This window comes from Nostoc sp. (assembly GCF_036917395.1).
Classification (GTDB): domain Bacteria; phylum Cyanobacteriota; class Cyanobacteriia; order Cyanobacteriales; family Nostocaceae; genus Nostoc.
Window position 1 is genome coordinate 1 of the sequence record NZ_JBALDI010000070.1, and the last position, 57,671, is coordinate 57,671.

Here is a 57,671-nt window from a genome sequence, read left to right on the forward strand (position 1 = left end):
TTTCGGCGAACTCATTTGTTATTTCGGCGAACTCATTTGTTATTTCGGCGAACTCATTTGTTATTTCGGCGAACGCATTTGTTATTTCGGCGAACGCATTTGTTATTTCGGCGAACTCATTTGTTATTTCGGCGAACTCATTTGTTATTTCGGCGAACGCATTTGTTATTTTGGCGTTTCCATAACGCACCCTACGAAACAACTAGAATTGAAACCTATGCTGGTCATACTTGTGTGTACACCGTAGCCCATGTTTTGGAGAGGGGCTGGGGGTGAGGGAAAATTAAGCAAAATTGGGATGCTTCCGCTTCCGTAGGGTAGTAGAACGTTCGCAAAGCCGTTACTTGGTACGATAAAGTTTAGAGTGTCACAACTGACTCTCAAGTAAACAGAAAAGGAGTGCGGACATGGTAAAAGGGAGGTTAGAAGCATTCAGCGATGGGGTGATTGCCATCATCATCACCATTATGGTGCTGGAAATCAAAGTGCCGCATGGGTTCAATTTAGCCGCGCTGCGTCCGCTGATTCCAGTATTTCTCAGCTATGTACTAAGTTTTATTAATATCGGCATTTACTGGAACAATCACCATCATCTATTACAGGCAGTCCGGCACGTTAATGGGCGTATCCTTTGGGCTAACCTGCATTTGCTGTTTTGGTTGTCGCTAATCCCCTTCGTTACTGGCTGGATGGGCGAGAATAACTTTGCCGCCATGCCAGTTGCCCTTTATGGTACGGTATTGTTGTTGGCTGCGATCGCTTACTTCATCCTTACCCGCACCCTCATTTTGCACCACGGTAGGGATTCTGCTCTAGCGATCGCAGTCGGTGGAGACTCCAAGGGAAAAATATCGCTGGTGTTCTATGCTGTAGCAATTCCACTTGCTTTTGTGAATTCATGGTTTGCTTGTGCATTGTACGTTTTAGTTGCGATCATATGGTTTATCCCCGACCAACGTATTGAGAAGACTCTCACTTCCTAGAGGAGGATATTATTTTATCTTTCCTCCAGTTAGCTGATTTGAGCAAATCTGCATCTGTTGTTGTGGATGTCTCTAATTCTGTTCGTTACTGCTTAGGAGAAACTTACAATCTGTCTATCTATATAGCCTTTTGTACAAAGTTTCAGGTTTAACACTACAGGTGGCGAGATGCTCTCAAAGCCCTTCCCACAACTAGCGATCGCTTAATTTTGCTGGGGCAATGATATCACAGTTGATATCATTTCTCACTCAAGGAGGGCGATCGCTTAATTTGGCTGATTACAGCCAATACCCAATTCTCTCAACTTAGTCCACTCGTCGGAAATCTCGCAAGCAACCCACTTGGACGAATTTTCATAAATGCTTGAACCTGATTGAAAATTCTGCGATCGGGAAAATGCTCACCAGATTTATTCCTATATTTTGCCCCAATTGGCACATTTACCCCTAAATATGTATGGGGTTAACTAATCACATACAAGTGCAATACCGAAATACAAAAAATATCAAAACTGCAAAACCAGTCGCCGCATAAAACACGCTACTAATTCCGCCAAAACCAAAGGCATAGCCCATCAACAATGGCCCTAATGTTTGCCCTAATCCAAAAAATGTCCCGTTTACCGATATAATCGTCGCCAAATATTCTCTTGGTGCTAAATCTGCTAACAGTGTTTGGATACTAGGAAAACCAATGCCAAGTCCAATGCCAAAAATTGTACTAGGGATTAATAATAGCCAGATATTTGATACAGAGGGAACTATTAACATAGCTAAAGCATAAAAAATATAAGATGCACTAATTAAATTTGTGGCGGGAAATCTTCTAGCTAATCTACCTAATTGGGAAGCTGTAATAGTAATTGCTATAGAAACACTAGAAAGTAGTAATCCAATAATGGTAGACGGCGCTTTGAAGGTATCATTAATTAGCTGTGGTAAATAAGTAACGTAAGCGCCATAAAGGAAAACGAAGTTAGCAGCACTGGCAATAAAAAGTCCAAATAGCCGACGATTTTTCAGAACTTTTACTGCATTGCTCAAATACTCTTTGAGGTTGCGCTCGCCTTTTGGTTCTGGATTTTTCAGTGCAAATAATACCAGAAACCCAAGAGGAATCGCTAAAATGGGTAGCATGAAGGGATAATACCAGCCCATTGTTGCTAATGCGCCACCTATTATTGGATAACTTGATGTGCCAACGCTGCTGATACTGGCATTGTAACCCATTGCGGTACTACGTCTGTCTCCTGTGTAGAAATCGCCGATTAAGGTGATACTGAGAGAAAGCAAAGAAGCAGCACCAATTCCTTGCAGCAAACGCAACCATAGCAATAAATTAAAATCACGAGCAAAGGCGCAAGCTGTACCAGCTATGCCAAATAAAAACAGTGAAGGAACGATAATTATCTTTCTGCCCCATCTATCGGCAAGGACACCAATAATCGGCCCTAAAATCAGAGATGGTAATGTAAATACTGTAATCAATAAACCCAAATTTTTTGGGTTGATATTTAAGTCTTTTGCTAACTTTGGAAAAGCCGGAGTTACGCTAGAAACTCCGATAACAGCAATTAGTACAACTGCACAAATAATCTGAAAGTTTCTCTCTAGATAAACTGGCCTCTGTCGTTCAAATTGGCTGTTATCTTCTGGTGAATTCATGATACTACCCTGTCCCTGTGTATAAATAATCGAGAACATGAAGCGTTTATAACGCACCATCACAATACTTTCGCTGTCCTCCTCTCTAAAGTAAAACACCCTACGAAATTTGCTCTTTATTAAATCTGTGTTCCTGTGCAGCGTTTATTCTTTGTAAACCAGTATAAATATTGAACCGTTCTCCACGCAGGAATCCAATCAAGGTAATCCCGAATTCCTTGGCGACAGACACCGCTAAACTACTAGGAGCGGAAACAGAACAGACAATGGGAACTCCAGCAGTTGTAGACTTTTGTAAAATCTCAAAACTAGAGCGGCCGCTGACCAGGACAATACAATTATTTAAAGGCAAATCGTCACTGAGCAAAGCTGTACCGATCAATTTATCCAAAGCATTGTGTCGCCCAACGTCCTCCCGCAGGTTTAACAGTTGTCCTTGAAAATCGAAGGTAGCCGCAGCGTGTAAACCCCCTGTAGCAGTGAAGATACCTTGAGCAGCCCGGAGCTTGTCTGGTAGGCTGTAGATGATCTCAGGTGTTACCGTTGGGCCAGGAGGAATCACTGGACATCCGCGCAGACGTAAAGCCTCAAGGCTAGCTTTACCACACACCCCACAGGCGCTACTAGTGTAGAAATGACGCTCCAAAGGCTGTAAGTCTGGAATCAATCCATCCCGCAATTCTACATTTACGATGTTATGCCGCTGCTCACCATCTACCAATTCATCTACGCAGTAGCTAATTCTTCGGATATCTTCCCTGCGGCTAACGACTCCTTCACTGTAGAGAAAACCAGCAGCTAGTTCAAAATCTGCCCCTGGTGTCCGCATGGTTACAGCTACTGTCTTCTGGAAAGGGGCAAGACGAATTTCTAAAGGTTCCTCAGTAGTGAGATGATCTAAACGAGGCCGTACTTGACCTTTTTCCATTACCCAAACAGTGGCTTTAGTTTTGCTTTTAGTTGCCGTCATATTTATCAGAGTTGGTGAATTGAAATTTTGATACTAATCTGGAAACAGAGTAATGCTATTTGTATATCAGATGTCAGGTTGATGCTCATCAACTACTTTGTGCGGTTGAGCTAGATCAGCTAGGTTTCTGTTTAGGAAGTAAAATGAACCTAAAATTTTTGGCTTTCAGCAAAATTTTATTTGCAACAGTCTTTGTAATTTCCCTTAGTTTTACAGGATACCTAGTAGGGAATAACATTAATCAGAGAGTAATTGGAAAATCTCTTGCTAAACATGTCATATCTACCTCCACCGAAGGAAAAAGTTCTCGACTACAGACACTTTTAAATGAGATAGTTGTAGAACAGAAAATCCCTGGTGCAGTAATGTATATTACTACACCTAAAGGTTCTTGGTTGGGAGCATCTGGTGTCAATAACTTGTCAACTAAAACCCGGATGAAACCCACAGATGGTTTTGCCATTGCCAGTATGAGTAAAACTTTTCTGGCGGTGGTTGTGCTGAAATTAGTAGAGCAAGGGAAGATACAATTAAATCGGGCGATCGCAACCTACCTACCAAGAGACATCAGTCCTCATATTATCAACAGCGATAAAATTACAGTTCGTCAACTGCTCAACCACACCAGTGGTGTTGCTGAATACCTAGACACAAAAGAATTTATTCAAGCTACTGCGAAAAGAAGTCGCTCACAGCCTTGGACAGCTAGAGAAGCTATTCGGTATATGTACCAAGAACAACCGAAGGCAAATCCCGGAGAAAAATTTATTTATACTGATTGCAACTACATTCTTTTGGAACTGATTGTTGAAAATATAACTAAGGGAACTCTTGCACAAGCAATCCGCAGTCAGATTTTAAAACCATTAGGATTAAAACATACCTTCACGGAATTGCGCGAACCGACAATTGGAGAAGTAGCTACAGGTTATGGCGATCGCAATAAGGATGGTAAGCTAGATAGCTACGCCAAAGTCAATGATGGCAATGGTTTAGGAGATGGTGGATTGATTTCAACAGCAGAGGATTTAGCCAAGTTCGCTAAAGCGTTATTTGTCAAAAAAACCTTACTTTCCTCGAAGATGATCAAAGAAATGCTGAAATTTAAAGATAATGGCGAAGGCTATAGCTATGGGTTGGGTGTAGAACGGTTCTCATCTCCTTTGGCAAAAGCAATTGGGCATAGTGGTACAGCTTATGGCTTCGTAACATTGCTTGCATATCTCCCGAATCAAAATACCACCATAATAGTGCTGCTAAACAATCAGAATGTTGATATTAAATCAGTAGCTAGGACAGGTCTAGAGGTTGTCGAGAAGAAATGATTTTAATTTGTAATTATGTTTATATATAGCGGTTCTCGTTTACGTGAGGTACACCCGTAGGGGCACGGCAGTGCCGTGCCCCTACACCTGGCGATATAATGTTGTACCGCATCTGAATGGGAACCGCTATAGCAGTCCTAAATTATTTGTAAAAATAAATTAACCGCAGAGGCACAGAGGAGGGCAGTTGCATGGGCGGGTTTCCCGACTTTAGCAAACTGCCCGTAGCGCAGAGAGAGGAATTGGAGATTTTCACGACTCATTTAGGATTGCTATATAACTAGCATTATAAATTTTCTGGGTCAATGTTCAGTTCTCGCAGTTTGGCTGCTAGGCGTTCAGCACGTTGTCGTTCTTGTTCAGCCCGTTGTTTTTCTTGTTCAGCCCGTTGTCGTTCTTGTTGGGCGACTTCTTCAGGTGTGGGAATTAGATTTCCTTCCGCAGTGAAATAGCGCAATTTATGTTCATAAACACCCAAGTACAAATTTAACTGCTGACTCCACAGCCATCCTTGAGGATTAGGTTCTATCGGTTCATAACTACCGCCAATCAAGATAAAGCCAGCAAATTCTAAATTATTGGGATCGAACCAAAAATATTCTGGTGTGCGAAAGATATCTTGAAAAATTTGTTTTTTCAAACCCTTGTCAGTTGCCGCTGTAGAATCCGAGAGAAACTCTACAATTATATTGGGATATTTCCCGTCTTCTTCCCAAACAACCCAACTTTTACGAACTTTGCGTTCACATCCCAGCACTACAAAAAAATCTGGCCCCCGGAATTCTTCTGACCTCCGCTGGCGTTGACTGTAGTAAATTGTGAGATTACCCGCAGCGTAAAAGTCATTGCGGTTTTGCCACCACAATTCCAAAGATTGTAATAGCAGAATTATTTGGCGTAGATGTAATTCACTTTCCAAAGGTGGTTCGTCACTATATAAATCCCCTAGAGGAAATATTACATCATTTGGGAATTCAAAATCTTTGGCGGCGGACATGGCTGCAAGTTTTAGGGTGATATGGATGATATAAACTTACCGTAGCAGTAGTTTAAGTTTTAATATCTAGGTTTGTTTTTCCAGACGCACGATCGCATTATAATCAGCAACTCCTTCAAGTGATCGGCTAAAAGAGATGAAAAGTTTTCCCTGCACAGACACACTATTGACAGTTTTTCCAAAGGCGCGATCGCATTATAATCAGGGATACTTGCAAGCGATCGCTCACTTTTAACTTCTAAGTATTATCACTGTTATTTGCTCATTTGAAGAGTAGCTTCTCAAATTGGGGTGATGTCTGGATATAACCAAAATCCTCACAGTCACAAACGTTACCTTACTTACAGCTATTTTTAGGTAAATAGACTATGCCCTACGCGCACAGCAATGCTGTGCCCTTAGACAGATGTGGTTTAAATACATGAAAACTGTTGTAAAGTATTAGCCTTTATCTTTGCTTTTGTATACATTGAAGCAGGCATTTTTGTAACTAGCAATTTGAATTATCTCTATCTATCTTATGTAGTGAGTTCTATTCCTACCCTAAGTAGGATTATCCATATTCATTTGTTTGTTAAGTTATATCAAGGTACTGAAAGCAAGTTTTTTCAGTAAATAACTCAGGAAATTCAGAATAGTTTAATTTAGTTGGAGTTTATTATGACTTACACAGCTGATGAAAAAACAAAACCAGCTTTAGAAGTTTTTAAACGCTTTGATGTAGATACTCAGCTAGGCTTACTTTGGTTTGGTTACCTCGATCTTAAAGAGCAGCTACAGCCAGCACCTCCAGAAAGGATAGAAGTTCCTGCTAAAGCGGTGTTTGACCTATTCCTGGACTTGTCTCATGAAGAGCAACTGCAAGGACAACGCGACATTATTAAAGGTGCAGCCAACAATATTAGCCAAGCCTATAATGCTCTAAGTGCCAATTCCAGATTAGACGTTTGGCTGATGCTGGCACAAGGAATGGAGAATGGAACCATCATTCCAGTACCATCCGAGTATCAACTTCCTGGTGAAACGGATGAATTTGTCGCATTGGTCAAAAATCTAGAGTTTGAGGATCGGATTAATTTCCTGCTAACTCTGGTGCAAGAATTGGGTTAGTCAAGTGCAAAAACTCTCAATAGCTTTTGAAAATTGGGGATAACTGAAAGTAGCAAATTAAGCTAGACTTAGCTGTTTTTGCTCAACTTTTATAGTAGTTACAGCAGAATTCAAGTATTTGAACCACATCTGTCGTAGGGGCACAGCAATGCTGTGCCCCTACCGTGTGGTCTATTTACCTGAAAATAGCTGTAACTTAAAACTACCGCAGAGATGCTCATCTTTGCGGCAGTCTTCATGCAAATTAATGGATATACTGTTGGAAATTTCAAGCTGAAAAAATGAGAGTTAATTCAAATTTTTTCCAACCGCACGATCGCATTATAATCAGGAACTCCTTCAAGCGATCGCTTACTTTTATCTAGTAGCACATTCCCTTCTGGCCAATGGACTTGCAAGTTACCTGACTGAATTGGCGCAATATAGACTTGACAGAACAACTCGCCTAAATCATTCTTAAGAATGACGCGATCGCTATCTTTTAAACCCAACTGGGCTGCATCAGCAGCATTCATTAGCACCGCCTCTCGCATTGCCCCAGTAATTGCATCTTTGCGTTCCTGCACCATACTATTAAATTGTTTGCCTCGGCGCGTTGCTAATAAAAAATAACCTTCTGGTAATTCTCTTTGGCGTGGCAATAATACCCCAAAGTGTGCCTTCCCATCTGTTGTAGGGAAGTTCCAACCAAAGCACAAATGTGACCCGCCATACTGAAACTGATCGCCACCCTGCTGTAAATGTTGAATACCTGCATATAGGGGGACAACTTGAGCAATTTCTTGACGGATAGCAGCTGTGTCAGCAAAAGCCAGCTTCTCTGCTAAATCTGGCTTTACCCGCCTTGCCAATTCTAAAAACACTTCCCACTCTGGACGCGTTTCCCCAATGCGCGGCCCCGAAATTTCTGGACTGAAAATTACCCGGCGTTCGGTGTTAGTTTCTGTTACTCCCCCTGGTATTTCGTAGCGAGTCGTCGCAGGTAAAAGCACCACAGTATCAGCAGGTTCCACTAACATTTGGCTGGAGAGAATAATATCCATATGTACCCGCAACGGTATTTGTTTCAGCGCCGCTTCCACATAATCCGGTTCTGGCAGCACTTCTAGGAAATTCCCGCCCACGGAAAACAACACATCTAATTGCCCTTGATGTGCGGCGTTAATCATTTCTGGAGCAATTAAACCTTTACTTGCTGGCACTTCAAAGCCCCAATGCTGACTCAATTGGGCAGCATTTTCTAAGGTGATAGGTTTACCACCAGGAAAGACTGTCGCATAACATCCCATCTCTGCACCACCCTGCACCCCAGAGTGACCGCGAATTGGCATTAAACCGCAGCCTTCCCGACCGACAAAACCTTTGGTGAGGGCTAAGTTGATGATACTTCGCACATTATCTTCACCGCATTCATGCTGGGTAATGCCCATACTCCAGACAAATACGGCTTTATTCGCTTCTTTGACCATCTTGGCAAAGGCGGACATTTCCTCGCGGGATGTACCAGAAAGCCGCTCTAATTCTTCCCAAGATTGGCTCTCTAACGATGCTTTGAGTTCGGCAAAGCCATCTGTGTACAAATCTATAAATGACTCGTCTACCCAATTGTTGGCAATTATATGTTTAATTGTGCCATTTAAAAAGGCTATATCCCCGCCCATGTTGATTAAGAAGAAGTCTTCGGCAAACTTTGTACCGAAAACGGCACTTTCCACAATTGAGGGCACCCAGTAGCGCTCCATTCCTGGCTCACGGTAAGTGTTAATGACTACAATTTTTGTGCCAGCTTTCTTGGCGTTATGGAGATATTTGACGGTAACAGGCTGATTATTAGCAACGTTGGAGCCAATGAAGACTAATAAATCAGTACCAATCCAGTCTTTATAAGAACAGGTGGTAGCCCCTGCACCCAGAGCAGCTTTCAGTCCCGCCGTGCTGGGAGAATGACAAATCCGGGCAGCGTTATCAACATTATTGCTTCCCATTGCCCGCACAGCTTTTTGGGTGGCATAATAAGTTTCGTTGACAGTACCGCGACTGGTAATATAGAAACTGAGACGGTCTGGTGTAGTAGCGCGGATGCGATCGCTAATTACCCCTAAAGCTTCATCCCAGCTAACACGGCGAAAGCCTTTTTCCCCTCGTTGACGAATCATTGGGTAAGGAAGTCGTCCCAAGTCTCGTAATTGGGCACTTTTTTGCTTTTTTAACTCCGAGACATCCGCCACTAGCATCGGGTCAAAAGCTGGCATAGTATTCATTCGCAACAGCCGCAACCGGACATTGCACAGGTGGATGCCATCTAAAGTCCAATCTTTCATCCCAGTTGTTCCGAGAGCGCAACCATCGCAGACACCTTTATCGAGAATATTCCACGCATAGGGTAGTTTGTCACGAGACAGCCAGATTGCCCGAAAAACCTCCCAATAGTTGTTGGGGTATTGTTCGCCAATCCCGAAAGGCTTCCAACTTGCCCAGTGCTGAGGTGTCCAATATTTCTTGGGTTTCGGCAACATGACGCGAGTGTGTGAGTGAGGAAGTGATTCTACTAGGCTACCGTTTTAAGTAGCATTTAAGTCAATACAGTTCAGTTAAGCATTTTTTTCTTCTCTCTGTTTCCTCTGTGTCTTTGTGGTTCGTTAAAAAAATTGACTTTAAAAATCTGGGTACTCGCCGCCAAGGGAGAAGACTACACTGCTGATCGTGCTGGCTCCTCCTGACTCCTTTCCATCTAAAATCTGAGTTGGATTAAAATCTCTTGACAAAGAACGATTATTTTCTATAATATACATTGCACACGTGTGCAATGTATATTATCAGCTCAGATAAAAAATGAATCAACGAAGAATTTCAATTGAAGATATTGCTCGCAGAGCAGGCGTTTCTCATTCTACAGTTTCACGGGCTTTGCGAGATAACGTTCTAATTAGCCCTAAGGTGCGAGAGGAAATTAAGCAACTGGCGCAGGAAATGAACTATGTGCCCAATGCTATTGCTCAAAGCTTGCAAAACAAACGCACTAGTACTATTGGTGTAGTAGTAACTTCAATCGCAGATCCCTTTTTCGCGGAGGTAGTAGAGGGAATCGAGAAGATAGCTAGACCTGCCGGCTTGAGTGTTTTGTTAAGTGCTTCACACCGAGATTTTGAGCAGGAAATAGCAGCTATTGATAGTTTTCATCGCCGCCGAGTGGATGGGATATTAGTAGCCGACTCACGAATTAGTAAACAGCATACCAAACAATTAACACAAATTGCTGTGCCAACAGTTCTGATTAATAGCCAGACGGAAGATCAATCTGAAATATTTCACTCAGTGGCAATAGACGATCGCTTAGGTGCTAGATTAGCCACAGAGCATCTCATAAGTCTTGGACATACCGCTATTGGTTATCTGGGTGTAAGCGATCGCAGCAGGTCGAATCAGCAGCGCCTGGAAGGATATCAAATGGCTCTTGCTGAAGCTGGTCTACCACAAAATAGTGATTGGGTTGCAATTAGTGATGAATATGATCAAAGAACATGCGATGTTACTACTGGACAACAGATGCTATCTAAACTATTGACTGCTGAAGTGACAGGCATCTTTTGTTACAACGATATGGTGGCGGTTGGCGCTTTGTTAACTTGCCAAGAACTAGGTATTTTAGTACCGCGAAATTTAAGCCTGGTCGGATTTGATGGTATTGCTTTGGGCCGTTACGTTACGCCGGCACTCACCACAGTTAGTCAGCCAATGTTAGAAATTGGTGGCATAGCCATGCAAATGTTACTCGATTTATTAGAAGAAAAAACTGTGGAAAACCGCGTTTTATCTCCTTTTCTAGTACAGCGTGGTAGTAGTGCAGGATTAAGAAAGTAATTTTAAACCGTATTTATCTTGAAAACTGTAGTTTTTTTGTAATTCAGAGGAAAGCTGATCTTCAAGCCACAACCGAAAATATCCTCTCCTTAAAAACTCTAGGTTTCAAAATGGACGGGGTTTAATTTGAAAAAACTGGCAACTCTTACTCTCTGCGTCTGGGCGTGAAGCAAATTTATATTTTCACTCAGCAATACTAAAAATTTTAACCAAACAAAAATTATGTTACAGCTATTTTCAGGTAAATAGACCACGCAGTAGGGGCGAAGGCTTTGCGCCCCTACGACAGATGTGGTTCAAATACTTGAATTCTGCTGTAACCAAAAACTAAGCTTATCTCCCGATCGCTGCTTTTCTCCAGAACCAGTTCAAAGACGACTAGCCGATCAATTTTTTAACAGCCAGGACTTACGCAAGAACTCTTTGAAACTCTTATTCCTTTGTGTCCTTCTCTTGGAGACGCTGCGCGAATGCGTCCAACTCTTGGAGACGCTGCGCGAATGCGGTTCGTTTTCTCATGATTTTGCGTAAGTCCTGACAGCATATTCGTTACCAACATATCGGGGAGGGTTGGGGAGGGGTGATTCAAGGATTTTTGCAAGAGGTACTTGAAAGTCGTTTTGAGGTACTTGAAAGTCGTTTTGAAGTACCTCAAAGTCGTTTTGAAGTACCTCAAAGTCGTTTTGAGGTACTTGAAAGTCGTTTTGAAGTACCTCAAAGTCGTTTTGAAGTACCTCAAAGTCGTTTTGAAGTACCTCAAAGTCGTTTTGAAGTACCTCAAAGTCGTTTTGAAGTACTTGAAAGTCGTTTTGAAGTACTTGAAAGTCGTTTTGAAGTACCTCAAAGTCGTTTTGAAGTACCTCAAAGTCGTTTTGAAGTACCTCAAACTTTGTCGCACCGCTATCAAGTACACAGGTTGACTTTTAAAACAGTCGCTACAATTATCCTTAACCCAAGCGTATTGGCCTTTAAGCTGTTCCTAAAATGAATTATCTAAAGGTTCGATATCATCCTCGAAAGCCAAGTTGCAGGTGCAAATTTCACGAGAGGGTCTGCACTCATCTAAAAAAAACAAGTAAACCGCATCCACCTTGAAAACTGTAGTTCTTTCCGGATGAAAACAAAAAACTCTCATCCCCCAGCCCCTTGTTCCAAATTTGGGAGAGGGATTTAGGGTAAGGGCAAAAACTACGGTTCTCAACATAGATGAGGTTTATCTATTGTTGAAAGTTATTTTATCTACTACTGAACGATAGAAAAATTCTACTTTGTTAGACATAATATTGTTAGCAGTAGTTTACGACCATCGGAATAATTTAAATATTTTTATATAATTTTTATTGGTAAATATATACAAATTATACAACTTATACGCTATTAAAACATTTGTTAAAACATGGACTTTAACAATCGGATGTTATAGTAAAACTGTTTAATAAAAGTTATGTTTGGCGGGTCAAATAAATAGTTGATATTGGCGATGCTGCCATTAAAGCTGCTGTCGTTAGTATACTAGGTGCTGCAATCAAAGCTGCTAAGAGAGTAGATACTTTCAAAGGTAATAGCCCGCTCACTGTTTTTGTATTTACTGATGAGACATTTATTGAACTTCAAGCAAACACAATAGATGTACTAGCTCAAGCAAATCTCAATTTGGAAACTGTGATGTATTTAAATAATAAATTTCCTACTAATGTTTCATTTATTCAAGGGCTACGAGTACTCCTTGTAGATAATGATGTCAATTTCTGCAATTCATTGACGCCGATGTTGCAATCCTATGGTATGAAAGTGCAAACGGCATCTTTAGGAGAGCAAGCTCTGGAAATATTTGAGCAATGGCAACCTGATATCCTCTTGAATGGTATTTCCTCGCCAAAGGAGGATGGCTATACTCTGATTGAGCAAGTAAGAACACTTACGGGAGAACGCGGCAGAGTAGTACCAGCGATCGCTCTGACAAGCGCTCTCACTGAAGATATGTATCAACATGCTCTTTTAGCTGGGTTTTGTCTATGCTTTGCTAAACCCGTAGTTATTGATGATTTCGTTGCTGTGCTTGGCATTTTAGCACTTGCTAATAATCCTCATTCGCCTTCATGCTAACTAGCTCTAATTAATATCTTAGATATAGTAGTCTAAGTTTTGATAAGTAATGATATGGGTCATTTATTGATGGGTATCATTATTTTTGAAACGCTACTAATGAACTTGATCAATGATTGGATTAATTTTATGAGTTATAAAATGTCTGTTTTAACTCAATTAGTTTTGCTTTTAAGTAGCGGAATTATTGGTATAGGATTTATTCTAGCTTCTTACTTTTTAGCAGAAATTTGGATTTAGAAAACTTAAATTTTTTATAGCTTATCTGTTGGAGAATATTAGATGAAAGCATAAAATTGTTAAACACCCAAAGTATTTGAGTTTGAAAACTAGTTGTGAAATGTTGACTCTGTACATATTAAAAAACTCAAGTTAATTGTCCTCTCTGCTATCTATAAAAAACTTAGAGAGTAGCAGGTTTGTTCATATCCATGTTTATTTCAATTTCTTCAATGCTTTAGTTCTTATATAGCAATCCGATTTGATTTTTGAAAAAATCTAAGTATATGTAGGGTGTGTTATCGCGTAGCGTAACGCACCTAAAATTAGAGGTGGTGCGTTAGCCTTTGGCATAACGCACCCTACGTATATTTCAAAAATCAAATATCAGTCCTATATGTTGAGAACTGTAGTTTTTGCCCTCACCCTAAATCCCTCTCCCAAGTAGGGATAAAGACTTATTTTTGGCTCCGCTTCTGGCAATATTGAGAGAAGGGGCTGAGGGATAAGGGTTTTTTCTGTTAATACGGAAAGAACTACAGTTTTCAAGGTGGACGCGGTTTATAATACTATTTATGTTGTAGAAGGTTTGCTAACTCCTTTAATTGCTTGATACTTTACCAATAAACGACCTGTGTTTTCCAAGTTGGTTATATTAGCACTTTCCTAATGCATAAGAGAAGAAAATTTAATATTGATCAGGCTTATGCTTAGGTCAAAATTGATAAAATGACAACTATCCGTGATTTGAGAGCTTAATTGATCAAATGAGCCTTAATTTGTTGAATTTATACTCAAACTCTTAATGAATACTGGGCAAGTCAGTAAACCGCTCTAAAACATAAACCTTAGCTGCCAAACCATTGCAGTATTAAAACTTCATCCTATGACATCCGATCAACCCTCTGAGCTACCTGCATCTGAATCTGCCGCTAATCAACCATTGGACGTAAAGCAGCTTGAGAATATAAATGCTTTATTTCCTATCGTAGGCATTGCCGCCTCTGCGGGTGGAGTAGAGGCATTTACGCAGTTACTCCAGCATATGCTTACCGATACAGGAATGGCATTTGTGCTGATTCAACACTTAGACCCTAACCACAAGAGTCTGTTGAGCGACATTCTGGCGAGAGTAACTCAAATGCCTGTTAGGGAAGTGCAATCTGGGGTGACTGTGGAACCAAACCAAGTCTACATCATTCCGCCTAATACTAAGATGATCTTGTCTGGTGGGGTGTTGCAACTGACGCCGCGAGAGAAAATTCACGGGAAATATATGCCTGCTGATGCGTTCTTTAGTTCATTGGCAGTGGAGCAAGGGCGCAAAGCGATCGCAGTGGTATTATCTGGAGCGGATGGAGACGGTTCACTAGGATTGAAGGCAATCAAGGCAGCCGGAGGTGTGACTTTTGCTCAGTGTGAAGACACGGCCAAATTCGATAGTATGCCCAATACCGCTGTTGCCACAGGGAATGTCGATTTTGTGCTACCGCCTGTAAAAATTGCCGAGGAACTGGCAAACCTCAGTCGTAGTCCTTTTATTTTGGACTCACAGCCGCTGATAACGCCTGAGAAATTGCCCCAAGTGGAAAATGCCCTGGGGACTATTTTTGCGTTATTGCAATCGGAACTTGGCGTTGACTTCAGCCACTACAAGCCCAATACGCTTGATCGCCGAATCCAGCGGCGAATGCTGTTGTACAAACTAAAACAAATAGAGGATTATGCCCAGTATATACAACAGAATCCGGCTGAAGTCAAGGCGCTCTATGAAGAAATTCTGATTCACGTCACCTATTTTTTCCGCGACACCGAAGTATTTCAACTAGTGAAAGAGCAAGTCTTTCCCACGATGATGCTCTCCAAGTCGGCATTGCCGATTCGGATTTGGGTGGCAGGGTGTTCGACAGGCGAGGAGGTCTATTCGATCGCCATCTGTTTGCTGGAGTTTTTGTCGCATAAATTAACCTCGCCGCCGATCCAGATTTTTGCCACAGACATCAGCGAGATGGCAATTGACAAAGCCAGAACCGGCATTTATGCAGAAAATCAAATGATGGAAGTGTCACCAGATCGCCGCCGCAGATTCTTTAATACCCTTGAGAACGGTAAATATCAAATTAGCAAAACTGTCCGCGACCTGTGTGTGTTTGCTCGACAAGACTTGGGCAGTGACCCCCCTTTTTCCAACTTAGATTTAATTAGCTGTCGGAATGTACTGATTTATTTAGACGAAACGTTGCAAAAACGGATACTGCCTATCTTTCATTACAGCCTCAAGCCAACTGGCTTTTTACTGCTAGGGACTTCAGAAAGCATAGGTAAACATTCGGACTTGTTTACTGTGATTGACAAAAAGCATAAAATATATGCCAAGAAGCTAACCGCAAATCGTCCAATTATTTCGTTCCTTACCAGCAATTATCCGATGGCAAAAGTGAGCGAACCTCAACCGGAGGATTCCAATCCATCAGATGAGTTTGACTTAGAGAAAAAAACTGACCAATTGATTTTAAGTCGCTATGCTCCAGTGGGTGTGGTGATCAACGACAAGATGGAGGTGCTGCAATTTCGGGGGAAAATCGATCTCTACCTTAAACTTGCACCTGGGAAACCCAGTCTCAACTTATTCAAAATGGTTCGCTCCGGCTTGCTCACCGAGCTACGTGCCACAATTTATCAGGCACGACGGCAAGAAATTATAGTTAGAAGGGAAAGGTTACAGATTCAAGAGAGTGAGCTTTCAAAAATCGTCAATCTTGAGGTGATTCCATTCAAGCCTGGGACTGAGGAAGAATTCTACTTTCTGATTTTATTTGAAGAAGTCTCACCGACGGTTAACAACCTTAGCTCTTCTAATCCTGAGAGCCAAGAACAGGGAGACTTAGAGCATGAGATTGTTCAGCTCAAGCAGGAACTCGCAACCGCCAAGCAAGAGCAGGCTGTGACTCAAGAGTATCTGCAAGCGGTGATCCAAGAGCAGGAGCGCATCAATCAAGACCTGAAAGTTGCCAATGAAGAAATCCTCTCCAGTAATGAAGAGTTGCAAAGCACCAATGAGGAGCTAGAAACTGCCAAAGAAGAGATTCAGGCAACCAACGAAGAACTCAACATAACCAATGAAGAACTTCGCTCTCGAAATCTGGAATTACACCAACTTAACAACGATCTGACAAATTTGCTTGCCAGTATCAATATCCCAATTTTGATATTGACTTCGGACTTACGCATTCGACGTTTTACGCCAATGGGGCAACGGCTTTTCAATTTAATTACCGCCGATGCTGGACGACCCTTGAGCGATATCAGAACGAATCTCGATATTCCTGACTTAGAATCTCTAATTTTAGATGTACTTGACACACTCAACATCAAAGAATTAGAAATCCAAACTCTGGGGGGACATTGGTACAACCTCCGCATCCGTCCTTATCGCACCATAGAAAACCAGATTGACGGTGTAGTGTTGGTCTTAATAGATATTGATGTTCTTAAACGCAGTGCAGCAAGCTTAGAACAAGCCCGGAATTACGCTGAAGGGATTGTGGAGACGGTACAAGTGCCGTTAATCGTGCTTGATTCTGATTTGCGGGTGAACAAAGCCAATCGCTCGTTTTATGAAACGTTTCAGGTTTCACCATCACAGACAACGCAATCTCTGATTTTTGAGTTAGGCAACGGTCAGTGGAACCTGCCCGAATTGCGATCGCTCTTAGAAGACATTTTTGCCAACGATACCAGTATTCAAAACTTGGAGGTGGAGCATCTTTTTGAGCGGATTGGGCAGAAAACCATGCTGCTTAATGGTTGGAAAATTATTCAACAGGGAGAACCTGAAAGGATTTTGCTGGCGATTGAAGATATCACGGAGCGCAAGCAGTTTGAGTTAGAGCGAGCAAATCTCCTAGCACAAGAGCAGTCAGCCCGTCAACAGGCCCAAATCGCCAACCGAGCCAAAGATGAATTCCTGTCGAACCTCTCCCATGAACTTCGTAACCCGCTCAATACTATACTCGGCTGGGCGCAACTCGCGCGCACCCGTGATTTCGATTCTTCAGCAGTCACTCGTGCCTGGGAAGTGGTGGAGCGGAGTGCTAGGGTGCAAGCTCAGTTAATTGATGATATGCTGGATGTTTCACGGATCACGAGTGGCAAGCTTCATTTAGAGACTCGTCTAATTGATCTAGTTTCAGTAATAGATGTCGCCATTGAGTCTGCTAAATTGTCCGCAGAGGCGAAAACGATTCAAATTGTTTCACAGTTAAACTCGGCGACGGTTGTCGGAGATTTTGATCGCTTACAGCAAGTTCTGTGGAATTTATTTTCTAACGCGATTAAGTTCACTCCAGTCGGTGGGCGAGTGGAAATCAGGCTCGAAGCTGTAGATACTCACGCCCAAATTCAAGTCAGCGACACAGGAATTGGCATCCCGGCAGACTTGCTGCCGTATGTGTTTGAGCGCTTCCGCCAAGGAGATTCCAGCAGCAGCAAAACAACTCAGGGACTTGGATTAGGCTTGTCAATCGTCCGTCATCTTGTAGAACTTCACGGTGGAACAGTTCAAGCGCAAAGTCCAGGCGAGGGACAAGGAACCACGATCACCATCAGGCTGCCTCTGCGCTCAATGCCACCGGAAATTACACCGTCAACTTATTTAGAGCCGAGTTTGTCAGGGATGGACACATTAGATGGTAAAAATCCATCCCTTACCCTTGAAGGGCTGTGCATCCTAGCTGTAGATGATCAAGCAGACAGCCGCGACTTAATCAAGTGGATGTTAGAAGACTTCGGGGCTGAAGTAGTGGTTGTGGCATCGGCAAGGGAAGCGATCGCTGCTCTAACTGAATCTCCTGATAGATATAATCTGCTTCTAGCAGATATTGGGATGCCAGGGGAAGATGGTTACTCCCTGATTCGTCAGGTGAGAGCGCTTGACGCCTCTAGGGAGGCACAAATCCCAGCAGTGGCGATGACTGCCTATGTCAGCGAGCAAGAGCAGCAAATGGCAATTGATGCTGGGTTCCAAATGCATATGGCTAAACCGATTGACGCGACTCAATTGGTATTGATGATTGCAAACTTGTGTGGACTCCGACCCAGATGAATCAGTGGATGTACTGTTGATATCAAGTCCGGGTAATTAGTGATGATTCCCACAATCATTGTACCCCACCCCGTTTGCGGGGAGGGGAAACAAAGCGTAGCTTTGGCTCTTTGGGGTTCTTGGGGTTTTATAAGTAATCCGGAAAATTTTTAATAAGTAGGCGATCGTCAGCAATTTTATTTACTAAAACTACATTAGACAACCTGATTGGAGAAATTTTTAGTTGAGCTTTTAGTAGTGCTTCTTGTTTTAATGCAGTACACCACGATAAACGGTAAGGGCACAGCATTGCTGTGCCCCTACGAACGCTTGTATTTGACGCAAGCGAGAACGGCTATAGTAGTGCTTTAAACAAGAGTTTTTCTCCTGAAAAACAATCCGCTAAAAGTACCAATTTGGAATATTTTGATCCAAACTATCTTGATATTAGGCGTATCATTGACATAATAACGCCAGAATTTTGTTGATATAGTCGGCAGATAAACTATCTAATATATTAAGTCATAACAGCGCATTATCCAATCAATCTGTTGCTAGCAATTAGTTTGACATGCTATTGTCAAAAATCATCTTGAAGCAAACGTTTCAATCACGTATAAATTGTATAATTTACCCCTAAAACATTCAAAAGTTATAGATGATATTTGACATCTTTATTTAAAAAGATACAAAACATATTTGATTTTTTCTCCTAAAACAGAAAGTATGAACTATGAATTGAGGAATCAAAAGCATGATTGCAACCTTCATAAAAGTACCTAAGTTTCGCAATACTCAATGGGTGAGCTTTGTAGGTGGAGAAGGGATTGTACGCAGCTACATACCTGAATCTGGCACATGGACGTATCTCATTGAGATGGCATTAGGGCTAGAGCCTGACTTTGGCAGAGTTGGTGCAGAAACGATGATACTCCTCAACGAGGCAGATTTGCGGCATAAAATCTGATTTAATGAGTAGTGGGGGTTTAAGTCCTCTGTCTGTACAGGCACTTCTGTTTTGATGCCTAAATCTAAATCCCCGTCACAAAACATAATTGCGAATTGCGAATGGGCGAAAAAGCGAATTGTTTTAAAATCCCTGCCATTCTCGCTGGGAGAGTTCTTCTATCGGCAAGAACAAACTAGCTTCAATCTCCTGCCGCACAACGTCTGTTAGCTGACAGTTACTATTGAGGCAATCGATAAGCAACTGATTGGCATAGTAATATTGTTGCAATACTTGCTGTTGCTGTGGGTTGAAGTGCCAGTAATGCTGAATGTTTCGATGTTTGGCGATCGTCGCCTTTAATTGCTCCATCCAGGCAGGGAAACTTTTTTGCCACCATGTCTGAAACCTTTCTTTACTTAGTTTTGGATCAGGCAGTAGGTCTTTAAGTTGTTGTAAAGCTTGATGTAAGCCAGCATCTTGAACAATCGCTAAAGCATTACTCAAAGCATCGTCGCAGATTAGGGCATTGCCAAAATTAGATTTGCAGTCAATAATGCATTCCATTACTAGCTTGTCCAATGCCGCATCCAAAAAAATACCCTGATCAAGGATGCAGACAAGAGCAAAGGGTAAGGTAATAAGGTGAGGAGTCCTAGCTAAGGCAAGGTAAAACGCCCGAATTGCAGCAGGCTGGGGGGGAGCGACAAGGGACTTTTGGCTTGCCCAAGTTAAGAATTTTTGCAAATATGGATCTTCAGCCACTAGCGCATCAATTTGTTGCTTCATCAACTGTATCAGGAAATCTGCACTCCGCAGCATGGCAACCGTTAACAAAAAGATTTCACGCCATCGGGGTTCAGTGATATGACTCACCAGATGTTCTAAGGGTTGTTCTAATGCTTGTAAATTATGACTGGCAACGATTTGTCGAGCAGTCAGGTATTCTTGAAACGTCAAATAAGAGAAGGAAAAAATCCCCCGCACTCGTTCTGCCAGTAATCCATGTTGCAACTCTATTGCCTTAAGTACCCCTTCACTATCTAATTGCAATTCCTCTGGTTCTGTCGAAGCATTCGGCAAATCACGGATATAGTCGCCAATGTATTGCTCAACAATGCGTTGTTCAAAAAAGTAATTACCCTGCTCAAATGTGGCGTTAGCAATTTGACTTAGCAACTTCAGCTTTTGTGGTAATAAAAAACCTTGGTACATTTCATCCCGTTCAATTGCTTTAGTTTCGTCCCATTTGATCAGCAAAAGATCTAAACATTGCTTATAAAACGCAGCTTTTTGGGTTGGGAATTTGTTCTGCTGATCAAAAACCCAGCAAGCGAGGTGCAAAAATAAAGGGTTGACGACAAGTCTCCGAAATTGTAGGTTTTCGGGCAAATCTAGTTTCAGGGTAAACTCAACTGCCTGTTCAAGCCTCTGGTGGTCATTCGTTTTTGTGAGTCTTGTAAACCACTTATGAGCAAAGGCAACAATTTGCTCAGAGGTAAATGGGGCAATTTCGACATCTGTGAAGCGTTTGAGGCTGAAAGCTTTGGTCCCCGTGCGGCAAGTCACGACAAACATATTCTTTTGGTACTTTTCAGAGAGTCTGCGAATCTCGTTGACGACAGCGTTGCTTTGTTGATCGAGTACTTCATCTAATCCATCCAGCAACAGCAACACTCTGCCTTCCAACAACAAAATTTCAATCACAGATGCATCTGAAATCCCAGAGGTGAGCAATTCCTTGCAAATATAGTTGAGTAAATGGAACTCCCCTGCTTCTTTAGATTCGTCCGCAAAATCCCTTAAGGTGACAAAAATGGCAACCCGATTTGCGGCAAATCTACCTCGGTTGCATTGAATCGCTAGATGTTGCAAAAAGGTAGTTTTACCTGTTCCTGGTTTTCCCAACACCCGCAGCTTTGAATAAGTTTCAACTGCGCTAATCCCCGCGATTTGTGTCTGGGATATTTCACCTAAGCCAAAGCGATCAAATTCTCTTGATGTAATATTTTGCAAGTCAGCAAACTCTAACCACTGAAGGCTGGCAATCTCCTCCAAAATGTTGACATCAATGTAAATGTCGTCGATTCTAACAGGGCGATTAATATCTAATAACTGCAAAGTGCCGCACTGGTCTTCAATTTTCTCAAAGCGTTGCGATCGCACTTGTTCTACTAAAGCATCAATATCTAATAATTCAGCACCAAGTTCTTTTGATTCCGGAAATTCTTCTGGAGGATTAGCCGCAATCTCCCGCCAGTTCAACGACAACACCGAACAAATTTCTATAAAGATATGACGCTCAACCGGACGCCCAGTAAAAAACCGCCAAATTGGTTGGCGAGTCTTTAAGTTGACTTCAAAAGCCAAATTGTCTTGTGTCCACCCCTTATGAGCAAACGCTTTTTTGGCTTCTTGAATTCCAGTTACTGATCCCTGGAGCGATCGCTTGACCATAGGAGCTTACACACATCAACTAAAAGTTATTCAATTTGACATTCTTGCAACATGTCGTTTCTGAACTACTTAGAAACTAAATAAGCTATTTTTAAATACTAATGATTTATTTAAAGCATCTTCAGCCAATATTTCGTAATCGCATTTACCTCAGTATTACTTTGAAATTTACGTACTTTTTGTCACTTAATATTTTTTACGGGAGAAAGTTTTTGGATATTTAGTAGCTTTAGCGCTGCGGCAAGTCTAAAATTTCTCTACTATTGAGTACTCATAATTATCGTACCACTTCTGTACGCTTAAATATACTTGTGTATAAAGCTATAACAATTCGATTTTATTTTTGAAAAAAACGCTGAATAAACGGTGAAACACCATACCAATTTTAAATTTGGTGCAAAACAATCAGTGTCGAGTCTGAATCTCTCACTGATAGCGTAGCGGTAACGAGTCCACGAGCGTCTTGATTTTGACGAATGTATTCTAACTTAAAAAGTTTATTGTTCATTTAATAACTTTATTGTTTGTGTATACATTTACAACTGATACGAAGCCGTCAATGCTACCGCTAAAGCATCCGCAGCATCATCAGGTTTAGGAATTTCATCTAAATCCAACTCCCGCGCTACCGCCTCTTGCACATCTAACTTATCAGCATTACCATAGCCTGTTAAAGCTTGTTTAATTTGAGCCGGAGTAAACTCTACGTAGGGAAGACGACGCTGCCCTAACACCAAAATGAGTACACCCCGCGCCTGTGCAACCAGGATTGTACTTGACATCCGATAAAAGAATAGTTTCTCGATCGCCACTAAATCTGGTTGAAATTCCTCCATCAGGGTATGTAAATCATCAAACAAGGTACATAGGCGCTGTCCCATTTCTACATCTGCTGACGTTTTGATCACCCCAAAATCCAGCATATTTACTGTAGTCTCTTGCAGTTTGTTGGGAATTTGTGTGCAGGTAATTACCCCAAATCCTAAAATTGCCAGTCCTGGATCTAATCCTAAAATTCGTTTTTCCATTAAATTCACTTTTCCCAAGCCAGGGTATTGTTTAACTAGGAATACTGGCAATCTTCACGACTTGCTCTTAGTCTAAAGGAATTGACAAATATAATAGTTCCACGCCTGGTGTTTAAAACCAAGTGGTGTACATTTTCTGTTAATTATTGTTTGTAGCACTGCTCCAAATCAGGTATGTCAATTGGTTTTCTCAGACAAGCCCTCAACGCCCTGCAAAAGCAGTCGCGCTCTCGTACTTCCTATCGGGTTAATCAGTGGTTCAAATGGTTATCCCCTGGACTATCGGTAAAACGTTGGTTGTTGATCAGTGTTGGGGGTGTACTGCTAACGAGTTTGGGGTTAGCTATTTGGATTAAGCTGACCCCAATTTTTTGGATGATCGAGTTGTTTAAGAATTTTCTCTTAGTAATCACCAACATCTTACCCAACTATATAAGTGGGCCTTTGGTGCTGCTTGGCGGCTTGCTGTTAGTGCTTTGGGGGCAAACTCGCACTGTAAGCTCAATTACTAAGGTACTGAGAGCAGAAGGCGGAGAAGAACTTATCGATGTCTTGCTGGCGCATCATCGATTGTACCGAGGGCCGAAAATAGTGGTACTTGGTGGGGGTACGGGACTTTCTACGTTGTTGAGGGGACTGAAAACCTACAGCGCTAATATTACTGCTATTGTGACTGTAGCCGATGATGGTGGATCTTCTGGGCGGTTGCGTCAAGAATTTGGAGTGCTACCACCAGGTGATATTCGCAATTGTTTGGCTGCACTAGCAGACGAAGAAAAGTTATTAACAGAATTGTTTCAATACCGCTTTCGGGCTGGAGATGGGTTGACGGGTCACAGTTTTGGCAATTTGTTTTTAACGGCAATGAGCGATATTACTGGAGATTTAGAACAAGCAGTTGCAGCCAGTTCCAAAGTGCTAGCGGTACGGGGACAAGTACTACCAGCAACTCTCAGTGATGTTCGCCTCTGGGCAGAATTAGCCGATGGTCGCCGCATTGATGGGGAGTCTAGCATTCCCAAAGCTGGCGGTAAAATTGTCAAAATTGGCTGCATTCCAGCTAATCCCCCAGCAATCCCAGCAGCTATTAAGGCACTTAAAGAAGCTGATTACATCATTATTGGCCCAGGTAGTCTTTATACTAGCCTGATTCCTAATTTACTAGTACCAGAAATTGCCGATGCGATCGCTCAAACAAATGTCCCCCGTATTTATATCTGCAATATAATGACTCAACCAGGTGAAACCGAAGGTTACACTGTTGCCGATCACATCAGAGCAATTGATGCTGCTTGTGGGCAAAGACGGCTATTCGATGCTGTGCTAATACAGAAAAAATCCCCCTCAGAGCAATCACTCATCCGCTACGCCCAACAAAACTCCCATCCCGTTTTCCTGGATAGAGAAGCCGTAACTCAGCTAGGGCGAAGGATTGTTCCAGCTAATGTTTTGTATGAAGATGAAACGGGTTTTGTCCGTCACAATCCAGAGAAACTAGCACAAGTGTTGTTGCGGTGGTACGGTAGAGCTCATCATGGAAGATGAGTTAATAGTTCAAAGTTCATAGTGAGCTAGCTCTTGACTCTTAACCGGAGGCAACGCAAGTCTCCGGCTTTGCTCTTGACTCTTGACTAATTATGAAAATCTTTCTTGCAGATACAGAGGCGATGCTACGCTTAGGTATTACTCTGAGTGAATCCCTAACTCCTGGCAGTGTAATTTTACTAGAAGGTGATTTAGGTGCTGGGAAAACTACCCTAGTTCAAGGTATTGGCAAGGGTTTGGGAATCGCTGAACCTATTGTCAGTCCCACTTTTACCCTGATTAATGAGTACACGGAAGGACGCCTCCCCCTTTACCATCTAGATTTATATCGCTTAGAGCCACAAGAAGTTGCAGCCCTGAATTTAGAAAGTTACTGGGAAGGTGTTGAGGTCATACCAGGAATTGTGGCAGTTGAATGGGCGGAACGATTACCCTACAAGCCAGATAGTTATCTAAGTGTGAGTTTGACTTATGGGCATGGGGGTACACGTCAAGTCGAACTTATACCATTCAATTGTACCATTAGCGAAGTCATTGCCGCGATTTAAGCTCATCTCCCGACTTACATACGGGGAATTTCACTTTTTTAATCACAACACTAGAAAATTTCTGCAAATAGTCGAGGGAGAACTCCCCACTCGTCCTATCTGCCACTACCACGCTCACCATTGTAAATCACTAACATTGTTATCTCAACCAAAAATAAACGAAAGAATTGTTCAACAGCAGATATTTTGCAATCAAGTTCAGTTAAAGCTAAAAGAGAAAAGTTAAACAACAATCAAGTTCTGTATAATTCGTCTAACTTTCCTTACACTTAGTATTCCCAAGCTAGATTCAAAATATATACAAATAAAGAAATTATTTGAGAAATTTTTAAATTATTTTAAATAAGTTTAACTAGCAAATGATTTTTATGTTCACATCTGTAATTAGCACTGACATCAAAAACAATTAAACTAAAATATCTCGTGTTTCTACATAATTATCGTAGAAACACGAGATATTTTCTCCTAAATTAGTTGAGGTTAATATGCCTACGTGGATGCACTAGTTATCTTTAATGAAAGAAGCGATCGCCTTTTTCACCTGAGAACCGGAGTCGTCTCTGGTATAGTACGTAAGACCTTTATCAATGAATGCAGAGGTAGTATCTATTAACTGCTGAATAATCTCTGAACTACTGTTATCTATTTCTTCAGTGACTTTTTGCCCTGTAAATCGGTTTTTCCGAGCTTCTGGAGGTAATACAATCCGAGGATCTTTATAAGTCTCTTTTGGCTTGGGTTTAAATGTCTCATTTAAGTCAAACTGAAGCCGTAAGTAACGTTTAGAATCGTATCCACCCATGATTTGTCGGCAAATCGTACTACCAATCTCAGATGTAGGTTCCATAAAGATATTAGAAATATGTTCTACCCAGTCTAAGCCTCTCCATTTGCTTATTTGCTCATATTGATATGGTTCACCAGTTTGACCTGTGCCAATAGAAAGGATAGAAATATCTTCCAATTGCAGATGATCAAGTTTATATTTTTGCTTGATTGTTGGAGAGATTGAAGACTGACTGATCCTCATAACTAAACTCAAAGCTGCAAGAGAGGGGTTATTAGCAGAAACTCCTCCATCAATGTGCGGAAATTCCCAATCACCAAATTTTTGTTTATCTACAGGTTCTAATTTATATGGTGGAAAAAAAGTGGGAGCTGAGGCAGAAGCAGTACATATTTCCCATAAATAACAGTCATCGTACCATCTGTCTCCTAAATCGGGATGACAATTTGTAAAAAAGGTTGTATTACGATATAGCGTATCGTAAGCAAGAATCAAGATAATAGGTTTTTCAATATCCTTTATTCTGGTGGATTTATACGCATCTTTGAGGGCACTAATAATTCCATCATGAGAATATTTAGGTGCTGAAAATACATCAAGAATTGGTTTAATGAACGGCAAGTTTTTATAGCGTTTTCTATCTGGCGGGAATATATCTTTAGCTCTATCTCTATATAGTTTAATCAATTCATCACTCTCCTTTCCTATAGCAATCCCTCCTGCTAATATTGAACCAGTAGAAGTACCAGCGATCAGGTCAAAGTATTCGTGTAAAAAGTTTCCTTTCCCCTGATTTCTTATTTCTTGTTCTACTTGTTGAAGTATTCGTGCTGCGATGACTCCACGAATACCACCACCGTCTAAAGCCAAAATTTTGAAGGACATAAAATTCTCCTTAATTATTTCTAGGTTCCGTTACCTTATTTAGCTCTCGAAGATCCCTGGAAGCTATCCAGTTGCTTTCATAGCAGATTCTCCTTTGAAGTACAACAAGGGAAGGAACTCTCCAAAGTTATGACAGAATTCTTTTGCAATGCACTGCTTTCCCTTGGAAAGGGGGCTATTTTCCTCCATTTACTCTTTAGAGAGGGGGTAAATGGAAGTGGGAGTCTTCTGATCTGAATTGTATTGAGAGTGGCCGGAGGTACAATGTTTTTTACCTAAGACACTGATAAATTCAAAGTTTCAAGTCGCAATTTCGGATAAAGCGACAAGTTAATTAATCAAGCAAGGTCTAGTACTTTGTCAAGCTAGTTTTGAGGGTTTGTAGTAAGCACTTTAATACTTAGAAAATTAGGACTAAAGTCCTAACTACGAACTTGCTTACCCATCAATTTCAACTTGACATACTACTAACCTTAACTCTAGTAGATGAAAATCTTGCCAGTTAAAGTATGACTTTGATGTATAATTATTTGTCTATTGCGTAAGCTTAAATAAATATTTGCTATAAGAAAGTTAAAGCTTGACCCCGGACTTGCGTATTTACCTGGCCTTTGTCATAAACTATCTCACCACCGACAATAGTGGTTGTAGCCCAGCCGGTGAGGTTCCAGCCTTCAAAGGGACTCCAACGGCACTTGGTTAAAAGTTCCTCACGCCGAACTGGACGGTATGTGTTTAAATCTACAAGCACTAAATCGGCATCGTAACCAGGTGCGATCGCTCCTTTATTGGGAATACCATAGGCCACAGCTACAGCTTTAGACATCCAGTTCACAACTTGAGCAACAGTACACTTTCCCTCCATCGCCGCAGTTAACATTAAAGCTAGGGAAGTTTCCACCCCAGGCATTCCCGAAGGACTATTGGGGTATTCTTGAGCTTTTTCTTCTAAGGTGTGCGGCGCGTGATCTGTAGCGACGAAATCAATCACGCCATCGCGCAAAGCTTGCCAGAGAACTTCGTTATCGTGGGGCGATCGCAAAGGTGGATTCATCTGTGCTAATGTACCAATCTTCTCATAAGCACTAGTATTCAACAATAAATGCTGTGGTGTCACTTCTGCTGTTACCCAACTAGGTTTCTCCTGACGCAGCAAATCTGCTTCCTCCGCAGTTGACATGTGCAGAATATGCAGACGACGTTGATATTTTTGAGAAAGTTTTAATGCCAGTTGGGTTGCAAGCAAGGCCGCTTGATTATCTTGAATTTGCGAGTGAACAGCTGGATCGTGGATGTTGGCAAATTCTTGGCGTCGTTGATTGATTCTAGCTTGGTCTTCGGCATGAACGGCAATCAAGCGCGAGCCTTTAGCAAATATCGTCGAGAGTGCTGTTTCGCCATCAACCAGCAACTGACCATGCATCGACCCCATGAAAATCTTAATTCCTGGTGTTGGCTTTGCCAAAAGCAAATCTGGGAGATTCTCTGCTGTTGCCCCAATAAAAAAGCCATAATTAACCAAGCACTTGTGGGAGGAACGTTCTAGCTTGTCGTCTAAAGCCTGCTGTGTCGTTGTCAGGGGGCGGGTATTGGGCATTTCTAAAAAAGAAGTGACTCCGCCTTTAGCACAGGCACAACTGGCGGTGAATAAATCTTCCTTATGTTCTAATCCAGGTTCCCGAAAATGCACCTGCGGATCGATAACTCCTGGCAACAAAGTTAACCCTTGTGCGTCAATTTCAGTGACTAGTGCTGTTTGGGAGATTTCTGGGGCAACTTCGACTATTTGGCGATCGCGCGTCAACACATCCCCAATCATCAGTTCACCATTGGGTAGAATTATGCGAGCGCGGCGAATCAGTAAATTTTGTGGGGATGACATAGAGTTAACTTTGTTCAGACAGGGAGCTATGTATTACAGAGAACCATGCTTTTAGATTAAACTTATTCGCGCTCGGAGTAACCAATTTTTGCTGTGTCTTAAAAAAAAGTTTATTTTTAATTTATGAAGAAGACCGTCAATCAATTTTGGATTTTAGATTTAGGATTTTGTATTGACTGTACCCTAGAAGGGATGCGGCTTGGGGATTTTACATTGGTTTCACCCACCAAAGGCGAGTCATGATCCATAAGAGACACCCCCAATCCAAAATCTCAAATCCACAATCTAAAATTGGTAGTCAAGATGCGAACATGATTAGGAAATTAAAGTTTTCCCGTTAAGATTAACAAATAAAGTCTCACTAGGCGAGTTAATTACCTACATCTTTCGTTCAGTTAAGTAATTTCATGCAAAATCAAGTGCCTGATAACAATTCTAGTCAACAACCTGATAATTCTTGGATCGCAGAGCTAGGTAGAACAATTGTATTGAGCATTGTTCTAGCTCTGGGAATTCGTACATTTGTTGCTGAAGCACGCTGGATTCCTTCTGGATCGATGGAACCGACTCTGCATGGTACGCCAAACCAGTGGGAGGCAGACAAAATCATTGTCGATAAGTTGAAATATAAATTTGCTGACCCGCAGAGGGGAGATATTGTAGTATTTTCACCTACGCAAGAACTACAGAAAGAACAATACCAGGATGCTTTTATTAAACGGGTAATTGGCTTACCTGGAGAAAAAGTACAACTTAGAGATGGCAAAGTCTATATTAACAACAAACCCCTCTCAGAAGCCAATTACCTCAGTTCTGGGCAGAGCACAGTAATTGATGTTTGCCAATCAGGGCCACAGCCACCTTTTTTGGCAAAACTCCAGACTATACCAGCCGATTCATACTTAGTGCTAGGTGATAATCGTAACAATAGTTATGATGGCCGCTGCTGGGGTCTTGTCCCCCGCCAGAATATTATTGGACGGGCTATAGTTCGCTTCTGGCCTCTAAATCATGTTGGAGGAATAGATAAATCGCCACTATATCCATAAATTAACAATATTACTAAGGTGGATAAGTAACAAAAGAATTTTAGATTGAGAACTGCTAGATCACCAATCTTTAATCCAAAATCCGTCTTGAAAAGTTTGCTAGGGAGGGACTTGTTACAACGCTCTTAACCCGCGCAACGCAGTGGCTCTCCTGACAACTTTTCGCAAAATCTAAAATTCAAAATTGCTATGATGCCTTACCTAGCCAAGATTTTAGTGTATCCAGTTAAGTCACTGGATGGTGTCGAAGTTGAGAACGCTGGAGTTCTTGCCAGTGGCGCACTACAGTATGACCGTGAGTTTGCCATTTTTGACGAACAGGGTAAATTTGTCAATGCCAAGCGTCATGCTAAAATCCATTTACTAAGGGCGCAATTTGCACTCTTCAATAGAACTATCTCGCTACAAATCCCAGACGGCGACTCACAACAAATTTTTCATCTGGATGACGAACGGCAAGCGCTAGAAGCAACTTTGAGTGATTTTTTTGGGTTTGCTGTCACATTCAGGCAAAACTCTCTGATGGGCTTTCCTGACGATACATCTGCACCAGGTTCAACGGTAATTAGTACAGCAACGTTGGCAGAGGTAGCTTCTTGGTTTCCCGGTTTAAGTGTAGATGAGATGCGCCGTCGGATGCGTGCCAACATTGAGATTGATGGTGTACCAGCATTTTGGGAAGATCAGCTATTTAGTGAACAAGGTGATTTGTTTTCTTTTCAAGTGGGAGATGTCCACTTTTTTGGGGTTAAGCCATGTCAGCGTTGTATAGTCCCAACACGCGATTCTTACTTAGGGGAAGCTTACCCAAACTTTCAAAAAATCTTTGCGAACCAGCGGCAAGCAACCTTGCCAGATTGGGTTGCTTCATCGCCTTTTAATCACTTTTACAGATTGAGTGTCAATACCCAATTACCCCCATCTTCATCTGGAAAAATTTTACAAATCGGCGATGAGGTTAACACACTTCCACAAGAAAATTAACATTTATTTGAAATAAAAAATACAAAGTAAATTTTTTTTGTTTTTATCATTTATTTGCGTGAAAATTTTAAAATTGTTGTAGTTAAATACAGGTTTTTGTACAAGTTGAGAGATTTTGAAACTGGAAAATCAAGTAAGTGTGACTGATCTATTCGCCCCTTTACAATCTCTCAAACAAGGTGACTGGTTCAAGCTGATCTGCGGAGCCAGCTTCCAGCATTTGTCCGCAGTCAGAAATTTAACGTTAGCCTATACTTTGGCGGGCGCTGACTGCATAGATGTTGCAGCCGACCCAGCAGTAATTGCAGCGGCGCAAGCAGCGCTACAAGTAGCCAGAACTCTTGCTAGAGACGCCCAAAAGCGAGGCTTTGACTACAAAGGCAATTCACCTTTTTTGATGGTCAGCCTGAACGATGGAGAAGACCCCCATTTTCGGAAAGCAGAATTTAATCCTACTGAGTGTCCTGTAGATTGCCCTAGACCCTGTGAACGGATTTGTCCGGCACAAGCAATCATATTTAACAATAAAAAAGAAGACTTTTCGGGAGTAGTATCCGAAAAGTGCTATGGCTGCGGTCGTTGCATACCAATTTGTCCATATGGTAGAATTTATACATCTTCATATGTGACAACGCCGGGAGCGATCGCGCCATTGATAATGTCAACGGGAGTAGATGCCGTAGAAATCCATACACAAGTAGGGCGGTTGGCAGAATTTCAGCGATTGTGGCAAGCAATTTCACCGTGGGCCGACCAATTAAAGGTACTAGCGATCAGCTGTCCTGATGGCGATGGGATGACTGACTACCTAAAAGCAATATATGACCTGATTGCCCCACTCAAGAGTGCTTTAATATGGCAAACCGACGGTCGCCCCATGAGCGGCGATATTGGCGATGGCACTACAATAGCCGCGGTGAAATTAGGGCAAAAAGTTTTGGCAGCTAAATTACCGGGATATGTGCAGTTAGCAGGCGGCACTAATAGCTATACGGTTGCTAAGTTAAAGGCAATGGGACTGCTAAACGATTTTAGATTGCCGATTTTAGATTTTGGATTAGAAGACGCCAATCCACAATCTGAAATCCAAAATCGTTCGACTGAGCGCTCATGCCGTACTCCTACGGGGAAGCAAGCTACGCGTAGCGTTCCGCAGGAAAGTCCAAAATCCAAAATTGCTGGGGTTGCCTACGGTAGCTACGCCCGTGTACTGCTGTCACCGATTCTCGATCAATTAGAGAATAAGGAGGTAACTAACAGTAACATTAAGGCGACTGTTCGCCTAGAAGAAGATGACGGATTACTTTGGCAAGCTGTAGAACTTGCCCATTCTCTCGTTTCCCAAATCAAGTTACAGCAGGAGCGTTAATTTATTGCTCAGGACAATTACCCAGAACGGGTTCTCCTGCACGCAAATCTGAAACTTGATTGGTCAGTTAACGATTCCTCGCGCTTTGGTTGCGCTGGTTCAAAATTCGTAAATCAGTTTACAACCGTAACGCACCTAGTCTTCGACCCTAAAAAGGTTGGGGTTTTTTTGTAGGTTCCACGTAGTGAAAGTTCTTAGACTATTACTTCAACAACTTTAGAGATATAAGATAGAGGTATGCTTTTGTCCCTCATTCCCCGATAGGTTGAGAGAGTGAGCATTTGTTAAGCATAAATCATGAGTATTAAATCATACTAGCAATTTATGCTCGTATAGTGAAGGTAGGGAGTTTGAGCATGAAGTGAGCGCTTGAGAACAGTTAAAGGCTGAAAGTATTCATTTGCTGTTGTTTCCGTCACCATATAAAGCATGACGATTACAGACGATCTCCAAAAGTTATTAGACATTTTGCCCCAAGATTTGCAACAAGTACTAGAGAGTCATCCCAAACGAGATAGTTTAGTAGAAGTGGTTTTGGATTTGGGTCGTCGCCCAGAGGCTCGCTTTCCCAATCAAGCTGAGTATCTGAGCGAAGTACCCGTTACTCAAGAACAGATAGATGATTGCATTCAACGAGTCGGAATCTTTGGCGGAGATAATCGGGCAGGAATTGAGCAAACTTTGCATCGGATCAGCGCCATCCGCAATCGCACGGGTAAGATTATTGGCTTGACCTGTCGCGTTGGTCGGGCGGTATTCGGAACCATTGGCATGATCCGCGATTTGGTAGAAACTGGTAAATCGATTCTCATGCTAGGGCGTCCAGGCGTGGGCAAAACTACTGCCTTACGGGAAATTGCCCGTGTTTTGGCGGATGAACTGGATAAGCGAGTGGTGATTATTGACACCTCTAACGAAATAGCTGGGGATGGTGATGTTGCTCACCCCGCCATTGGTCGCGCTAGGCGGATGCAAGTGGCTCATCCAGAACAACAGCATCAGGTGATGATTGAGGCAGTGGAAAACCATATGCCAGAAGTCATTGTCATTGATGAAATTGGCACGGAACTGGAAGCTTTAGCGGCTCGTACCATTGCTGAACGGGGTGTACAGTTGGTAGGTACTGCCCACGGGAATCAGATAGAAAATCTGATTAAAAACCCCACCCTTGCTGATTTAGTTGGGGGTATCCAAGCTGTGACACTGGGAGACGACGAAGCCAGACGCCGGGGTTCTCAAAAGACTGTTTTGGAGCGGAAAGCGCCTCCTACCTTCGAGATTGCTGTGGAAATGTTGGAACGGCAACGCTGGACAGTACACGAAAGTGTTGCTGACACTGTAGATAATCTGCTGCGGGGCCGTCAGCCTACCCCACAAACGAGAACTGTTGATGACCACGGCAAAGTCGGGGTTACAAGGCAGTTAGCCGTTGTCAACGGTCGCGGTGGACAGCTAGCGACAGTGGAGGAATCTTTCCCACCGGCGCGACCGTCTAATGGCTGGCGTTCATCTGGGCAAATGGTAGCACTGCCGCAATTGCCAGTAGAGCGGGTGACTGGGCAGAGTGAGTTTGACCGTTTGCTAGATGAATCCTTCAATTATTCGGAGAGCATTGATTTAGGTGCTGCTACCAGACAGCCAGGGCCTAATGGTGAAGATTTGCCACTGCATGTTTACCCCTATGGCGTCAGCCGCCATCAACTAGAACAGGTAATCAGCGTGCTAACTTTACCCGTGGTATTGACAAAAGATATAGATAGTGCTGATGCAATTTTAGCACTGCGATCGCACGTCAAAAACCACGCCAAATTACGCCAAATGGCCAAAGCCCGTCATGTACCCATCCACATGATTAAGTCCAGCACCATTCCCCAAATTACCCGTGGTCTGCGGCGGTTGCTGAACATGGACGACCCAGAAATGGCTGATGACCGCGAACTGCAACTGTTTTTGCACAGTGGTAGCGATGATGAGATGGACGCTCTTGAAGAAGCCAGACTTGCTGTTGAGCAAATTGTGATTCCTAAAGGACAGCCAGTCGAGTTATTGCCGCGTTCTCCGCAAGTCCGCAAAATGCAACATGAGTTGGTAGAACATTATCGCCTCAAGTCGCATAGTTTTGGTGAAGAACCAAATAGAAGATTGCGGATTTATCCGGCGTAACCTCACCTCCAACCCCTCTCCGAAACGGAGAGGGGATGTCACTAGGAGACACTTAACTTAATGTCCTATAGAGAGTTTTCTTTAAGAAAAGTAAAACAAGACTTTAATCTCACCTTAGTAGAAGGTGGGCGATTTTTACCTCCTATAGAATCAATCTCACCTAGTCCCCTGCTGGCTGAATTTTTAGCAGAAAGTATCCAGTTAGCAATTGCAATGGGTTCTGAGAAAGCTAGATCAGAATTGATTATCAGCCCAATATTGTTTGAAGTCCGAAAAATTCTCAACAGACAAATCAGTTTTTTTTCTGGAGAAGAATTTAATGTTGAACCAGAAGTTGGACTGGCGGGATTTTGCGACTTTATGATTAGCATTTCGCCAGAACAGTTATTTATTGAAGCCCCAGCAGTGGTGATTGTGGAAGCCAAAAAGGAAAATCTCAAAGGTGGTTTGGGGCAGTGTATTGCAGAAATGATCGCCGCCCAAAGGTTTAATGCCAAATACGAAAAAACTATTGCCATTATCTACGGTAGTGTTACTAGTGGCAACTTGTGGACTTTCCTTAAGTTGAAGGACAATACTGTAACTATTGATTTAACTGAATACTTAATTCCTCCAGTAGAGCAAGTCTTAGGTATTTTAGTGTGGATGATTCAGTCACAGTCAGCTTCTGATTGTTGTTAATTTACTCAACCAGTACAAAGTCATCACTAATGAGCTTTTGAATTATCATATTCTGATGGAGATCAAGATATAATTCTCCTAACTAATTATTGGCACTCTTAATGAGGCTTATTGAGAAATTAATGGAAGGCGATCACATTTTTAGTTAAGCGTGCGATCGTATTACTTATTTTGTGGATAAGTAAAAGGTGATTTTTGTTTATCCTCATTATCCAATTTGGTTGAGTTAAGATATATTTAATTGGAAAACCGGGACTTTTTCTGCTGAAGCCTCTTGAGCCTAAAACGCATTTCTTTTAGTTTAGTTTATCTTTTGCTCCTTGTCTTTTGTATAGAGTCGCTGCCTTTTGATAATCTTTAATTGCTTGTTCTTTATTTAGTAAGTTCTTATCATAAACAAAACCACGATTTTCATAGACATTAGCTAAGTCAGGAGAAAGGCGAATAGCTGTAGTATAGTCATCAATTGCTGCCTGATATTTTTTTATAGAATATTGAGTATCTCCACGTTTTATGTATGCATTAACATTTTTAGGGGCAATTTTAATAGCTTGGGTATAATCTTTAATTGCTGCCTGATAATCTTTGAGAAAATGGCGAGCATGACCACGTTTTATGTAAGCGTTAATATTTTTAGGAGCAATTTTAATAGCTTCGGTATAGTCTTCAAATGCTCCTTGGTAATCTCGTCTATCAAGTTTATCTTGTCCCTGAATTAATAAGTTATTGACCTGCATCTGTGGTGAGGAATTACAAAATACCAATAACACTGCAATTCCAATAATACTAGCAGCAATACCAACTGAAAAAATCGGTATATTTATACCTCTAATAATTTGGTTCAAAGAGTGGTTGGAAATAAACCGATTGATAGATGTAAAAATTTCCGATTTTTGTTGTTCTCGAATCAGTTGTAGTTGTTGTTGCCCTTCTTGTATTTTCTCGACTTCTTGCCTAATATTTCCAACAATATTTACAAATGCATCGTCCTGCCTTGGCCAATACTTACTAGTTATAGGTTCACCATTGTCAGGTAAACACTGTAAATGCCCGAATGGTGTAGCTTGCCAGTTATCAATTAGCCGGAGTTTAACAGGGATTACACAGGCTTTTTCAGCGTTGTGCCGCTCCATCGCCCGCCTCGTAATTTTCTTACAATCATCTTCTGCCAAAAAGTCTGGACTAACCAGGAGTACAATGACTTCAGATGTATTCAGGTGTTGGTAACTTTCCTGTTTCCAGTCTCTTCCAGCCAACCTTTGACTTTTATGCCAGTTTATACTTACTCTTAGTGGTTCCAAACCACTAAGGTGCGGTTCTAGTTTTACTCGCAATTTTTGATCATCACGGGAGTTAGAGTGGACAAAAAAAAGTTTTATAGTTCTGGTAGATGTCAGCAAGAAAGACATAAATTCCGATTTACGTAGCTTTTATGCGAAAATTTTCAATATCCGTATTTAATCTGTTTCGGCTGCTATTTGCTTGACTGCTTCTGCAAATTCTTCAGCAATCAGAACGAATGCTTCATTCTGATTTTTCCAAAATCTACTGTCAGTTACAAACTTGCCATTCTTGGGTAAATACTGGAGGTTGCCAAGCTGAGAATTTCCCAATCTTAGACTCTGCCAACTTGCAACAGGAATGAGTAAAATGGGAATGACATTAGTTCCTTCTGCATAGCATCTTTCTATTGCCTCTTTAACTTCAGATTGGTGGTAATCCACCATAAAATTTGGACTAATAAGTAGGATAATTATATTGGCTAAATTCAGTTTTTTATTAATTTCAATATTAATATTTTTTCCTGCTCTTATTTTGCTTTTATCCCAAATCTTAATATTGCCTTGGATCTCCATATTATGGATAGATTTTTCTAGATTCTTTCGGAGCTTTTCATCTTGTTGAGAGTGATATAAAAAAACTTCGATGGCTTCAGTGTTCCCTAGTACTTCACAAGTTTGATGTACTTTTCTCTGGGATATACTGTGTGGGATTATTTTTGTATGAGAAAGCAATTGTAATTGTGCTTCAATATCATTTAACTGCCGATCGATATCGTTCAGTTTAGCCTCTTCATCTTGAATCTGTTTTTCTAATTGAAATTTTACTGCCGTACCTGCTTCAATAGCCCAATCTATTCGCAACCGCTTTAATTTTTCGCATCGCTGTTCAGACTCAGCATCAAGTGCTTCCCACCGTTTCTGCAACCGCTGCTGCTGTTCAGTACTTAAGCTTTTAGCCATTTTGAATGTTAGATATTTAATTGTGTATTATTTTATACTTAACATTTAATATTAGTATAAACACTATCTTAAATAATTCTACAAAATTACTTGCAAGATCACTAATGTCTGCTATTAGCTTGATATCAGTGCGCTCGCATTTGCTACTCATTGAAATTGAGATCACAAAATCTGGGAATTTTGCGATTATTTGCTACTTTAAACTATATGCAAATAATTGAAATTTCTCAATTTCAAGCATTTCGCCGCAGTGTGGCAATGGTAATGCAGGTAGTTCCAAAGGAGCTACGCTACGTGACAATTTTGACATTACTGGGTGGTTCAAGCCCAGCGATCGCTATTTGGCTCAACAAGGTGATCATTGATGAAATTACTCGCTTATTGAGCATCGCGACAAGGCAGAATACGATCGCCTTGATACTTTCTCAACCGCTGCTACTCTCCAGTATTGCAGGTTCACTGCTGGTGAATTTGGTGGATTATTTGGAATGGGCAAGATTTGCGATCGCGGATTGATGTAGTTATGCAAGATTACACTCGTTTTCCGACTACCGTGCGGAGAAAATGTTGCTTTTGGGGATTTAGCTAAAATGCAGGATGATCTCGCCATTACCGAAGCGATCGCCAAGGCTGGTTTGGCTAGAGTAATTCAAAACCTCGATCACGGTTTGGAAACTCTCTTAGGCAAACAACTAGAAAGCGGTATTGATCTATCAGGGGGACAATGGCAGAGGTTAGCGTAGGCGTAGCCCGCTGTAAGCATCGCTCGTGCTTTGCTGCGACTGTCTTCAGCCGAACTACTCATCCTTGACGAGTTAACAGCAAACCTTGATCCAAAAACAGAACATGAAATTTACAACATTTTGCGTACCTTGGCGAAGGGGAGAATAGCCGTTGTAGTCAGCCATCGCCTCGCTTTGGCAAAACTAGCAGACCGAGTAGTAGTACTAGAACACGGTCAAATTATCGAGGTAGGTACTCATGACGAACTGATCGCACTAGGCGGACAGTATCACCTGATGTTTACTCGTCAAGCCAGTAGTTACAACTGAGTCGAGAATGGGGAGCATGGGGAGAGGCTTAAGAAGATTTTGCCCTATAGCTTTCTTCCTTCATTCAATATTGCATTTTATACTTATTACAGTTATTTATCAGTAATTTCACGTTTTGTATTACAAAAACTTGTAAATAAAAACCGTGTTGACTCTGAAGCCAAAAATCATGTTTATATTGAACTATTTAGGTATACAAGCAAACCTTTTAATTGTCAAAAGTACTTAAATAATGACAACTGACTTTAATCAAACCCCAGACTCTCCTTGGAATCCTTTCCTCCCAACTAAAAGAGATATAAGCAGAACTGAAGAACTAGCACAAAAAAGCCCTATCGTTGCTGGTGTGTTAACATTTTTTCTTCCCCTTGCTACCATGATTTATCTCAACAGAGGAGTAAATAATCTAAAAATTCTCGGATATGTATTTGTCGCTGCTTTTATATTAGGTATAGTTTCATACGAAGAAAAAGATACTGGAAAAATGAAAAGAGTAAGTAATCTAGTTGGATTATGTGGTCAAGTAGCTTTAATTACCGAGAATGTCAAAGCAGTTACTTTAGCCCGTAAGCGATTAAGTTCTAAGCAATCTTAATAATTACTAAATATTAACTACTGTCCCTGAGCAGAAAATTACAAACAAGCTTTTACTATTTAGTATAAAAGTTTGTCCGTATCTAAGCCAAGCCGGCTTGGCTTAGATATATTTTACATAAACGGTAAACATTATTCTGGTAACTTATATTGCCCAACAATACGCTTGGCAAACTCTGGAACGTGGGCTTCTAATTTTTCTGGATGATTTCGCTTCACATACAAATAATTCCGAGTAAAGTGAGAATCAATCGAAAACCGCGCATACTCTAAACCCTTGGGGCCGATTTTTTCGATGACCACACCCATCAGTTTTGCTGCCCACATCGGGAGGGTAACGCCTTTATCGTAAGCGGGAATGCTTTGCTGTACAGCTTCCTTCCGGTTGCCTTTAGACATGACTGGTTGGGTATCTAACTGGTCTTTCACCAAATCTAGCATTTCCTTACCTGTGTCATTTCTAACTACAATCCATTGCCAGCCGAAGGGTGCGCCCATGTAGCCAACGACTAAATCTGCTAGGGAGTTGACGTAATCAAAGCAACTCATACAGGATGGGGCAAAGACATCTTTGAGTTGGTTTGTCTTCAAGCCAAAGAAAGGCACTGTTTCTGATGAGCCATCCTCATGTTTGAAGTGAACCCGGAAGTCTTGCATGAATTCGTAATGCACAACTGTCTCAGGCGATCGGCTGGTGGTTTCTAAGAATTTTTGCAGTCCGGCGCGGTTAACATTATCTACGCAAGGCGTACCCAAAACATACAGCTTCTCTAAGCCAAGTTGTTTTTCTACGGCTCGTAATGCCTGGATTTGGCAACCAACACCAATTACCAACAGCCGCTTCATCCCCGATTTCTCTATCTGTTCCAATACAGAAAGGTTCGGAGAAAGTGTTGGTTTATTTACCCGCGCTGCTAGTATTTCTTCTGGAGTCCGGGCGATGATCGGCATAGGTTGAAAGCGGTCTTCTTTAGTGTTTTGCACGCAGACGACACCTTCAACTATGCCGTGATTGAGCATTTCAATGGCAATGCTGCTAACAATACCCGTCCATTGTGCGCCTTCGATCGGCTGTTGTTTCCGCGCCGCGATCATGTCTTGGTGAACACCAAAGTACAGCTCATCGGGGTTGTCGAGATGGCGCGATCGCGTGTGCGTTTCTTCTTCAAGTTCGCCTATTTGCTGATTAATAAAAGCGCAGGCTTCCTTGACATAGTGAATATAGTATGTATCGCATAGTCCGCACTCGCTACAGAGTTCTTTCGCAGGGCGGCGGCTAGTAGGTTTTAAGGCTTTGGCTTTTTTGTGAGGAGAAACTGAGGTCATATAAATTTTTTGTTTTATCCAGGAATCGCTTTTATTACAATACCTTCACTAGCTATGAACTTCACGATAGAGATTGAACAAGAAGAGAATGGACGCAATAAGCAGAAATGATTGGTTTTACTGCGTCAAGATCATTAGTTGAGCAAGCTATAATTTGCTTAGATTAAAGGTGATGTATCCTTATGCTGACGCTTGAGCAAATTGAGTCCGCGATTCTGCAACTGTCACCTAACGAGTATCAGAAGCTCCTTGAATGGTTTGCTGATTTAGACTATCAACGGTGGGATGAACAATTTGAGAAAGACATTGCTGATGGCAAACTGGAAGCTTTTGCACAGGAGGCGATCGCTGAGTTCGAGGCGGGGAACTGTCGAGCAATTTGATGCGTTTGTTTTATCCAGGAATCGCTTTTATTACAATCACTAGCTTACCTATGAACTTCACGATAGAGATTGAACAAGAAAAGGATGGACGCTTTCTGGCTGAAGTGATTGGTTTTCCTGGTGTACTGGCTTACGGTCAGACACCAGAAGAAGCAGTTGCTAGAGTTCAAGCATTAGCTCTGCGTGTGTTAGCAGATAAGCTGGAACATGGAGAAGTAACTCCAGAGCTAGTGAGCGTTTCATTTGCCGCAGCATGAGTGAGTGGTCTAGCACAAAGGCAAAGCGTGTCCTAGCTGCGTTGCTGCGTATTGGTTGGGAGATTAAACGCCAGTCAGGTTCGCATAAAATTCTGACACGCCCTGATTGGGCTGATTTTGTGTTTGCCTTTCATGATGGTCAAGAAATTGGGCCTAGTATGTTAGCAAGAATTGCTAAAGTGACAGGTTTAACACCTGAAGATTTGTGATAACAGTTTGAATTTTATATAAATAAGCTTGGTGAATTTGAGTATTTTGGCTTTTTATGCTTCACAAGAAGTTAATTTAAGATTTAAGTAAAAGCACAAATGCCGTTTAGAGAAAGCTTCTGTTACTTTTTTGATAACTATAGTAAATGGAAGTCTTAAGGCAATGCCTAAAAAACATAAGGAAAATGATGCCCAAGAAGCAGCAGCATTCGCAGCAGGTGGAGCAGCAGCAGGTGCAGGAGTAGCTGCAACAGTTGGAGGTATGGGTTTAGCAGTTGGAGGAACGGCTGTCGCTATTGGTGCAGCACCCGTTGTCGCAGCTGGTGCAGTTGTGGGATTGGCAGCTTACGGTTTAAAGAAACTTTTTGAATAAGGTAAAGACGATAAATATAAACGGTAAATATAAATGGATAATCACGACAAGAATTTTTTAGGCGCAATAGCAGGGGCAGTAGGTGCTGCTGCTGGTGCTGGCGCAATCGAAATAGGAATTCCTGTTGCTGCTCCTGGAATATTAGGCGCTATAGGATTAACTACTACAGCCACCATTGCTATTCCAGCAACATTTGTTGTATGAGAGTTGTAGGCGGTGTCGGCTACGCAGGCTACAAAGCGCATAAGCACTTTAACGGCACAGACAACAAACGCTTGCCTGGTATCTAATGGATGACTTCAAGCAAGCCTCCTAATCCACTTCAAAAACTTGTACGGGGTGTGATTCGGGATTGGATTAATCAAGCTAACAGTCAAAAAGCTGACAAACCTGCGAAGCTGAAGGCTAAAAAACTTGCTACGCCCAAATCCCAATCTAAACTCAAACAGGAAGCAAAAAAGCGATCGCGTCATATTCCTCTATCAGTTCGTTTTGCTGTTCTGCGAAGAGATAATGATAAATGTGTTTCTTGTGGTAAAAGCCCAGCAGAAGTCACTCTAGAAGTTGATCATAAAGAGCCATTTTCTAAAGGAGGCACTAACGACATTAGTAACTTGCAAACGCTGTGTTTTGACTGCAATCGTGGTAAAGGTGCAAGTAGCTGAATATAAAAGATAAAATCTTCGTCAAATATTATAGATAGCCCTTCAGTTAATTTACTGGAGGGTATTTGCTATTCTCAAAAGACTTTATGCTTTCTTCCTAATTTGTTCCTCTTCAAAAACAAAAACCAGTGACACAAAACTCTAAAACAGGCGCAGCATTTATTGCAAGCGGAACCATTGCAGGTGCTGGTGTTTCCGCAACTGTAGGCGGGATGGGACTAGCAGGCGGATTTGGTGCAGTCGGCATTGGTGCAACTCCTGTAGTCGGTACTGGCGCTGTGGCTGGTGCAGCTGCTTATGGCGCTTTCAAAGCGATCGCACAGGGAGATGCTGCTGCTTTCGGTGCGATGGGAATTGGTGCAGTCGGCGGTGCTGGTGTTTATAGCGTCGTCGGTAATATGGGTTTAGTCGCACCTAAAGTAGGGCTGGCATTTGGTATTGGTGCAGTCCCGATGGCGGGAATTGGTGCAGTGGTGGGACTCGCCGCCTATGGTATTGCCAAACTGTTAGATGAATCTGAAATTAGCGAAACTCCAGTACAGCTTTTTGAGCGAATGGAAGAGAAAGTTTTGCTAATGGATTACTATTCAGAAGCAGTGATGGAATTAGAAGCATTTTTCTCTGGTGAGGATTTCAACCAAAAATTTGCTGCTTTGGAAGTCGAAGCTGAGTTACAGGCGTTCAAAGCTAAATTCAAGAAAAAATCAAAATTTGTTACCCCTAAACTTTCTACTCCCAATATTGAAGCAGAAAGAATATCTCTGACAACCCACTTACCTGAAAGCTGGAGATGTGTTCGCACACTCAAGGGCCACTTAGGGGCAGTTAATGCGATCGCTATCAGTCCTGATGGTACTACCTTGAGCAGTGGCAGTGATGACAGACAAGTTTATTTGTGGAACTTGAAAACAGGAAAATGGCTTTACACGTTCTCTGGACAAGCAGAAGCAGTTTTATCTGTTGCTATCAGCCCTGATGGACAACAAATTGCAAGTGGCAGTGTTGACCGCAAAATCAGCAGTTGGCAGATGGACACAAGAAAATTTCACCGGACATTATTTTATTTAAGTTCTTCCTACAGTCATAATGGCTTTGTTAACTCGGTTGCTTACAGTCCTGATGGGGCAATTCTTGCCAGTGGTGCTGACGATAAGACTATTAGAATTTGGGGACGCTACACGGGAACAATAAAACGCACCTTGAATGGACACTCAGATGCGGTTTTGTCTGTCACCATTAGTCCCGATGGCAAAATCCTTGCAAGTGGTAGTGCTGATCAAACTATTAGGCTTTGGGATTTAAAAACTTGGCAACAGCGCTATATTTTCACTGAACATTTGGGAGCTGTGAATACAGTTGTTATTAGTCTTAACAGTCAAACTCTTATTAGTGCTAGCACAGACACCACAATAAAGGTGTGGAATCTTCAAACTGGAGAATTACTCAATACTCTGACTGGACACTCAGCGGCGGTTTTATCTGTTGCCATCAGCCCCGATGGAAAAACTCTCGCCAGTGCCAGCAGAGACGGGATTATCAAACTTTGGAATCTACATACTGGGGAACTACTACAAAATCTTTCTGGGCGAAATCCCGTTGCTTTCAGTCCTAATGGCAAGACGCTGGTAAGTGGCGGTAATGGCGCAAGCATCAAGATTTGGAGTCAAATGCAAAGCTTTGATAAATTTAATCTCGACTCTGTATTATCTGGGGAATGGTGGGAAGTCTTGGGTGTAGATCAGAGTGATAATGCTAATGTTGTAAAACTTGCCTACCTTCGATTAGCAAGATTGTGTCATCCTGATGTCAACAGTTCTGCGATTGCAAAAGCTTCAATGCAAGCAATTAATCAAGCTTATAAAGAATTCCAGGAGTAGTTAAACGCTGACAAATGTCAGTAAGGTAAAATATATAACTCTTCGGAAGTATTGACATCTTAAACTTTTAAAGCATTTATCTTGCATATTCTGAAAAAAAGTTATAAATTATTAGATTATAGGGGAATAATCTGACCTCTTAGTGTCAAAAACTAATCCGGCTCAAGTAAATATACTGCAACCAGTTTTAATTTAACACAAACACTAAACAGTACTGAAGATATATTTTTGTTTAGTAAAGCAAAGATTCCGGACATGAAACGGAACAAAAAATCATCTAAAAATATTATATCTTGTGTGACTCTTTTTAAGAATTATATTAGTGCTTGTAGTGAAGAACAACAACTATAATTAACCCAAAGAGTAATCGATTATAAGCAAATTAACTAGCAATAAACCTACATCAATGTCAGCAGATTTATTTATAGTTAATTGATTAATTTTTCTGTAAATTATATTTGCTATTCAAAAAAGCGTTTTTGTTATGCTGAGAATAGCAAAATAATAAATGAAGACGCATCTACCACAAATTCACAACCCAAATGGAGTTATTCTGGCGATGCACCTAAACGAATTGGAAACTACTGAAAATTTAAAAGAAGTGGAAGCAGCGTGGCAAGCACTAGAAAAATCAATTCTCTACTATCAAGGCCGCCCTGTTGGTACGGTAGCCGCTTATGATGCATCTGTAGCAGCGCTCAATTATGACCAGTGCTTTGTTCGGGATTTTGTCTCTGCCGGTCTAATTTTTTTGATCAAAGGTAGAACAGATATTGTTCGCAATTTCTTAGAAGAAACCTTAAAGTTACAGCCTAAAGAAAAGGCATTAGACGCCTATAAGCCGGGACGAGGATTAATACCAGCTAGTTTTAAAGTTGTATCAGAAAATGGGCAAGAATATTTAGAAGCAGACTTTGGTGAACATGCGATCGCTAGAGTTACACCTGTAGATTCTTGCCTATGGTGGATTATTTTGTTGCGTGCTTATGTAGTCGCCACAGAAGATTTTTCTCTAGTCTATCAACCTGAATTCCAAAACGGAATCAGGTTAATCATGGAAATCTGCTTGGCGAATCGTTTTGATATGTACCCAACGCTGTTGGTTCCAGATGGTGCTTGTATGATTGACCGTCGGATGGGCATTTATGGGCATCCTCTAGAACTACAAGTTCTTTTTTACACGGCATTGCGTGCATCTCGTGAACTGCTAATTTGTCAAGGAAATTCCGATATTGTTGCAGCTATTGATAACCGTTTGCCTCTTTTATGTGCTCATATTCGCCAGCATTATTGGATAGATATTAATCGCTTGAATGCAATTTATCACTTCAAAAGTGAAGAATATGGCAAGGGTGCTGTTAATCTGTTCAACATATATGTAGATTCTGTTCCCTATTATGAATTAGATAAGTGGCTGTCAAAAAAAGGTGGTTATCTAGCAGGTAATGTTGGGCCCTCGCAGCTAGATACTCGCTTCTTTTCACTGGGAAACTTAATGGCAATCATTTCCGACTTAGCCACCGAAGAACAGTCACAAGCAATTATGACTCTCATTGAGGAACGATGGGAAGATTTGGTGGGAGATATGCCAATGAAAATTTGTTTCCCAGCTTTGGAACATGAAGAATACAGAATTGTAACTGGATGTGATCCAAAAAATATCCCCTGGTCGTATCATAATGCTGGTAGTTGGCCAGTTTTAATGTGGATGTTGGCAGCTGCGGCTATGAAAACTAACAAAATAGGTCTTGCACAAAAGGCTATTGAAACTGCCCAAGGACGGCTCAGTACAGATGAATGGCCAGAGTATTACGACGGTAAGAAAGGGCGACTGATTGGGAAACAAGCTAGGAAATATCAAACTTGGACAATTACTGGGTTCTTATTAGCAAAAGAACTGATGGCAAACCCCACTTATTTGCCGTTAATCAGCTTTGGGAAATTACCAGCAGAACAGGTTTCTAGAGCATGTGAGTTAGAAATCGCCAGTGTAGATCCGTATATGACTCGATAGGGAAGTTAAGAGTCATTCTATTTTGAATTTTAGACTTTCCTGCGGAACGCTACGCGAACGGCTACGCTCAGTCGAACGATTTTAGATTTTGGATTGAAGGAAAAATCTAAAATCCAAAATCCAAAATCTAAAATTGGCAGAGTTAAAATACAAAAGCCTCTTGACTCATGTTTCCATGACAAACCCCCGTCAACTAGCTTTTATCGCCCTGCGAGATGTTCACAAGGGGGCTTATGCTGATGTTGCCCTTGATAGAGTGCTGCAAAAAGTTAATTTGGCTGATAACGATCGCCGCTTGGTGACAGAATTGGTTTATGGGAGCGTCAGAAGGCAGCGCACTCTTGATAGTCTTATCGATCAACTCGCTAAAAAGAAATCTGATCAACAACCACAAGACCTCCGCACCATCTTACATCTGGGCTTCTACCAACTGCGCTATCAAGAGCGTATTCCCGCCTCAGCTGCTGTTAATACCACCGTCCAACTCGCTAAAGAAAACGGTTTTTCTGGACTCACGGGTTTTGTTAACGGTCTATTACGCCAGTACATCCGCCTTGCAGAAAAGATAAAGGCAGATCCGTTACAACTTCCAGAGAATCTAGTGGAACGCTTTGACAATTCATCCGATCTGGAAAACCTTTCCCCTAAAAGGGGAAAGGCTTTGAATTCTCCCCCAACCCTTGTGGGGTTGGGGGCTAAGGGGTTAGGTTTGGCGTTAACTTTTTCAGATGACGTTAAAAGTCAGGTGGAACGCTTGGGGATTTTACACAGCTTTCCTGACTGGATTATTCAAGTTTGGTTAGAACAACTGGGTTTGGCCCAGACAGAACAATTATGTGAATGGATGAACCAATCACCAACAATTGACTTGCGTATCAACCCTCTTCGCACTTCAATTGAGGAAGTTGAGGCGGCTTTGCAATCTGTTGGTATTTTGGTGAGACGGATTCCTCATTTACCCCAAGCTTTACGATTAATTGGTAGTGCTGGGTCAATTCAAAAACTACCTGGCTTCAAAGAGGGTTGGTGGACTGTACAAGATAGTAGTGCCCAATTGGTAAGTCATTTGCTCGACCCCCAACCAGGTGAGGTGGTAATTGATGCCTGTGCTGCACCAGGGGGTAAAACAACCCACATCGCTGAATTAATGGCAGATAAAGGGAAAATTTGGGCTTGCGATCGCACTCCTTCTCGTCTTCGCAAACTCCAAGAAAATTCTCAACGGCTGAATTTACAATCTATTCAAATTTACACTGGTGACAGTCGTCATTTTGCCCAATTTCAAAACACCGCAGACCGCGTACTACTGGATGCTCCATGTTCTGGTTTGGGAACCATGCACCGTCATGCTGATGCTCGTTGGCGACAGACACCAGAATCTGTCCGAGAACTTTCGCTGCTACAAAAAGAATTATTAACACATACATCTACTTTTGTCAAACCTGGTGGTGTACTAGTTTATGCCACCTGTACATTGCATCTAGCAGAAAATGAACAACTGATTTCGGCATTTTTAGCTGAGTCACCTGATTGGCAAATTGAGTCTCCCATCGGCTTTGAGTTCCCTGATTCTGCCCGTACCATGCCTCAAGGTTGGTTTAAAGTCTGGCCCCATCGACAGGACATGGATGGCTTTTTTATGGTGCGCTTAAGAAAAACCAATAATTCCGAGTGAATACTGTTTGGGATTGTACGATTTGATGGAGGCATGAATCTACCAGAGGAGGCAGCAATGGTTACCCCTGACAATGTGAAAAACTTAGTTAAAATCCTGATTGGAGCAGCCTGGATCGATGGCAGAATCCAGCCAGAAGAACGGCAATATCTGCGTGAAATAGCTCAAGCAAAGGGTTTGGCTAACGATCCAGAAATTAAACCTTGGCTGTACGAACTAGTTCCTGTACAACCAAAAGAGTGCTATGACTGGGTGCAGGAGTATTTAGGCGATCGCCCCAGCCTTGAAGATTGTGAAAACTTGATTGAAGCCATCAGTGGCTTAATTTATAGCGATGGTGAAGTTGCCGTTGAAGAAGCCAGACTCCTAACGGAATTGCAAGATATAGCCAAATCACATGATTCAACTCAACCAGTTCAGACTAAACTTTTAAAACAAATTCAAAAGCTTTACCGCCGTTGGGTTGAAGTGCAAAACTAACATGGAGTTATGAGTTATGAGTTATGAGTTAAGAGTTAGAAGTTATGAGTTGACAAGAGGCGATTCACGTCTGTAGATAGATGATTTTTACGTTTGGCACTCACAACTAAGCACTCGGCACTCAGTACTCATCACTCATTACTGCTTATGGCTTGGGTTCACCCAGACCCGGAGTCTCTTCTTTATCAACCTTAGGCACAAAATCAGGACGCTCTTTGCTTTCCCAACCTGCGGGGCGTTTTGAGTTGTACCAAGCTATTGAACCAATGGTTACAGCAGCAATAAAACCAACGACATACACCAAGGTAAAAGCCAAGGGAAAATGAGGAGCAGCATCTATGCCTGGTGCTGCTGTCTGCATAAATAAATGCATGAGTATATTCTCCAAGGTTAAATAAGAGTAGCTAACACATTATCAAATGAGCGTATCACGTAACATCCCCCTGTAGTTAAGTTTAAGCAACTTGATATTGCACAGAAATGCGGACGCAGGGACACAAAGAGCAGGATTTTTACTTCCATACTCAATGCTCAATACCCAACTCCTCATTCATGAGACGGTCTAAGTTTATCCCGCCAGGATGGCTGTGACGGTGAAGAACCTGAAGAACCTGAACTATTTGCAGGAGAGAACGATCGCCGAGTTCTTCGAGGCGGGGGAGAAGAAGAATCAGATTCTACTTTTCTAGATCGCCGCCGTGGAGTAGATGATTCTGAGGAAGAGTTACTGGAACTTGATTCTTCGCTGCGATCGCGCCTTCTCCGTCTTGGGGTATAATCCCTAGATTGCTGTTCTTCTTCAGAATAGCTCCTCCTATTTCTACGTCTCCTAGATGAACCACTATCCTCAGAATTAGAATTTGTAGAACTTTCCCCTTCTGAGTCATCATCATCAGAAATAGAATGATTCAGCACTTGTTTGGGCTTGATGGACTGGGCTTTGATAGTGCCTTTGCGACCTTCTAACTTGGGTCGTTTGGGAAACTTTTCTACGGGCATCCCCTCTGCCGCTTTTTCCATAAATTCATGCCAAGTATAAGCGGCGCTACTACTGCTGCCGTCTGTGGGGTGGTTGTCATCGTTACCTAGCCACACCCCTGTCACCATCTGGGGAATGTAGCCAATAAACCACAAATCACGGGCTTCGTCGGAGGTGCCGGTTTTGCCTGCAACTGGTCTATTATCTAACTGAGCAGCACCACCAGTCCCGGCTTCTACAACGTTGCGTAGCATCCAAGTCATGATGGCGGCACTGTCAGCGTCAAGGGCGCGTTGAGACGGGAAATTAGCTGACCAGATTACTTTGCCTTGGCGGTTGAGAATGCGAGTAATACCATGAGGCTCTGTATGCAATCCTTGGGTGGCAAAACTGCCGTAAGCGCTAGTCAATTCCAGCAAATTCACTTCGTTGGAGCCGAGAGCCAAAGAATAGGTGGGCTTGAGTTCAGATTTTATCCCCATATCATGGGCAAGTTTAATCGTTGGCGTAAATCCCACATCAATCAGCACCTTCACCGCAATAATATTAATAGAGCGGGTGAGAGCATCTCGCATGTCCATTGAGCCGTGGAAGTTTTTACCATAGTTTTTCGGTTCATAGCCATCTATAACAATGGGTGCATCCTCATAGGTATCGTAGGGACTTTTACCGCTAGCGATCGCAGTGGCATATACAAACCCTTTAAATGTCGAGCCTGGCTGCCGCTGTGCCTGAGTAACCCGATTAAACTGGTTTTTACCAAAGTCTTTTCCGCCAACCATTGCCTTAATTTCACCGCTGCGGGGGTCAATGGCAACCATTGATCCTTGCTTAAAGTTCTCCCAGCGTCCTTGATTTCGCAGCGTTTTGGCAACTGCTTCTTCTGCTACCTTCTGCCAAGTTGGATTCAGCGTAGTTTCCACTACTAGACCCCCACTTGCTAGCACCTTAGGAGAAACGTACTTCGGCAATTCTTTTTGGATGTAGCTGGTAAAGTAGGGTGATTCTACTTGCACTCGCTTGGGTAAACTGCTTTTCAGGGTTAGTGGCTCCTGAACTGCTGCCTGCCTTTGCTCTAGCGTAATTATTTTATCCTCCTGCATCCGTAGTAATACCAAGTCCCGCCGCCGTTTTGCAGCTTCTGGATTCTTGTTGGGGGCGTACAAGCTAGGAGCAGGAGCTAATCCAGCAATCGTTGCCATTTCGGCGAGTGACAGTTGATCTGGCGATTTACTAAAGTATACCGAGGCTGCATCTGCTACACCATAAGCTCCATTTCCCAAGTAAACCAGATTCAAGTAACGCTCTAGAATCTGATCTTTGGTTAATTCTTGCTCCATTTTTTGGGCGAGGCGGATTTCCTTGAGTTTGCGCCAGATTGTCTGTTCTTGTTTCAGGAAGAGAATCCGCGTTAGCTGTTGGGTGATGGTGCTACCACCTTCTACCACACCTTGCGATCGCAAATTATTCAAACTCGCTCTCACAATTCCTTGAGGATCAAATCCGTTGTGTTGCTTAAATCTTCTATCTTCTGAGGCGATGAAAGCTTTTTTTAAATTATCTGGTATTTGTTCTAGTTTTAGCTGTTCTCTGGTGGCTTCACCTTGTTGTTGTAATATGCTTCCATCAGCAGCTTTAATGGTCAGTGTTTGCTCTCTAAGCACGGCGTTTAGCTCGGCCTTATCTGGCAAAGTGCGATCTATTAGACTGACGCCGTAGATGAAAGCTACTATCCCACCACCTACACCCAAGCCTACCCAAAACCATAAGCGACGATAAAGCGGTTTACCGCCAGTTGCCTGATTGGTCTTCATTTTAGATGGTAAAATTTTCATTTTGCTCAGTAACTGCCTTGCCTGCGCCAGATGTGCTCGTAGTATCTCAATTGTGGATTCTTCGTGTTGATGATGATTACCAAGCGGCGATCGCGGTTCCTCCCGATTAGAGTCACTCTAATTAGTTGGTTTTTGCTTCAAGCACGAAGTAAGCTTTTATACGTTCATTTCTTTATCTAAAGTCGTAACTACTTAACTACTATCAATCAACTTTGGGGTTATAGCACCACCTTTGTATTATTTTGACACTCTCCTGGCTCAAGCCACGGAGATTCTTAGTTCAACGAGTCCATTTAATTAGAGCAACTTGCGGTACTCTCACCAGAGGTGGTTCTCTCTCTAAGCGTTACTTACCGAGTGCCCCTCGGTAGTCGGATTACTCCAAAATTGATTTGAGTTAAGTGCCAGTCGTCTAGTTCCTGTAAATCTTTTATCTACTTTCAGGCTGCTTAACAAAAATTGTCAAGCCACTAGAACAGCAAAGTAGAACCCCATAGATTTAATTGTCAAGGTGCGGCGTCTGCATGTTAAACATAAATCAGGTTTTTAAATAGGTTGATTACCTTTCCTGCTACAGTAAATGGTAGTCGAAATTAGCTACCATATCAAAAAAAAAAGACCGAGAGTTTATCAATTGAGCTTTAGTTAAGACGAGTGGGAAAGGCTAGATAGCTACGCTTGATCAATAAAATACTTAACAAAACTTACTATAGAATAATGTATATTAGATTGAGTTTTGTGAAACTACTGCAATTATCATAATTTTTAAAAATATAAAAACTATTGACATTTTCTGAATATCCGCAAAGACAGCCCGAAAACAGCTTACTTAAGGAGAGTGTGATGCCTGAGTTGGGCTATGCCTACGCAAAGCCCAGACGAACCGCTGTTGCCCTTGGTAGTAATATCGGCGATTCACAGACAATTTTAGAAGCAGCTATCGAAACTTTAGTCCAAACGCCAGGTATTCTTTTAGAAGCTAGATCAAGTTGGTATCAAACCAAAGCAGTAGGGCCACAGCAGCCAGATTACTTAAATGGCTGCGTCACATTGCAAGTAAAAATGCTACCCCAGCAGTTATTAGAAGCTTTGTTAGGAATTGAACAACAATTTGGGCGTGTGCGTCAGGAACGCTGGGGACCACGAACCCTGGATTTGGATTTGTTATTATATGATGACTTGATTGTGGATACACCAAACCTCCAGATTCCCCATCCCCGAATGCGAGATCGGGCCTTTGTGCTAGTACCACTGGCAGAAATTGCCTCAGATTGGGTAGAACCAGTTTCTGGGTGTGTTATTAAAGAACTGCTCAAAGAAGTAGACTGTTCTGATGTACATTTATTGATGGACAATTAAAATTACCATCCTTAAACACAGGAGAACGCTGATTTTACCTCTGTATTCACAGATAATCAGATTTAACTATGCCATTAGGTAGAGAATTACCACAACTGCTGAAACAACGCTTGTTTTATAAAGGACGCAAGTTTGATTTTGAAGTTAATCGTTTGCGTTTGCCTAATAAAGCGGAAGGAGAATGGGAATGTATTCGTCACCCTGGTGGTGCCCTAGCTGTGCCTGTGACGCCAGAGGGTAAACTTGTACTCGTGCGCCAGTATCGTTTTGCAATTCAAGGACGGATATTAGAATTTCCGGCGGGAACTGTAGAACCAAATGAAGATCCCCTAGAAACGATACAGCGTGAAATTGAAGAAGAAACTGGCTATAGTGCCCAAAAATGGGACAAACTAGGTGAATTTTTCCTAGCGCCTGGTTATTCTGATGAAATTATCTATGCATTTCTGGCGCGAGATTTAGAAAAGCTGGAGACACCACCACCACAAGATGGAGACGAGGATATCGAAACTGTGTTTTTGACTCCCGAAGAATTAGAGAAAGCTATTCTGGAAGGAGAGTTGGTAGATGCTAAATCAGTTTCTAGCTTCTTTCTGGCGCGTCCGTTTTTAGTCTAATACCTATATGCTGCTAGAGTTAGCGATGCCTACGGCGGGCTACGCCTACGCAGATGCCTACGGTGCAGGTTTTGAATATGGTGACGAGATAATCGTTAACAACGATTTGAGTCGATACGTCGAACACCCGCGTTTTCGACTCATCCCTGGCAACTACACTGATGATACGCAGATGAGCATTGCCATTACGGAAGTGATTGTTGCTCAAGCGCCTTGGACACCAGAAGTTTTAGCTGATAGTTTTGTTAAAGCCTTTAAACGCGACCCTAGAGAGGGTTATGCTACAAATTTCTACTATTTTTTAGTAGGAATTCAGGATGGGCAAGAGTTTTTAAGCAGAATTCGCCCTGACAGCGATAAAAGTGGAGCAGCAATGCGTGCAGCGCCCATAGGTATTTATCCTACAGTAGAGAAAGTCATTGAGGCGACAACAATTCAAGCGGCAATTACCCACAATACACCTGATGGGATCAATGCTGCGGTTGCGGCTGCTTTGATGTCACATTATTTTATCTATCGACTGGGAGCAAAACGCAAATTAGGACAGTTTCTAGAAGGTTATGTATCTGGAGAATGGTCTAAACCGTGGGAAGGTAAAGTCAAGTCTAAAGGTTGGATGAGTGTCAGGGCAGCGATTACTGCGGTGATACGAAATGACACTATGAGCGAACTTTTACAAGATTGTATCGCTTTTACTGGGGATGTGGATACAGTAGCTGCGATGTCTACGACGGGCTACGCCTACGCCCTAGCTGCTGGTTCTTGTAGCGAGGAAATTAGACAAGACATTCCCAATCATCTCGTTACAGGCTTAGAGAATGGAGCTTACGGTAGAGATTACCTTATCAGCTTGGATAAGCAGCTGATGAGTTTAGTAAACAAAAAGATGAGCTAAATGTAATACATGGGTTGCGAGCGTTGCACCTCTATCCATTTATCATAAAGATACTGTCGCATATAGCCTTCAAAAACTGTCATTGCTGCTCCCATTGCTTCCTGACAAATTTATATCATCAATTATCATATTCTCTATGATTGGGGAAGCATCTGGGCACGTTTTCTGATTATTAACAGTGTAACGGCTCTACTGGTTTATTCAATTAAGGGCAAACTTACCTTTTCAAATACTACGGTTTTTCGATATTATTACAGTGATTTAGGTAAACATAAAGCTACCTTAACCTTCACTATCTCAAAGTTTGGGTAGTAAAGTACACATTGGTAGCTTACCTATATGCCTGTACATTGAACAGATTAACTGCTCAGTCAGGGACTTGCTACTTATTGGTAATACTGATTTGTTACCTTGGCTAGAGTTACATGAAAATTGACTTAGAGCCAAAGTTATAAGAGGATGACCAGAAGAAGCTTACAATTCCTAAATATGTGTCTCTATGCCAGACGCATACATGTTTCATACAGATGAGAAAAAATACAACTTTTAACAGTGCCGGTAAACTGACTGCTCTTTTGTTCCTGATAACTATCTTTCTCACGCCTTGTGTGATTATAAATGCAGGCGAACGTGGTGTATTGATGAAATTTGGTGAAGTCCAAAACCAGATATTAGGAGAAGGACTTCACTTAATTGTTCCTGTAGTCAATACTGTGAAAAAGCTGAGTATTCGAGTCCAAAAACAGGAAATTTCTGCTGAGGCTTCTTCCAAAGATTTACAAAATGTTTTCACCGATGTCGCTCTCAATTGGCATATTATTCCCCAGGAAGCAAATGCCATTTTTCAAGAAATTGGCGATGAACAAGATGTAGTGATTCGGATTATTAACCCAGCAGTTGAAGAAGTACTAAAAGCAGTAATGGCAAAGTATACTGCTGAAGAAATTATTACTAAACGAGGAGAAGTCAAAGGTGGAGTAGATGATGCATTGTCCACACGACTGGGTAGCTATCACGTTGGAGTTGATGATATTTCTTTAGTTCATGTCCATTTTTCAGAACGATTTGGTGAAGCGGTGGAAGCGAAGCAGATTGCTGAACAAGAAGCAAAACAAGCAGAGTTTATCGCACTGAAAGCAACAAAAGAGGCAGAGGCAAAAGTCAATTTAGCTAAAGGAGAGGCTGAGGCGCACAGATTATTACGTGACGGTTTAACTCCAGAAATTCTGCAAAGGCAAGCAATAGAAAAATGGAATGGGAAGCTGCCATTAATTGTAAGTAAGGAAACTCCAAAATTGTTGAATTTAAGTGAACTTTTAAAATTTGATGAAAAGTGATATTCTTTTTCACGAAATATTTGCTAAATAAGACATAGGGGCGCACAGATGTGTACCCCTACAACCGATTCCTTATTAACCGTTGGAGAATAAAATGGGAGAATCGAGAATCTTCAACTGGATCAATAGTATAATCAACAGGGTATAAGCTGTTGAAGAAATTAGACCCGTGAATAATTCTTTTTTTAGGTTATGCTCTTGAGGTTCTTTTTGAAAAATGTCCTTAGAACCGAATTGCATCAAGAGAATTCCCACAATATTAGAGAGCCAGTACCCTATAATTGAACAAGGTAGAAGTAATTTTGGGGAAAGTAAACTACATGCATACCCAAAAGCATAAGCTATTGGCAGATTGAATAGTAGGTCATTCCACCAACATAGTGGTGACAACAAATATCCCAGTACCAGAAAAAATCCACCTCTGAGTTTTTTGAAAATGTCTTTTTTGAACTCTTCTGGAGTAGATTGTTGTAAGTCCTCCAGAGTTGTGTCTCCTGTTACATTCAACTCTTGACTAACGTTTTGGACGCTTTCCATAAAAACCCACTATTCCTCTCGTCTTAGTGTAGTTTAATATATAAATTAAATCAAAGTCTAGTACAGGAGTGATAACATTTTGACTTTTTGATGCTGAAAGTTTTACCACTGCATAGTTTCAGCAAAATAGTAAAAAGCAAAATTTAAGTTTAACTCAGCTACAACTTAACAATAACTGATTTCTACCAGAGGCGCATGAGTGCGATCGCTTCTTGCAGAATCTGGGTTAGTCCTTCAGCATTGGTGAAAAATTAAGATAAATTCCGTTTTGTCAATAGTAATTACACTATAAATTATCCAAGGTATAAAGTATAAAATTTGCTTTATACTGAGTTGTGATGGTAAGAATGAATGATGCTTTGAAATATGACGCGTCACAGCCAGCCGTAGCGAAAAGTCAGTCATCTAACTTGTGTAGGGTTAAAGAAATAGTGATAATTAATCTCAATAAATTCTAGTTTGATTAATTATGACCATTATTATTCCAGCACAGGCACATGAGGAACTCTGGCAAGAAGTTGACCAAACCCGACAAAGCAATGACCCCGATGATGAGTTAGATATCACCTGCAAGTGTCCCCAGGCATTGGGAGAAGGATATTCTCGACGAGTTGAATTGCGACAAAACTTGGTGTTGGAGATTGAGAGCTATCAGCGCCATGACAATCTGATAATACAAGGCATTGACCGTCCACATCCTCTGGAGTTTTGGTTTATGCTTTCAGGACAGTGGATGGAAAGCTCTCTTTGGGCAGTTAATCAGACGGAAGCCGGACAGTACGGTTTTTTCGGCAGTGGTATGGCTATTAAAGGAGAAGATGAGTTTTCACAAGGACGCCAACTTTTGGTGGGTGTGCATTTAGAACCAGAACTGTTGCAGTCCTTTATCGGCAATTCTTCTGGGGAACTACCAAAAGCATTGCAACACTTGATGCGTGAGCCAGAGCAACCTTACCACTTTCGCTCCAACGTCATGACTCCGATGATGCAATATAATGTGCAGCGTATATTGCATTGTCCTTATCAGGGTATCATTAAGCGCACGTACTTGGAAGGCAAAGTGCTGGAACTGTTAGCACTGCTGCTGGAGCAAGAAGCAGAAATTCACATGGGAAGCCGGACACAGAAGCCGCTGAAGTCGGGAACATTAGAGCGGATTCTCTATGCCAGAGACTTGTTATTGCAACAGATGGACAATCCACCTTCTATTGCAGAACTGGCACGCTTAGTCAAACTCAATGAATATGCACTTAAGCGCGGATTTCTACAGGTATTCGGCAAACCATTGTTTGCTTATCTCCACGATTACCGCTTAGAACAGGCGCGTCAATTGCTGGAAACTGGGGAAATGAAGGTGAGTGAAGTTGCCCAAAAAATCGGCTTTGCCAGTCGGAATTACTTTGCTGCTGCTTTTAGGAAGAAATTTGGCATCAACCCTAAAGAGTACTTAATGCAATGCAAACATTCCTTCTAACGACCAAAAAAACTCCCGCTAGGCTTTCTCATCGCACTAGATTAATGATAGTGTTTGTTGAGAAAGATTCCTGCTTGATTCTGGCGTGGGGCAACGAGTGAAATGAAACAAAAATTGTTATTGAAGATTTTATTACTAACGAGTTCTGTTTGGCTTTGGGGTACAATCAGTACAGCTGCAACTGTTGTACCCAAAAAAGAGGTACAGAATAAATCTGTGGCATCCCTACTACGCAATTCCTCTTCTATTAGAGAGATTCGCCAACTTAGTGAGATAGAGCGTCCCAGCACTAGCGCTCAACAATTACTAGTGCAGTCGCCAGCACCTACAACTCAAGTTGTACCAATTACAGCAGTTAAAGCCAATCCCACAGATAAAGGTGTGGAGGTGATTTTACAGACTTCCCTTGGGGAACAGTTGCAAATCACAAATCGTAGTGCAGCTAATAGCTTTATTGTTGATATTTTTAACGCGCAACTACGTTTACCTAGTGGCGAGTCTTTCACTTTTCGCTCAGACAAACCAATTGCAGGTATTACTGGGATAACGGTCACTAATTTTGATGCCAACACTATCCGGGTAACGGTGAAGGGTGAAGCGGGTGTCCCAACTGTTGAATTGTTTGACAGTCCGAATGAGGGATTGATTTTTAGCGTTGCGAGTGTGGCTGCTTCTAGCCAACCACCAGCACAATCACAAACGCAACCAACACCTCAACTAAATCAGCCAACAAGTGAGACACAACCAACTCAACCATCAGCATCGGGTGATGAACCGATTGAATTGGTAGTGACGGGTGAGCAAGATGGATATCGCGTAGAAGATTCCTCAACTCCTACCAAGACTG

The 57,671-nt window shown here is 41.9% G+C and carries 50 protein-coding genes and 1 pseudogene (1 of these 51 running past the window's edge); 36 read left to right on the forward strand and 15 right to left on the reverse strand.

The window, feature by feature from the left end:
* Positions 1-190: pseudogene (locus tag V7K46_RS23310) on the reverse strand (hypothetical protein); the annotation flags it as partial.
* A gap of 217 nt (positions 191-407) precedes the next feature.
* Here V7K46_RS23310 and V7K46_RS23315 point away from each other — a divergent pair.
* Positions 408-983 carry a TMEM175 family protein gene (locus V7K46_RS23315; protein ID WP_335117262.1) on the forward strand — a complete coding sequence of 192 codons (576 nt, stop codon included), beginning with the start codon at positions 408-410 and terminating at the stop codon, positions 981-983.
* Positions 984-1,454: 471 nt separating this feature from the next.
* Here the strand turns inward: V7K46_RS23315 and V7K46_RS23320 are convergent, their stop codons facing one another.
* Positions 1,455-2,747 carry an MFS transporter gene (locus V7K46_RS23320; protein ID WP_335117264.1) on the reverse strand — a complete coding sequence of 431 codons (1,293 nt, stop codon included), beginning with the start codon at positions 2,745-2,747 and terminating at the stop codon, positions 1,455-1,457.
* Position 2,748: 1 nt separating this feature from the next.
* Positions 2,749-3,618, reverse strand: a complete 870-nt coding sequence (gene fdhD, locus V7K46_RS23325) for a formate dehydrogenase accessory sulfurtransferase FdhD (protein WP_335117266.1) — start codon at positions 3,616-3,618, stop codon at positions 2,749-2,751.
* A 143-nt stretch (positions 3,619-3,761) separates the two neighbouring features.
* Between fdhD and V7K46_RS23330 the strand changes: the two genes are divergently transcribed.
* Positions 3,762-4,943, forward strand: a complete 1,182-nt coding sequence (locus V7K46_RS23330) for a serine hydrolase domain-containing protein (protein WP_335117268.1) — start codon at positions 3,762-3,764, stop codon at positions 4,941-4,943.
* A gap of 286 nt (positions 4,944-5,229) precedes the next feature.
* On the opposite strand, the gene V7K46_RS23335 is transcribed toward V7K46_RS23330, so the two are convergent.
* On the reverse strand, positions 5,230-5,940 hold the full coding sequence (locus V7K46_RS23335; protein ID WP_335117270.1) for a Uma2 family endonuclease: 711 nt from the start codon (positions 5,938-5,940) through the stop codon (positions 5,230-5,232).
* A gap of 660 nt (positions 5,941-6,600) precedes the next feature.
* Between V7K46_RS23335 and V7K46_RS23340 the strand changes: the two genes are divergently transcribed.
* A complete protein-coding gene (locus tag V7K46_RS23340; protein ID WP_335117272.1) occupies positions 6,601-7,050 on the forward strand; it encodes an orange carotenoid protein N-terminal domain-containing protein in 450 nt (149 codons plus the stop codon).
* 293 nt (positions 7,051-7,343) lie between these two features.
* Here the strand turns inward: V7K46_RS23340 and V7K46_RS23345 are convergent, their stop codons facing one another.
* Positions 7,344-9,566 carry an FdhF/YdeP family oxidoreductase gene (locus V7K46_RS23345; protein WP_335117274.1) on the reverse strand — a complete coding sequence of 741 codons (2,223 nt, stop codon included), beginning with the start codon at positions 9,564-9,566 and terminating at the stop codon, positions 7,344-7,346.
* A 316-nt stretch (positions 9,567-9,882) separates the two neighbouring features.
* On the opposite strand from V7K46_RS23345, the gene V7K46_RS23350 reads away from it, so the two are divergent.
* The 5 genes from V7K46_RS23350 to V7K46_RS23370 all read left to right on the forward strand — a co-directional run bounded on the left by V7K46_RS23350 (position 9,883) and on the right by V7K46_RS23370 (position 19,286).
* The gene (locus tag V7K46_RS23350; protein ID WP_335117277.1) at positions 9,883-10,911 is read left to right on the forward strand and encodes a LacI family DNA-binding transcriptional regulator; all 1,029 of its coding nucleotides are present in this window, start codon (positions 9,883-9,885) and stop codon (positions 10,909-10,911) included.
* A 580-nt stretch (positions 10,912-11,491) separates the two neighbouring features.
* Complete coding sequence (locus tag V7K46_RS23355) at positions 11,492-11,899, forward strand: hypothetical protein (RefSeq protein ID WP_335117280.1); 408 nt, start codon at positions 11,492-11,494, stop codon at positions 11,897-11,899.
* Between the two features lie 677 nt (positions 11,900-12,576).
* Entirely contained in the window at positions 12,577-13,017 is a 441-nt protein-coding gene (locus V7K46_RS23360) for a response regulator (protein WP_335117283.1), read from the forward strand.
* A gap of 1,105 nt (positions 13,018-14,122) precedes the next feature.
* Positions 14,123-18,340, forward strand: a complete 4,218-nt coding sequence (locus tag V7K46_RS23365; RefSeq protein WP_335117285.1) for a CheR family methyltransferase — start codon at positions 14,123-14,125, stop codon at positions 18,338-18,340.
* Positions 18,341-19,073: 733 nt separating this feature from the next.
* Entirely contained in the window at positions 19,074-19,286 is a 213-nt protein-coding gene (locus tag V7K46_RS23370; RefSeq protein ID WP_335117288.1) for a hypothetical protein, read from the forward strand.
* Between the two features lie 123 nt (positions 19,287-19,409).
* Here the strand turns inward: V7K46_RS23370 and V7K46_RS23375 are convergent, their stop codons facing one another.
* Complete coding sequence (locus V7K46_RS23375; RefSeq protein ID WP_335117290.1) at positions 19,410-21,722, reverse strand: NACHT domain-containing protein; 2,313 nt, start codon at positions 21,720-21,722, stop codon at positions 19,410-19,412.
* A 536-nt stretch (positions 21,723-22,258) separates the two neighbouring features.
* Complete coding sequence (ruvC, locus tag V7K46_RS23380; protein WP_335117293.1) at positions 22,259-22,750, reverse strand: crossover junction endodeoxyribonuclease RuvC; 492 nt, start codon at positions 22,748-22,750, stop codon at positions 22,259-22,261.
* A 174-nt stretch (positions 22,751-22,924) separates the two neighbouring features.
* On the opposite strand from ruvC, the gene V7K46_RS23385 reads away from it, so the two are divergent.
* Positions 22,925-24,295, forward strand: coding sequence for a gluconeogenesis factor YvcK family protein (locus V7K46_RS23385; protein ID WP_335117295.1), 1,371 nt, complete (start codon positions 22,925-22,927; stop codon positions 24,293-24,295).
* Positions 24,296-24,387: 92 nt separating this feature from the next.
* Positions 24,388-24,843 carry a tRNA (adenosine(37)-N6)-threonylcarbamoyltransferase complex ATPase subunit type 1 TsaE gene (gene tsaE / locus V7K46_RS23390; protein WP_335117297.1) on the forward strand — a complete coding sequence of 152 codons (456 nt, stop codon included), beginning with the start codon at positions 24,388-24,390 and terminating at the stop codon, positions 24,841-24,843.
* 502 nt (positions 24,844-25,345) lie between these two features.
* Here the strand turns inward: tsaE and V7K46_RS23395 are convergent.
* Together V7K46_RS23395 and V7K46_RS23400 are read right to left on the reverse strand one after the other, a co-directional pair.
* Positions 25,346-26,515, reverse strand: coding sequence for a patatin-like phospholipase family protein (locus V7K46_RS23395; protein WP_335117299.1), 1,170 nt, complete (start codon positions 26,513-26,515; stop codon positions 25,346-25,348).
* A 562-nt stretch (positions 26,516-27,077) separates the two neighbouring features.
* Positions 27,078-28,397 (reverse strand): dihydroorotase, encoded by a 1,320-nt coding sequence (locus V7K46_RS23400; RefSeq protein ID WP_335117301.1) that lies wholly within the window; start codon positions 28,395-28,397, stop codon positions 27,078-27,080.
* Positions 28,398-28,804: 407 nt separating this feature from the next.
* Between V7K46_RS23400 and lepB the strand changes: the two genes are divergently transcribed.
* The 5 genes from lepB (at position 28,805) to V7K46_RS23425 (ending at position 34,643) form a co-directional block, all read left to right on the forward strand.
* Entirely contained in the window at positions 28,805-29,446 is a 642-nt protein-coding gene (lepB, locus tag V7K46_RS23405; RefSeq protein ID WP_335117303.1) for a signal peptidase I, read from the forward strand.
* A 192-nt stretch (positions 29,447-29,638) separates the two neighbouring features.
* The gene (locus V7K46_RS23410; protein WP_335117591.1) at positions 29,639-30,430 is read left to right on the forward strand and encodes an MOSC domain-containing protein; all 792 of its coding nucleotides are present in this window, start codon (positions 29,639-29,641) and stop codon (positions 30,428-30,430) included.
* Between the two features lie 139 nt (positions 30,431-30,569).
* Positions 30,570-31,799, forward strand: a complete 1,230-nt coding sequence (gene ldpA / locus V7K46_RS23415; protein ID WP_335117305.1) for a circadian clock protein LdpA — start codon at positions 30,570-30,572, stop codon at positions 31,797-31,799.
* Between the two features lie 429 nt (positions 31,800-32,228).
* Positions 32,229-33,962 (forward strand): R3H domain-containing nucleic acid-binding protein, encoded by a 1,734-nt coding sequence (locus V7K46_RS23420; RefSeq protein WP_335117307.1) that lies wholly within the window; start codon positions 32,229-32,231, stop codon positions 33,960-33,962.
* A 60-nt stretch (positions 33,963-34,022) separates the two neighbouring features.
* Positions 34,023-34,643: a hypothetical protein gene (locus V7K46_RS23425; RefSeq protein WP_335117309.1), complete on the forward strand. Its 621-nt coding sequence runs from the start codon at positions 34,023-34,025 to the stop codon at positions 34,641-34,643.
* A 296-nt stretch (positions 34,644-34,939) separates the two neighbouring features.
* Here V7K46_RS23425 and V7K46_RS23430 read toward each other — a convergent pair whose 3' ends face one another.
* Together V7K46_RS23430 and V7K46_RS23435 are read right to left on the reverse strand one after the other, a co-directional pair.
* Positions 34,940-36,052, reverse strand: coding sequence for a tetratricopeptide repeat protein (locus V7K46_RS23430; protein WP_335117311.1), 1,113 nt, complete (start codon positions 36,050-36,052; stop codon positions 34,940-34,942).
* Positions 36,053-36,100: 48 nt separating this feature from the next.
* Positions 36,101-36,787: a toll/interleukin-1 receptor domain-containing protein gene (locus V7K46_RS23435; protein ID WP_335117314.1), complete on the reverse strand. Its 687-nt coding sequence runs from the start codon at positions 36,785-36,787 to the stop codon at positions 36,101-36,103.
* Positions 36,788-37,093: 306 nt separating this feature from the next.
* On the opposite strand from V7K46_RS23435, the gene V7K46_RS23440 reads away from it, so the two are divergent.
* From V7K46_RS23440 to V7K46_RS23455, 4 genes are all read left to right on the forward strand, one after another.
* Positions 37,094-37,402, forward strand: a complete 309-nt coding sequence (locus V7K46_RS23440) for a hypothetical protein (protein WP_335117317.1) — start codon at positions 37,094-37,096, stop codon at positions 37,400-37,402.
* Between the two features lie 74 nt (positions 37,403-37,476).
* Positions 37,477-37,629 carry a hypothetical protein gene (locus V7K46_RS23445; protein ID WP_335117319.1) on the forward strand — a complete coding sequence of 51 codons (153 nt, stop codon included), beginning with the start codon at positions 37,477-37,479 and terminating at the stop codon, positions 37,627-37,629.
* A 30-nt stretch (positions 37,630-37,659) separates the two neighbouring features.
* A complete protein-coding gene (locus V7K46_RS23450; protein WP_335117321.1) occupies positions 37,660-37,938 on the forward strand; it encodes a hypothetical protein in 279 nt (92 codons plus the stop codon).
* 232 nt (positions 37,939-38,170) lie between these two features.
* Positions 38,171-38,533 carry a hypothetical protein gene (locus V7K46_RS23455; protein WP_335117323.1) on the forward strand — a complete coding sequence of 121 codons (363 nt, stop codon included), beginning with the start codon at positions 38,171-38,173 and terminating at the stop codon, positions 38,531-38,533.
* A gap of 131 nt (positions 38,534-38,664) precedes the next feature.
* Here the strand turns inward: V7K46_RS23455 and V7K46_RS23460 are convergent, their stop codons facing one another.
* Positions 38,665-39,858 (reverse strand): Coenzyme F420 hydrogenase/dehydrogenase, beta subunit C-terminal domain, encoded by a 1,194-nt coding sequence (locus V7K46_RS23460; RefSeq protein WP_335117325.1) that lies wholly within the window; start codon positions 39,856-39,858, stop codon positions 38,665-38,667.
* A gap of 182 nt (positions 39,859-40,040) precedes the next feature.
* Between V7K46_RS23460 and V7K46_RS23465 the strand changes: the two genes are divergently transcribed.
* The 10 genes from V7K46_RS23465 to V7K46_RS23510 all read left to right on the forward strand — a co-directional run bounded on the left by V7K46_RS23465 (position 40,041) and on the right by V7K46_RS23510 (position 47,791).
* Positions 40,041-40,241, forward strand: a complete 201-nt coding sequence (locus V7K46_RS23465; RefSeq protein WP_335117327.1) for a hypothetical protein — start codon at positions 40,041-40,043, stop codon at positions 40,239-40,241.
* Positions 40,241-40,498, forward strand: a complete 258-nt coding sequence (locus V7K46_RS23470) for a type II toxin-antitoxin system HicB family antitoxin (protein ID WP_335117329.1) — start codon at positions 40,241-40,243, stop codon at positions 40,496-40,498. The genes V7K46_RS23465 and V7K46_RS23470 overlap by 1 nt, the downstream gene beginning before the upstream one ends.
* Complete coding sequence (locus tag V7K46_RS23475; RefSeq protein ID WP_335117331.1) at positions 40,495-40,707, forward strand: type II toxin-antitoxin system HicA family toxin; 213 nt, start codon at positions 40,495-40,497, stop codon at positions 40,705-40,707. The genes V7K46_RS23470 and V7K46_RS23475 overlap by 4 nt, the downstream gene beginning before the upstream one ends.
* 163 nt (positions 40,708-40,870) lie before the next feature.
* Complete coding sequence (locus V7K46_RS23480; protein WP_335117333.1) at positions 40,871-41,080, forward strand: hypothetical protein; 210 nt, start codon at positions 40,871-40,873, stop codon at positions 41,078-41,080.
* Positions 41,081-41,113: 33 nt separating this feature from the next.
* Positions 41,114-41,284: a hypothetical protein gene (locus V7K46_RS23485; protein WP_335117335.1), complete on the forward strand. Its 171-nt coding sequence runs from the start codon at positions 41,114-41,116 to the stop codon at positions 41,282-41,284.
* Between the two features lie 89 nt (positions 41,285-41,373).
* The gene (locus V7K46_RS23490) at positions 41,374-41,745 is read left to right on the forward strand and encodes an HNH endonuclease (RefSeq protein ID WP_335117337.1); all 372 of its coding nucleotides are present in this window, start codon (positions 41,374-41,376) and stop codon (positions 41,743-41,745) included.
* A 128-nt stretch (positions 41,746-41,873) separates the two neighbouring features.
* A complete protein-coding gene (locus V7K46_RS23495; protein ID WP_335117339.1) occupies positions 41,874-43,622 on the forward strand; it encodes a DnaJ domain-containing protein in 1,749 nt (582 codons plus the stop codon).
* Between the two features lie 559 nt (positions 43,623-44,181).
* Positions 44,182-45,636, forward strand: a complete 1,455-nt coding sequence (locus V7K46_RS23500; protein ID WP_335117593.1) for a glycoside hydrolase 100 family protein — start codon at positions 44,182-44,184, stop codon at positions 45,634-45,636.
* Between the two features lie 175 nt (positions 45,637-45,811).
* Positions 45,812-47,311 carry a 16S rRNA (cytosine(967)-C(5))-methyltransferase RsmB gene (gene rsmB / locus V7K46_RS23505; protein WP_335117341.1) on the forward strand — a complete coding sequence of 500 codons (1,500 nt, stop codon included), beginning with the start codon at positions 45,812-45,814 and terminating at the stop codon, positions 47,309-47,311.
* A 57-nt stretch (positions 47,312-47,368) separates the two neighbouring features.
* Positions 47,369-47,791 (forward strand): tellurite resistance TerB family protein, encoded by a 423-nt coding sequence (locus V7K46_RS23510; protein ID WP_335117595.1) that lies wholly within the window; start codon positions 47,369-47,371, stop codon positions 47,789-47,791.
* Positions 47,792-47,936: 145 nt separating this feature from the next.
* Here V7K46_RS23510 and psb35 read toward each other — a convergent pair whose 3' ends face one another.
* Both psb35 and V7K46_RS23520 read right to left on the reverse strand, forming a co-directional pair.
* Complete coding sequence (psb35, locus tag V7K46_RS23515) at positions 47,937-48,164, reverse strand: photosystem II assembly protein Psb35 (protein ID WP_273763011.1); 228 nt, start codon at positions 48,162-48,164, stop codon at positions 47,937-47,939.
* 173 nt (positions 48,165-48,337) lie between these two features.
* Positions 48,338-50,584, reverse strand: coding sequence for a transglycosylase domain-containing protein (locus tag V7K46_RS23520; protein WP_335117343.1), 2,247 nt, complete (start codon positions 50,582-50,584; stop codon positions 48,338-48,340).
* A gap of 5 nt (positions 50,585-50,589) precedes the next feature.
* On the opposite strand from V7K46_RS23520, the gene V7K46_RS23525 reads away from it, so the two are divergent.
* The 5 genes from V7K46_RS23525 to V7K46_RS23545 all read left to right on the forward strand — a co-directional run bounded on the left by V7K46_RS23525 (position 50,590) and on the right by V7K46_RS23545 (position 54,813).
* Positions 50,590-50,715, forward strand: coding sequence for a hypothetical protein (locus V7K46_RS23525; protein ID WP_335117345.1), 126 nt, complete (start codon positions 50,590-50,592; stop codon positions 50,713-50,715).
* 733 nt (positions 50,716-51,448) lie between these two features.
* Entirely contained in the window at positions 51,449-51,964 is a 516-nt protein-coding gene (gene folK / locus V7K46_RS23530; protein ID WP_335117347.1) for a 2-amino-4-hydroxy-6-hydroxymethyldihydropteridine diphosphokinase, read from the forward strand.
* Positions 51,965-52,032: 68 nt separating this feature from the next.
* Positions 52,033-52,581: an NUDIX hydrolase gene (locus tag V7K46_RS23535; RefSeq protein WP_335117349.1), complete on the forward strand. Its 549-nt coding sequence runs from the start codon at positions 52,033-52,035 to the stop codon at positions 52,579-52,581.
* 25 nt (positions 52,582-52,606) lie between these two features.
* Positions 52,607-53,476: an ADP-ribosylglycohydrolase family protein gene (locus V7K46_RS23540; RefSeq protein WP_335117351.1), complete on the forward strand. Its 870-nt coding sequence runs from the start codon at positions 52,607-52,609 to the stop codon at positions 53,474-53,476.
* 527 nt (positions 53,477-54,003) lie between these two features.
* Complete coding sequence (locus tag V7K46_RS23545; protein ID WP_335117353.1) at positions 54,004-54,813, forward strand: prohibitin family protein; 810 nt, start codon at positions 54,004-54,006, stop codon at positions 54,811-54,813.
* A gap of 75 nt (positions 54,814-54,888) precedes the next feature.
* Here the strand turns inward: V7K46_RS23545 and V7K46_RS23550 are convergent, their stop codons facing one another.
* Positions 54,889-55,350, reverse strand: a complete 462-nt coding sequence (locus V7K46_RS23550; RefSeq protein ID WP_298921379.1) for a hypothetical protein — start codon at positions 55,348-55,350, stop codon at positions 54,889-54,891.
* Positions 55,351-55,819: 469 nt separating this feature from the next.
* On the opposite strand from V7K46_RS23550, the gene V7K46_RS23555 reads away from it, so the two are divergent.
* Both V7K46_RS23555 and V7K46_RS23560 read left to right on the forward strand, forming a co-directional pair.
* Positions 55,820-56,824, forward strand: a complete 1,005-nt coding sequence (locus tag V7K46_RS23555) for a helix-turn-helix transcriptional regulator (protein WP_335117356.1) — start codon at positions 55,820-55,822, stop codon at positions 56,822-56,824.
* 102 nt (positions 56,825-56,926) lie between these two features.
* Positions 56,927-57,671, forward strand: the 5' portion of a protein-coding gene (locus tag V7K46_RS23560) for a TonB-dependent siderophore receptor (protein ID WP_335117358.1). The gene runs 1,955 nt beyond the window's last position; 745 of the gene's 2,700 nt are visible here — the first part of the coding sequence; the start codon lies at positions 56,927-56,929; its stop codon lies beyond the right edge, outside the window.

What these genes read in the sequence shown, in the direction of transcription:
- V7K46_RS23315 (WP_335117262.1), top strand. Translation starts at nt 408, where the DNA reads ATGGTAAAAGGGAGGTTAGAAGCATTCAGCGATGGGGTGATTGCCATC.
- fdhD (WP_335117266.1), bottom strand. Translation starts at nt 3,618, where the DNA reads ATGACGGCAACTAAAAGCAAAACTAAAGCCACTGTTTGGGTAATGGAA.
- V7K46_RS23330 (WP_335117268.1), top strand. Translation starts at nt 3,762, where the DNA reads ATGAACCTAAAATTTTTGGCTTTCAGCAAAATTTTATTTGCAACAGTC.
- V7K46_RS23335 (WP_335117270.1), bottom strand. Translation starts at nt 5,940, where the DNA reads ATGTCCGCCGCCAAAGATTTTGAATTCCCAAATGATGTAATATTTCCT.
- V7K46_RS23340 (WP_335117272.1), top strand. Translation starts at nt 6,601, where the DNA reads ATGACTTACACAGCTGATGAAAAAACAAAACCAGCTTTAGAAGTTTTT.
- V7K46_RS23345 (WP_335117274.1), bottom strand. Translation starts at nt 9,566, where the DNA reads ATGTTGCCGAAACCCAAGAAATATTGGACACCTCAGCACTGGGCAAGT.
- V7K46_RS23350 (WP_335117277.1), top strand. Translation starts at nt 9,883, where the DNA reads ATGAATCAACGAAGAATTTCAATTGAAGATATTGCTCGCAGAGCAGGC.
- V7K46_RS23360 (WP_335117283.1), top strand. Translation starts at nt 12,577, where the DNA reads ATGTATTTAAATAATAAATTTCCTACTAATGTTTCATTTATTCAAGGG.
- V7K46_RS23365 (WP_335117285.1), top strand. Translation starts at nt 14,123, where the DNA reads ATGACATCCGATCAACCCTCTGAGCTACCTGCATCTGAATCTGCCGCT.
- V7K46_RS23370 (WP_335117288.1), top strand. Translation starts at nt 19,074, where the DNA reads ATGATTGCAACCTTCATAAAAGTACCTAAGTTTCGCAATACTCAATGG.
- V7K46_RS23375 (WP_335117290.1), bottom strand. Translation starts at nt 21,722, where the DNA reads ATGGTCAAGCGATCGCTCCAGGGATCAGTAACTGGAATTCAAGAAGCC.
- ruvC (WP_335117293.1), bottom strand. Translation starts at nt 22,750, where the DNA reads ATGGAAAAACGAATTTTAGGATTAGATCCAGGACTGGCAATTTTAGGA.
- V7K46_RS23385 (WP_335117295.1), top strand. Translation starts at nt 22,925, where the DNA reads ATGTCAATTGGTTTTCTCAGACAAGCCCTCAACGCCCTGCAAAAGCAG.
- tsaE (WP_335117297.1), top strand. Translation starts at nt 24,388, where the DNA reads ATGAAAATCTTTCTTGCAGATACAGAGGCGATGCTACGCTTAGGTATT.
- V7K46_RS23395 (WP_335117299.1), bottom strand. Translation starts at nt 26,515, where the DNA reads ATGTCCTTCAAAATTTTGGCTTTAGACGGTGGTGGTATTCGTGGAGTC.
- V7K46_RS23400 (WP_335117301.1), bottom strand. Translation starts at nt 28,397, where the DNA reads ATGTCATCCCCACAAAATTTACTGATTCGCCGCGCTCGCATAATTCTA.
- lepB (WP_335117303.1), top strand. Translation starts at nt 28,805, where the DNA reads ATGCAAAATCAAGTGCCTGATAACAATTCTAGTCAACAACCTGATAAT.
- V7K46_RS23410 (WP_335117591.1), top strand. Translation starts at nt 29,639, where the DNA reads ATGCCTTACCTAGCCAAGATTTTAGTGTATCCAGTTAAGTCACTGGAT.
- V7K46_RS23420 (WP_335117307.1), top strand. Translation starts at nt 32,229, where the DNA reads ATGACGATTACAGACGATCTCCAAAAGTTATTAGACATTTTGCCCCAA.
- V7K46_RS23425 (WP_335117309.1), top strand. Translation starts at nt 34,023, where the DNA reads ATGTCCTATAGAGAGTTTTCTTTAAGAAAAGTAAAACAAGACTTTAAT.
- V7K46_RS23430 (WP_335117311.1), bottom strand. Translation starts at nt 36,052, where the DNA reads ATGTCTTTCTTGCTGACATCTACCAGAACTATAAAACTTTTTTTTGTC.
- V7K46_RS23440 (WP_335117317.1), top strand. Translation starts at nt 37,094, where the DNA reads ATGCAAATAATTGAAATTTCTCAATTTCAAGCATTTCGCCGCAGTGTG.
- V7K46_RS23445 (WP_335117319.1), top strand. Translation starts at nt 37,477, where the DNA reads ATGCAGGATGATCTCGCCATTACCGAAGCGATCGCCAAGGCTGGTTTG.
- V7K46_RS23455 (WP_335117323.1), top strand. Translation starts at nt 38,171, where the DNA reads ATGACAACTGACTTTAATCAAACCCCAGACTCTCCTTGGAATCCTTTC.
- V7K46_RS23460 (WP_335117325.1), bottom strand. Translation starts at nt 39,858, where the DNA reads ATGACCTCAGTTTCTCCTCACAAAAAAGCCAAAGCCTTAAAACCTACT.
- V7K46_RS23465 (WP_335117327.1), top strand. Translation starts at nt 40,041, where the DNA reads ATGCTGACGCTTGAGCAAATTGAGTCCGCGATTCTGCAACTGTCACCT.
- V7K46_RS23470 (WP_335117329.1), top strand. Translation starts at nt 40,241, where the DNA reads ATGCGTTTGTTTTATCCAGGAATCGCTTTTATTACAATCACTAGCTTA.
- V7K46_RS23475 (WP_335117331.1), top strand. Translation starts at nt 40,495, where the DNA reads ATGAGTGAGTGGTCTAGCACAAAGGCAAAGCGTGTCCTAGCTGCGTTG.
- V7K46_RS23480 (WP_335117333.1), top strand. Translation starts at nt 40,871, where the DNA reads ATGCCTAAAAAACATAAGGAAAATGATGCCCAAGAAGCAGCAGCATTC.
- V7K46_RS23485 (WP_335117335.1), top strand. Translation starts at nt 41,114, where the DNA reads ATGGATAATCACGACAAGAATTTTTTAGGCGCAATAGCAGGGGCAGTA.
- V7K46_RS23490 (WP_335117337.1), top strand. Translation starts at nt 41,374, where the DNA reads ATGACTTCAAGCAAGCCTCCTAATCCACTTCAAAAACTTGTACGGGGT.
- V7K46_RS23500 (WP_335117593.1), top strand. Translation starts at nt 44,182, where the DNA reads ATGCACCTAAACGAATTGGAAACTACTGAAAATTTAAAAGAAGTGGAA.
- rsmB (WP_335117341.1), top strand. Translation starts at nt 45,812, where the DNA reads ATGACAAACCCCCGTCAACTAGCTTTTATCGCCCTGCGAGATGTTCAC.
- V7K46_RS23510 (WP_335117595.1), top strand. Translation starts at nt 47,369, where the DNA reads ATGGTTACCCCTGACAATGTGAAAAACTTAGTTAAAATCCTGATTGGA.
- psb35 (WP_273763011.1), bottom strand. Translation starts at nt 48,164, where the DNA reads ATGCATTTATTTATGCAGACAGCAGCACCAGGCATAGATGCTGCTCCT.
- V7K46_RS23520 (WP_335117343.1), bottom strand. Translation starts at nt 50,584, where the DNA reads ATGAAGACCAATCAGGCAACTGGCGGTAAACCGCTTTATCGTCGCTTA.
- V7K46_RS23525 (WP_335117345.1), top strand. Translation starts at nt 50,590, where the DNA reads ATGGTAAAATTTTCATTTTGCTCAGTAACTGCCTTGCCTGCGCCAGAT.
- folK (WP_335117347.1), top strand. Translation starts at nt 51,449, where the DNA reads ATGCCTGAGTTGGGCTATGCCTACGCAAAGCCCAGACGAACCGCTGTT.
- V7K46_RS23535 (WP_335117349.1), top strand. Translation starts at nt 52,033, where the DNA reads ATGCCATTAGGTAGAGAATTACCACAACTGCTGAAACAACGCTTGTTT.
- V7K46_RS23540 (WP_335117351.1), top strand. Translation starts at nt 52,607, where the DNA reads ATGCCTACGGCGGGCTACGCCTACGCAGATGCCTACGGTGCAGGTTTT.
- V7K46_RS23545 (WP_335117353.1), top strand. Translation starts at nt 54,004, where the DNA reads ATGAGAAAAAATACAACTTTTAACAGTGCCGGTAAACTGACTGCTCTT.
- V7K46_RS23550 (WP_298921379.1), bottom strand. Translation starts at nt 55,350, where the DNA reads ATGGAAAGCGTCCAAAACGTTAGTCAAGAGTTGAATGTAACAGGAGAC.
- V7K46_RS23555 (WP_335117356.1), top strand. Translation starts at nt 55,820, where the DNA reads ATGACCATTATTATTCCAGCACAGGCACATGAGGAACTCTGGCAAGAA.